Raw genomic sequence first — 56,128 nt, 5'->3', positions numbered from 1 at the left:
GGCCGGCGATGCCACCGATGCCGCGCAAGCCGCAACGGACGCCGACAGGCATGCGGCCTCAGCGGGGGTCGACTCTCGCGACGCGAGGATCGCAGCCGATCAGGCACGCCGTCACGCCGCCGAGGCCACGCGGGCCGCCACTCAAGCAGCCGCCCTGGCCGCCAAGGCTCGCAGCGCCGCGGTCACTGCGGCAAAGGCCGCGCGATCGGCAGCCGAGCACGCAAGGAAGGCAGCCACGGAGGCCAGGCGCGCTGCCGACTTCGCCGGGCAGGCAAGCCAGGCGGCAGCCGAAGCCCGCAAGTATGCCGCTGAAGCCAAGACCGCGGCCGATGCCGCCGAGACGGCCGTCACCCAGGCGAAGGAGGCCCACCAACTCGTCCTGGACGCCGAGGCAGAGGACCTTGCCGGCCGCACCACGGCCGGCATCGAAAGGGCCAAGGACGCAAAGCTCGCGACCGACCAGCTTCAGGAACAGGCCACACAGGCGATCACCGCCTACCGTGCCCTCGACGAGGAAGCGGCCCGCCTGAGCCAGGAAGCTGCCAATCCTGCGGCCCATGCCGGAGTTCTGGCAGCCAAGGGCCGCTCGGTGGCACTCGCCGCAGCCAAGAATCGCGGCCCGTGGGCAAAGGAGGCCGCTCTGGAGGCTCTCGCGGCAGACGACGCGGGAGTTCGACAGTACCTACTCACCGACTGGAAGCAGGCTACCGACGACGACGACCGCGCCCAGGTCGAACGGATCGCCGACTCCGCGGAGCAACCCACCCCCGTGCGGGCCGCCGCTACCACCGCACTGGGCCAGTCGGCACCGCAGATGCGGGAGTTCCTCTACACCGGCCGATACGCGGCAGCGCGCACTGACAACCGCGTCAAGGTCCTCGCCCTCATCTCCGCGGGCGGGGACTCCGTCAAGGCAGCCGGTCGCAAGGCTCTCGAAACCGACACCCCGGACTCGCTGAACGCCTTCCTCAAGCGAGGGCAACACGAAGCAAGGACGACCGACGAGCGTGCCTGGACACTGAGCCTGCTGAATGACCCGAATGCCGGGTCCGAGGTCAAGGCAGCGGCCCGGGTAGCCCTGTCCGGGCCCCCGGCACTCGTACGTGAATTCGTGCAATACGGGTACCACAGCGCCCAGGTCAAGGACGAGCAGACCGCCGCCCACCGGCATCAGATCGCAGGCCTGATCGCCGAGGCCTCTTCCGTGGCGGCCCTCGCGCGGCAGAACGCCTGGAAGGCCGCCGCGTACTCGGCCACGGCTAACGCTGAGGAAGGAGCCGCCCGCGAATCCGCCGCCAGCGCCCAGAAGTCCGCGGACACCGCGGCCGGCTTCGCCCAGGACGCCAAGAACTCTGCGACAGCCGCTCAGAGTTCCGCGGACAAGGCCACCGCGGCGGCTTCCACCGCGCGCTCGGCGGCAGCCGCCGCGGAGCGTGACGCGGCCGCTGCCGAGGACTCCGCACGCCGGGCCGAGCTCTCCTACGCGTTTGCCCGGGGTTCCGCGGCCATGGCCAACCAGGCAGCAGACGACGCCCACCAGGCGGCAGTCGCTGCGGGTAAGGACGCCGAGGCCGCCGAACAGGCGAAGTGGCACGCCTTCGGCAGCTTCGTCGAGAAGTACCGGCAGGAGGGCGTGCAGCGTCAGGCTGAGGAGGAGGAGAAGCGCCGCGAGGAGAAGGCGAACAAGAGCAAGCTCATCTGCCCGATGGCGGGGGACCGATACGGCACAGCGTGCTTCGTGGATGACGGTGAAAGCCTCACCCACGCGACTGAGCCGCTCTACCCCTTCTTCAGCGCGGCCGTCGGAATCGACGACCTCAAGGAATGCGCGGAGAAGAAGACTGCCGGGTCCTGCGCTTGGGCCGCTGCCGCCATCGTGCCGATCCCTGCCGCCAAGCTCGGCAAGGCCGCGGGGCTGGCCGCCGCCAACAGCGATAACATCGGCAAACTCTTCAACGGAGTAGAGGGTCTTGCCCTCACCGCGAAGGCAGCGCGGCCGAAGATCCTCTGGAAGTCAGACGACTGGGATGGATTCGCGCACGTGAAGGACGGCCACCGTACCGGTGGCGCGGCCCAGAAGGCAGACCCCCGGAAGGGTGTGTTCGAGGGCAAGGTCGTGAAGGGTGACGAGGGCCTCATGAAGGCACTTCAGCGAACCGTGGACGAAGGAAAGGGACCCTCTCCAAACATAGACAAGCACGGCAACGTAAGGCCGGGCGATGTCTACGAGCTTGAGTTTCACAAAAAGATTGGCAAAATGGGAGTGGACCAAAACTACCGGGACGCCACCGCGATCAAGGTAATCGTGGACAAGGCAACCGGACTCCTGGTCAGCGCCCACCCGATCTAACCGTCAACCCGCGGTGGGGGAGGTTCGAGGCCGGGCCTCCCCCACCGCGCCCCACAAGGGAAAACTGTTTTGCTGACACTAACCTTCACCCCGGACGGAAACCCCGAAACTCCGGCTCACCCATCCCGGAATTCCGACCTTCAGAGCCTGAGTGAGATCTCCCTCCGATATCACCATTTCACATACCCGATCACACTACGGGCAGGTGACACGGTATTTCTTGACGAAACACCCACACCAATTCTTGATTTCGTGTCGGTGCTGGAAAATGCCATCCGCCGGCTACGGAATGGCTCCGACGGCGGCATTTCCTTCACCGAACATCCGGGGGAAATCGATCTCGTGATCCACGGCGACGTTCTCCACATCAACGACAGCGGAGGGAGAAAAGCCGTATGCCCCACAGAGGAATTCATCACCCAGGGCATGCAATTCGCGAGTACCGCCCTGCGGTATGTCACTGAAAACAACCCCTCCCTCGAGCGCAACGAGTACGTGCAGAACCTCTCGAAGTTGATTGGCGAACACTACTGAGGTTGAACTCGTGGTGTCGTAGGGGCTGGCGGCTCGCCATCAGAGTCCCGGTCCGTTCCCGCAGAGGGATATCCATCGCTGCGCTAACCTGCTACAACCCCGGTCACCGGCCCCCGCCTGGTCGACCGGCTGCGCCGGGACGACGGCCGACGCGACGGACGCAAGAGCTTGCCCGGGCGCGACCACCGGGACTTGCTGATCTCCGCACATCAGCAGTTCGGCGGCCCGATACTTTCATCGGCATCCGCGATGTGGAGGGCAACCAGGAGACGGATCCCGGCCCCTTCTCCTGGGTAAACCTCAGCGGCCCCACCACGCAGGACTATCCTGAGAACGCCTGCTCTGTCTCCGTCAACCGGCCTGGTGACGATTTCCTCATCATTCACGTGGCGACCGAGGGAGGGAAACTCTGGGAGACGCCGTGTGAATCCATAGAGCTCTCCCCCGCCGGGCGCCGGCCCCATCGTCTGGACCCAGGTGCTCCCTATGGGCCAACCGGTCACCCTCGCTGAGCGGTCCTCGGCCAAAAAGCTCTCGGCCATCAAGCCGCCCCTCGTCGGCAAAGGCCTGAGGAAGAGCAAGAAGCCCTTCTCGCTTTCCCGCTCGGCACTGGCGTTAACGGTGCGAATTGGCCCCACGATTCCGGTCTGCGTTGGCCCCACTTCGTGGCCAACACGACGATTGTTCCGGCCCGAGGTGGCCCCAGGTTCCGGCCTCAGCCGGCCCAGCCCTGGGGATCGGTCGGGGCAGCCTGATGTCGCGGGGTGGTCATGAGAGAGAATGCTGCGCATGACGACTTGAAGAGCACCGGCCGGGCGGCAGCACTGGGTCAAGGTCGCGTCCTGGGACACCGTCAAGGACGCCGATCGCCGAGTATGCGCCGCCTGCGAAACCGAGGTCTGCTCCTACCAGTTCCGTTTCCATCCGCCTGAGTCCTCGATGTTCGAGCGGTGCGTCGGCTTGGCCTGGTGCTCCGGGTGCCGGATCTATTCCGGTGCGATGGTTCACGTTCCCCGAACACGTGTCCTCGTCGACGCACTGGCGTCCCTCCCTGCGGACGAGCGCGATCGGCTACTTCGTAGCGAGGCGAAACTGATCAGGTATCTCGAGAGCCGTGGCGGCGGTCGGCAGTGATCGGTTTCCGCTGGGTGACCGGAGATCTGTGAGGGCTACTTCTTCGTCTGCTGCTACTTCGCTTTGGTCTGGGCAAGCCGGTAGGACTCGGTGCCGGTTTCGATGATGGCGCCGTTGAAGGTGAGACGATCGACCATGGCCGCGCAAAGACGCGGGTCGGTGAACGTCTTTGTCCACCCTCCGAACGATTCGTTCGAAGCGATGGCGACGCTGTTCTTTTCCTCCCTCTCGGTCAAAACCTGGAACAGCATCTCGGCCCCTCGCCGGTCCAGTTCCAGGTATCCCAGCTCATCGATGCAGAGAGGTCCACGCGGCCGTAGCGGGCGATCGTCTTGGACAACTGCTTCTCGTCGGCGGCCTCGACAAGCTCGTTGACGAGCTTCGCGGCCAGGGCATAGCGGACGCGATGGCCTTCCATCGCAGCGGCGGTGCCCAGCCCGATCAGCAGGTGGGATTTGCCAGTGCCGGAGTCCCCGATCAGGCAGAGGGGCTCGCCCTTCTTGACCCATTCGCAGGTGGCGAGGTTGTTGATCACGGCCGGGACGACGTTGGGGTTGGCAGCGAAGTCGAAGTCAGAGAGCCACTTCTGGCGGGGAAAGCCGGCGGCTCGGATCCGTCGTTCCGAACGTCGCCGGTCGCGGTCCTCGCACTCGGACATCAGCAGCTCCGCGAGAAATCCGCGATAGGAGAGCTGTTCGCGTTCGGCCCGGGCGACGAGGTCGGGGAACTGGGCCCGCATCGTCGGGAGCCGCAGGACCCGGCAGGCGGTGTCGATCGCCGCGTCGGCGGCGGGCTCGGTCAGGTAGTGATTCGGACCGGTCATGTCGCGTCCTTCCTGGACTGATTCAGTAACTGGTCCCAGCGTTCGAGAGCGGGCAGAGGACGCTGGTCGGTGGGGAGGCGGACGGCTCGGTGGGCGCTCAGACTGACCACCTCGCTGGGCTCCGGTCCCGGAAGAACCGATGCGGGCCCGGTGACGGCCACGGTGGGAGACCGGCCGTCGGTCTGGGCTGCCTTTAGGGCTTCCAGGGCCACGACGTCGGCGGTGTGGGCGCCGACCGCTAGGGCCGATCGGATGCCGGCAACCATCCCGGTGTTCGAGGTGCCGGTGCAGGAGAAGGACGTGGACCAGTTGTTTGGTGCCCTCGGTGTCGCCGTCGGCACTCTTCGCCGCAGCCCAGAACGCTTCGTGGACGGCGGTGAACCTGCCCTCGCGGCGGGCCTGGTCGAGGGCTTCGGAGCCGGCCATCGCCCCGGGCTTGGCCAGCAGCACTTCCAGGAAGTGGTCGAGGACGACTCGCTCGGCGCCTTTGGCGGTGAGCCGGGGGTGTCGGGCGATCTCAGTGCGTCCGTGGAAAACGACCAGGTCACTTGAGCGGAGCACGACCCGGACGGTGCGACCGATGAAGCGGGCCGGAACGGAATACCAGCAGACCCTCACCGCGATCATCCCGTAGCGGTCGACCCTCGGAGTGAACACGGCGCCGGTCTCGAACCCGTCCGTCGGCTGAGGTATCAGCAGCGCGGACTCGTGGGCGAAGTCCTGCCCGATGGTCCGGATCCGCATCCCGATCCGCCGTCCTTCCTCCGCCCGCTCGAACTCCAAGAAGGACGCGTTCAGCTCGTCGAGTGAGTCCACCCGCGGATCGGGAGTCAGGTAGTTGCGGCGGAAGTAGCCGACCTGGCCCTCGACCCCGCCCTTCTCATGGGCCCCGCGAAGTCCCGGCTCGCAGTAGAAAGGGGTGAAGCCGAAATGCCGCCGAAAATCCTCCCACCTGGGATGTTCCTCCCTCGACCGGCTCTTGTGGATCACCGGGAGACAGCCGGGGAGAGGTTGTCGTAGCGGATCTGACCACCCGGAATGCCGCCCAGAGTCCGGAAGGCGTGAACGTGGCCGTCCAGAAACGCTTCCTGCCCGCAGGATGTCGTGATGCGGTGGACCGCTTTTCCCGAGTAGGCGAGACGCAGCGCGAACACGAAGCACTTCGTGCGTTCACCGGCCAGATCCACCCATGCCTCGCCGAAGTCGACCTCTCCCCGGCCGGTTGTGGCGGATCACGAACCCCGCCGTCGGTGCCGCTCCGGCCGCCTCGGCGATTTCCCGGCGCCGGCGGGAGACGTAGTCCCACACGGTTGAGTAGGCGATGTCGGCCCCGCACTCCTGACGCAGTCGCGTCAGGATCCGCTGAACGGTGTGCCGCTGTTTCGGCGGCGCCTCTAGATCGCCGAGCAGCCACTCGTCGATCGTCTTCTTCAACGGCTCCAGGCGAGGTGACGACCGCACCGGGGTCTTCCGCGGCTTGGGCACCGGTGATGCCAGAGCGTCGCGTACCAGCCGACGGTGAACGCCGTACTTGCGGGCCAACGCCCGCATCGACAGCCCTTCCTGCCACGAGTCACGGCGGATCCTCAAGAACAGCTCTTCCCTCGACAACTCCATCCGGCATCGCCCCCACACGGTCCACCACGACCGTCCCACCACCCGCCGCCTGGTAGGGCCAAATGAGACCGGAACAACCCCCGAACGCTCCCGTACGCCCCCACCCCTGGGGCCAACTCAGGCCGAAAAGTGGAGCCGAATCAGATCGTCAAAGCCACCGAGCTGGCAGACGGTCTACCGGCGCTTCGCCCAATGGAGCCGAGCCCGCGTCTGGGCCCGGCTCTACCGTGTCGTTCTCGACGAACTCGGGGCCCGGGGCGAGCTGGACTGGTCGCGGTGCGCTATCGACTCCGTCAGCATCCGGGACGCAAAGGGGGGCCTCTGACAGGACCGAATCCGACCGACCGTGGCAAGTTGGGCTCGAAGATCCACCTGATCACGGACCGGAACGGACTTCCTCTGTCACTGGGAATCTCCGGTGCCAACATGCATGACAGTCAGGGCCTCGAACCGCTCGTGCTGGGTATCCCGCCGATCCGTTCCCGGCGCGGACCGCGACGACGGCGCCCCGCGAAACTGCACGCGGACAAGGGCTACGACTACGACCACCTGCGCAGATGGCTCCGCAAACGTGGCATCCGGCACCGCATCGCTCGCAGAGGAACCGAGTCCTCGCAGCGACTCGGCCGGCACCGATGGGTGGTCGAGAGGACCGTGTCCTGGCTGGCTGGCTGCCGTCGGCTCCACCGCCGCTACGAACGCAAGCCCGAACACTTCCTGGCCTTCGTCGGCATAGCTGCGGTTCTCATCTGCCACCGGCGTCTGGCCAAGGCCTAACTCTGACGACGGCAACCATGCAGCTGGATACGCTGGCCTGTCATGACCAGCTGAAAGGTGCCGCGATGAGCCAGTACTTCGACCTCGGCGACGAGACACTGTGGAACCCATCCAATGGAGCTTCCCGCATGTTCCAGCGTCAGATAGCGGTCTTCGAAGCGGAGCTGGAACTCCCATCGGGCATTGGGCCGATGGAGAACGACGAGTGCCAGATCACCCCCGACACCTTCGAAACCTTCGTCAACGCCCTCCTAACGCAGCACCGAAAATCGAACCACACCATCTGGCTCGCACTCTCCGAAGGCTTCACTGCCACAGTGCTCGTTCTTGCCGAACGCGCCGCGGTCAAGGTGGACTGGGCACGTCTTGGAGCCGCCCCGGAAGGCCCGCTCCAAGACGTGCAGGTCTCCACCGTCGCTGGGATGTCCACCCATGAGGAGGGCGCAGCCTGGGCTGCGGGCCTGCACGAGAAGACACGGGAGCTGGGACGGCACATGCCCCGCTGACCAGACCAGCCGCGTCCGACGAACCGATCGCAATTCCTGCCCACTGCTACTCGCCATAAGAAACGACGTCTAAGAGGGCGTTTAGCCCAGATCCGCGTGGTTATCTGCCGGTCTGGGCTTCGCTTGCTCTGGGGCTGTTGAGGCTGGAGTGAGTGATGGTGCGTGAGTCGTGATTCCGCCGCCGTGTTGGCCTAGCTGCTCCTGTTTCATCCCAAGACGCCGCGTTGTGCGCCGTGTGCTTCGGGCGCCGGTATCTGCGCCCGGCCCCGCCAGGCCGTAGGTGGGTAGCTCGGGATCATGCCTGAACGCCGTCGATACCCGAGCGATCTGTCGGATGCCCGGTGGGAGTTGGTCGAGCCGGTCCTGACCGCGTGGCGGTCCGAGCGCCGCGGCCGCGGCCTGGACATCGGCCGGCCTCCGGACCACGACCTGCGCAGCCTGGTGGACGCGGTCCTCTATGTGAACCGGACCGGGATCCCCTGGCGCTACCTGCCACACGACTACCCGCACTGGAACACGGTCTACGCCTACTTTGCCCGCTGGCAGGAAGAAGGAGTCTTCGACCAGCTCAACAGTCTCCTGCGCCGGCAAGTCCGCAGGCAGGAGGGGCGGGAGGAGGAGCCGACCGCCTGCGTCATCGACTCGCAGAGCATCAAGACCTCCACCAACGTGCCGGCCCGCGAACAGGGCATCGACGCGGGCAAGAAGATCGTGGGCCGCAAGCGGAGCATCGTCATCGACACCGTCGGGCTCCTCCTCCAGGTCCTGGTCACGGCTGCGAGCGTGCAGGACTCCATCGCCGGCCAGACCCTCATCGAGCGAGTCGCCGCCGACCATCCCACCGTCCGTAAGACCTGGGTCGACGGCGGCTACCGCCAGCACCTCGTCGAACACGCCGCCACCCTCGGCATCGACATGCACATCGTCCGCCGCGACCCCACCACCAGGGGATTCACCGTCCTGCCGCGAAGGTGGACCGTCGAGAGAACCCTTGGCTGGCTGATGAACCACCGCCGCCTGGCCCGCGACTACGAAGCCCACCCACACCGCTCCGAAGCCATGATCCACCTCGCGATGATCAACATCATGACCCGCAGACTCACCGCCGAATCCGCCCCCAGCTGGCGCGGCGCATGAACCATCCCCAACCCCGCAATTCGGGATGAAACAACGGGACGAAACGCCCTCTGAGGTCACTGCCCGACCGAGCACTCCAGGATCCGGCCATCGACGGTCCCCGCGAGCAAATAGCCACGGGGTGTTACAGCGAGGGACAGCGCGGCCGTGGGCGCGCCGTTGACTTCAAGGTTCGTGCACCAGCGCAGCGAGCCGTCCTCGGCGTCCAGCGCTGCCAAGGCTCCGGAGGTGTAGGCCACGTAAACGGTGTCCTCGTCCGCATCCAGAGCGGTGGCTGGGTGATCGGTGCGGTATTCCCACTGCACAGCACCGCTCAAGGACCGCCGGACTACGTAGGCGCCGCCAGGCTGAAGCCCGCGACCGTCGTGGACGGTGCCCGCGTGCACCAGGGACTGCCCGATCTCGACCGCCGGCCCGCCGAAGTGATGCTCCTCCGGCACCCAGGAGTGCGGAAAGAGCTGGCGCAGTAGCCCGTCAGCATCCAGAGCAGTGACCCACTTGTCCCGGTGTGGCTTGTCGGCGTCCATGCCGACCAGGGCGTAGGGGCGGCTCGCGCCACGGACGGGAAACGGGTGGTTGAACACGTCGAAAGAGCCTACGTCCGGCCCCGTATGAGGGCCGTCGAGATCGAACAGCATCAGCCGTGCAGGCTCTTTCCGACGGCCACCCAGCGGCCTCAAGACCATCCGGTTGCCACCTTCAACGAGGACCGCGAATACATCCTGGCTCAAGGTTTCCAGCACCTGCCCCGTGTCCAGCGCGATCCGGGCGATGCGAGGCGCGGATGTCTCCCAACGCCTTCCTTTACGGCGACCTCGGCGTTCGGCGTTGGTCCAAACCGACATGCAGTCGGAAGACAGAAGCAGCTGCCGACCGCCTTCCTCATCCTCAACCGACCAATGTCGCTCGCCCGATGGCAGCCACGATTCCGCCAGAGTTCCATCCAGAGCGCCCAGCACGCGGCCATCCGCCAGTCCTTCGACGGCCCACACTCGCCGACGTAGGGACCAGTGTTGGCCGGCCGCCGTCGCAAGATCCGCCAGGAGTCGCCGTGCTTCCTCGCTGCGATGGATGCGGACGGTCGGCTCTGCAGGTACTGCCAGGTCCTCGGATCTGATCGCTTCCTGCCCGACTGCGAGCCAGTCGGTGCGACTGACGACGGCTGTATGCCCCTGCTCTCGCGCGTGCGGGTTGTCCCAGTCATCGCATGGTGCCAGGACCAGTCGCAGTGCCGTCTGGCTGAGCCATTCCGCGCTGAGTACTTCTCGCGGGTACTGCAGCGCGGACACCACCTTGCCGGTGTCCAAGTGGATCAGCAGCAGTTCGCCTTCGAAGGAGTAGCCACCGTCGTAGCGTCCCGTCCCGACTGCCAGCAAGGGAAGCACGGGGTGAAAGGCGAAAGATTGCACGGGATACCGGGAGCGCACCAGGTGCCGGCACCGCAGGCCATCCCACTCGTAGACCCCGATCCGATGCCCAGTCCACTTCTTGTCGGCGGTCGCATTTCCGCTCCACTGAAGGTGCCCAAGGTCCCCGCCCACGGCAATCAGCTGCGAGCGATCGTCAACAGCGGCCAGATCCGGTGCTCCGACCTCGGCGAACGGCCCGTCGCCGAAAACGCGTCGGACGAAAGGCATAGACGCCATACAGGGTCCCTCCCGGGGCGGTAGGCAAACAAGCGCGTCCCGTTACGGGACAGCGGCAGCCCATGATCCCTTCAGGCCGCAGCCGCTACCAAATGTTTTGCATGGTCCCGCCCGCAGACAACCCAATCCCCCCTGGGACCGCGTAGACCCCAAGCGGCACAGGTCGTCACTGGGGGTACGTGAACCCGAGGCCGGGCATCCCAAGGGTCGGCCCTAGTTCAGAGAAGTGACGAGGCCGAACGAGATCGCACCAGACCAGATCGGGCGCATCGCGTCTCCCTTCGAGCCACGGTCCCCCTGGCCACCCTGCTCGCACCTTTGGGTGAAGGTGAAGTAACACGACTCCCGTATGGACAGTCTCTCGGCACTCCGGCCCCCCTGCCACCGGCCGACTTCAGCTGGTCCCTCCGGGCACCAGTGGGACTGGCGCCCGGAGGGCCTGCGCGCTAGTTGCTCTCTGCGACGAGGCTGGTACCCAGCTCCAAAGCAACAGTGAGCGCCGCGGTCTTGTCGGTCGCCCGATCGGAGTCGCTGCCGGCGATGACGATGTAGCCGTCAGCCAGAACCAGGTAGACCCGGATTTCGCCCTTCGCCACGACGGCGTACCGGAAGCCGGTGGCCGAGTCTTCGGCACCATGTAGGAACACGTATCGGACGCCACCCAGCCAGACCGGACTACGGGACGAGTCGGGGCTGACCGCCTCGACGAGCGTTGCGGCCTCGTTGACGGTCACCGAGGCCCCTTCCTCGTCCTCCACCTGGTAGTCCTCAGAGCGCTGGAAGTCCTCACGCTGGAAGTTCTCGAACCCCGAGAGGCCATCAACGCTCACCGCACCTGCGTACAGCGCCCCTGATTGCGCGTCGGCCAAGCCGAGAGCCGACGCCGCTTCCGGCGTCAGCCTCTTCTCCAGGAATTCCTGCCAGCCAACCTCGGTGTCATTGGTAGTCATAGCTTCGCCCGCCTTTACTTCTCACGTACCGGGATGATCAGGGCCTTCTGCCCTCCCACCCCTCCATCCGTCGGCAGCCGCCCAAGCGGCCCAGCCAGATCAGCCAGCGCAGCGACTGCCACCTGCCTAACCTCCTGAGGAGTGTCCGGGAAGCGGGCGGCACGGGGGCAGAAACTCCAGCCCTGTCGCAGAAGATCATCAGATAGGCTGGAGAGCTATCCGTCGCGTTCTCAAGAGGTGTTCCGGCACTTCGTCGATCGGTCCGTTGGCTTTCACGAGAAGAAACGGTCGAGGGCGTGAGCGATGCCGAGGTCCACCTGCGCCACGGCTCCAGCGCCTCAGGCGGCGTCGCGGTGATGCGAACCCTTCGCCCGATCTGCTGCCAGACGTGCCGGCGAGAGCGAGGGCGACGCGGGCGGGATGGGCCTCCCCCTCGCGGCGGCGCCTGCTTGGAACCAGGCCTCAAGATCCACCTTGGCGTCAAGCACGGCGTCCCTAGTTCAGAGAAGTGACCAGGCCAAAGCTGATCGCTCCAGACCAGATGGGCCGCATCGACGGACCTCCACTCAACGCCCGAGACCCCCTGTCCAGCCTCCCACCACACCACGCTCGCCGCCCCGGCCGCTGACCCACCCGAGAAGGCACTCGCACTCGAATTCGAACACGTATTTTAGTTAGAGGGTGACACCGCACCGCTTCCCCGCCGACCTCCTCGCCCTCCAGCAGACGCGGGAGGAGACTTACGCCCAGCTCGCGCACACCCCCGCCGGGGCTGGCACGGCCGCGCTGCGGCGCGCCCTGGTCCTCCTGGACCTCCGCCTTGCCACCCACCCGTACTGGGCCTCGCCAGCCCAATGGCGGACCGGCGCCGCCGAGCTGCGCCGCACCGCCCGCACCCACCTCCCCGCCGCCACGGACCGGAGCGCAGCATGAGCGAGCAGACCCCACCACCACCCGCCCGTGCCCGGTCCTGGTCACGTGGCACCCAGCCAAACCTGCCCCTGCGCCCGGTGCCACCAGTCCACATGCCGCTACGGGTTGGGTGGGAACCCACTCTGCAAGGGCTGCCAAAGCGAGCGTGACGAGCGACTCGCCCGCACCCGACCGTGAGCGATCCCGCCCGCCGCCAACCCCCCGGCCGGCTCCCGCCCGTCCGCGTTCTCCTTCCCGACGGTGAGGTCGGCGGGCGCTTGGTCCGCCGGTGGCAGACCGACGCTGGACGGTGGGTGTACGTGGTCGCCCTGCGCGCGTGGGCCAGCCGCACCGCCAGCACCGGCCAGGACCTGACCGAGGACCTCATCGAGGTCGACGCGCCCAGCGACCGCGTGCGCCCTGCACCCGGGACGTCGTACAACGACGTCCCCAAGCTGCACCGCCGACCGCCCTCGGCCCCTCCGGCTGCACCCGCGCCACCGGGGCCCGCCCCGGTCTGCGGGGGCTCCGGCCGATGGCTCAGGGAACGGGTACATAACCCCTCCAGACCGGGGGACGGGCCTCCCGTTGGGCCTCCACCATCCCGGCTGCGAGGCCATCACCGGCGGCAGCGGGGCGGCGGGTGCACTTCCCGCTCGGACGATGGCTTCCCGGGCCGCCCCAGGTTCTGCATCTCCGGCCCTGGAGGGCCAGGCGGAAGCAGACACCACCCTCCCCCTTCACGCAAAGTAGCGGGTCGAACACGAAGGGTGCGGAATGATCAAGGTATGAGTGACAACGTCTACTTCGACATCACCATCGACGGTAAGCCCGCCGGACGGTTCGTCTTCAAGCTGTACGACGACGTCGTACCCAAGACCGCCCAGAACTTCCGCGAGCTGGCCACCGGCCAGCACGGGTTCGGCTACGCGGGCTCCGGCTTCCACCGCGTCATCCCCCATTTCATGCTCCAGGGCGGTGACTTCACCAATCACAACGGCACCGGCGGCAAGAGCATCTACGGAGACCGGTTCGACGACGAGAACTTCACACATAAGCACACCAAGCCCGGGCTCCTGTCCATGGCGAACGCGGGCAAGAAACACCAACGGCTCGCAGTTCTTCATCACCACCACCGTCACCGCCTGGCTGGACGACGCCCACGTCGTCTTCGGTGAGGTCTACGAGGGCATGACGCTCGTAAAGACGATCGAGGCGCTGGGCTCGCAGAGCGGCACGCTCAAGAAGTCAGTGAAAATCGCCGCGTCGGGCACAGTTTGATCAGGCCGGGTGTCCGGGGAACACCTCCTTCGGCACCCACCCCTGGGCAGACGCCGTCGCCTTCGGCTAAGAAATCGTGACCAAGCCCCGCCGAGGCGCCACACTCTCCGGGTGCTCCGCAGCTGGCCGCGGAACGCCCGGGGAGTGGAGTGCGGTAGGCACCGGACGACCTGCTTCCCCAAGCCGAACGCCAATCCCTGGCCTATCGGCCTGGGCGGCACCCACCGCAGCTGCGCAAGCAGAGCGAAAGCCACCAGCCCGAATTCCGCGATGGCCGGGGCCGCCCCGCTGCCACACGACAGCCCGGACCGTCAGCTGGAGTAGACGGGCCTACGGACAGCGGAATGACCTCCCCCGCCCCCACCGTCAGACCGCAGGTCGCCACCTGGTCGCCCTCGCAGACGGGCCCCTGTGCTTCCTGCCACGTTCCGTGTGCAAGGTACGGAGCGCCCAATGCGAACCCCTTGGGCGAGGCGTGCAGGGCCGCGCGGCGGGCGCTGTACGGGAGCTGACCGTGTCCGTCCTGCCGCCCGACCTGCCCCGGCTGCGGACACTGGGCACCTACCTGCGCGGTGAACTCGTCCGGGCCGAACAAGCTCTTGCCTTCGCCGAGGAACGCGAGGCCCTCGAAGCATCCAGGCGGCCTCCGAAGGAGGCTCCCGCGTGGCTGGTCGAGCGGCATTGGAACCGGTCGGCTCCCGGCCCGCGTACACACCGGGGGCTGCTGGGACACCGGCCACCGCTGCGCCCCCGCCGCCGCAGAGCAGATACGGCGGCTGCTGGCCGAGGGCGTGCCACGTGCATCCACTGCCGACCGGACACCGCCTTGGGCATGCTGGAGTGAGCGCTCCGCGTGTGGTCGTCTATCCGCCGGACGTCGAGGGCGGGCGCCGGGTGCGCTGCGACGGCGAGATCCTCGGCCGCGCCCTCGGCCCCGCCGACCTACTCGAGTTCCTGCGGCGAGCCGGCCTGGACCCAACGCTGTCCGGCTGGACGACCCGCTGCTCATCGAGTGGTGCGGCGGCGGGCCGACCGTCTGGAGCCCGGACACCGGCCAGGAGTGAAGCGCAACAGTACGGGCCGCCACCCGGAAGGGTGGCGGCCCGCACAGCCTGGCCGATGCGTGCCCGGCTAAGAGTCCTTCCGGGCGTCTCCGACGTGGGCCGCCTCCACATACCGCTCCGCCTGACCGAACTCGATCTCCTTTCCGTCCATCTGCTCCTTGAGCCCGTAGCCGGCTTCCTCATCGAAGCTTCCGCGGTAGATCTCCGCCGGAGCGGTCACCTCGTCCACGCCGTCACCGGCGAACGCAGTGGTGGCGGGGGCCGAACGCACCACCACCTCAACAAGCGGGGGCGGCTACCGGTGGATCACCGCGCACGGCTCCCCCCGCACGATGTTGAAGCCGACGCACAGCTTCGTGCCATGTGCGATCTCCCGGTTTCGTGTCAGTGCGCCCCACCCCGGAACCGACGCTGAACAGCGCCAACACGCAGCCCCTCACTGTCTCTCACTCCACTGTCACGAAACCGAGCGATCGCACGTGGGCGGCGCCGGCCCGCGCAGACGACGTCCGGCACCGACCGCGACCAGCGAGGCCGCCGGCATGGCCACGGGCACGCCGACCTTGTCGTGAGCGAGCAGCCAGGCGACCACCTCCGCCGGTCGAACTGCGGATGCACCTCCGTGCAGCCGGTCGGGGCGGAAAGCCGAAGGCGCCAGTTCACCACCGCGGACCGGCCCACACGGGCCATCCCGCCTCCCCCAGCAACACCCGGTCCCGGCCCGGGACAACCGGGGCCAGGGCGGCGAGCGGCTGCCCGCGGGGGCGTACACCCGCCCGGGGCTGGGTGACGTCTGCGGGCAAGGCAACGCCGAGCGCGCCCCCGGTATGAAGCCGGGGGTCCGCTCGGCTTGTGGCGGCCACCTGTCAGGGAAGACGCCTGTACGTCCGCTTCGCATCGGTGCCGACGCCCTTGAGTACCAACTCCAAGCCCTCGGCACCGAACAGGTAGAGGACGGTGGTGTCGAAGCCGTCGACGTTCAGCCTCTGGGTCACCCAGCTCTGGTCGCGGCGGCAGATCCCCTTGTACGGACGGCCGTCACCGTAAGTACCGGTGTACTCCTGGCCCAGAGTGAACTGCTCGACATGCGTCCTGGCAGGGATGGTGACCGTCAGCGTGTAGTGGTCGCCCTCCTGCACGATCTTCACCATCTGCTGGGCCGATGCCATGACCTTCCGGTTGACCGCATCGACACCGATCGACTCCAGGTACCCCTCATACCCTTCACCCCCGGTCAACTCGTACGTACCGGTCACATCCAAGAACGCGCCACTGCCCGACAACGACAACCCCCTCCACCACGATCACAACGAGCACAGCGGCCCGGCCGGGCCGCCCCCTCTCCCATGATCCGAACACCAGCCCCGCCAGAACAGACACAAACGCGCCCAAGCCACACCCGGCCCGCTGGCCACGGCGCGGCCCCCAGTCGCGGGCGGCTGCGGGTCGGTCAGCGGGCTTCGCGGCAAGCCCCGGGCCAAGGCCGAGGCGCAGTCGCGAACTGTCCGAGCTCTGTCGAGCAGCCCCTGCCGGCAGTGCTCTTCCCCGGCACGGACGCCCCGGCCGGGGCGGGTGTTCGAACGAGGGGGTCGAGGCGGTACTTCTGATGGTGGCCGTTGCCCATTCCCGCGGGCGCACCCGGCGCCCCGTTGCGCGCACCGTCGTACTCACAGCGAACTTCCGATGCGGAGAAGCGCATGTGCAAGGCCTGTAGCGGGACGACTGTTCTGCGCGTGGTCGTCAATCCGCCGGACGTCCAGGACGGGCGCCAGGTGCACTGCGACCGCGAGATCCTCGGTCGCGCCCCCGGCCCCGTCCTTCTGGAGTTTCTGCGGTGGGGCGGCCGTCTGGAGCCCGGATCCGGGCAGGAGTGAACGCAGTTTCGCCGGGCGGACCTTCACCGGCCGGACCCGCCATCGGGTGCGCGGCCGCAGCTCTGGACTCCGACGGCCTGGGTTCGGGATGCGTGCGCTGAAGGGGAAGGCTCACTCATCGCCTGAGCACGTCGCGGCTACGTCGCGGGCTGCTGCTGGGTGGCGCAGTGGATGGTGCCTCCGCCGCTGGCGATGCCGTCGCTGGTGAGCTGGATGACCACGCGGTCGGGGTGGAGGCGCTGGACGGTTTCGTGTGCCTGCCGGTCCCGTTCGACGTCCCCGCACTGGGCCATGATCACGCAGCCGTTGGCCTCGTAGTAGCCGACGTAGCCAGCGGCCGAGGTGTGGATGAACTCCTCCAGGCCGCGCTCGGCGATCGAGGGGGTGTTGCGCGCGGTGAAGGCTGCGAAGACCTTCTTCTGGTCGGGGACCGGGAGTTCGTGGGTCTTCAGGGTCGCTGTCGCCGAGCCCAGGTAGCGGGCCTTCTCTTCGCCGGAAAGGGCGTTGATCTGGTCGATGGCGGCGGCCAGTGCCTTCTGGTTGCGCTGGTCTGCGGGTTCGAAGTTGGTGTCGACCCGAAGAGCAGGTCGGACGGCGAGGTGAAGCGTGCGGTGAAGTCGATGTGCCAGTCGGTGAGCTCCTCGCCCTTGACGCCCGGCAGCCACAGCATCTTCTCGACCCCGAGGACCCTGCGGAGTTCCGCCTCGATCTCGGTCTTGCTTTTGCCGGGGTTGCGGTTGTCGTTGATGATGCTGCTCTCGCAGGCGATGCCCAGGCCGTGTCCGTTCACTTCCAGGCCGCCGCCCTCCATCGTCAGCCACGTCGACACCGTCGGCGTGCGGACGTAACGGGTGACCGCCTTGGCGACGTGGCGGTCCCCGTCGATGGGCTGGTCGATCACGCCGTTCTTCGTCTTCTCCGGGTCCTTCGTCCAGCCGGGCAGCCCCGTGGTGATCGGGGACTGGCCCCAGCAGTTGAAGTTGAGGTCGACGCCGTGGAGGCGGCCGTCCGGGTCGAGGGCGAAGACGGGTGCGGTGTCGCGGGTCCACAGGTCGTTGATGTGCTGGATGACGAACGTGATCGGGTGCGTGCGGATCGGCGGCAGGGCCTCAGGTGACTTCCCCGCACCCAGGTAGATCCGCCCGGAACCGTCCACCGTGTCGTGGAACCGGTCCTTGGCCGACGTCTGGGCAACGATGGCCTCCAGGTACGCGGTGGCCTGGGCCTTGTCGGCGTCCGAATCGACGAGCATGAACACCGGCTCGAAGCGGGAGAGATTGGCAGCCACCCGCATCAGGTCCTGCCGCGCGATGGTGCGACTGTTGGACAGGTCGCGACCGAACGCGTCGGCGGTGTCGTCCCCCCACGCCGAGACTGTCGCCCCGTACGCCATCCACGTCGCGGCGTGCGGCGCCGACTCCGCCGGCATCCGCAACCCCACCGGGACAGAACCCGGCCCGGACGGGGAGCCACCGGCCTTAGGCGCTCCCTTGCGCCCCGCCGAATCCGTACACCCCGTAAGGCCGACGGCCACCAGCCCCCCCGGCGGCCAGCCCCGTCAGGAATCTTCGACGCTCAAGCAAGGCGACTCCCTCAACTCTGCGCTGTAACTGAATTTTCAGTCAGTGTGATGGCCGGGACTGTACGCGAACCTCCCGGGCCCGACAAGAGCCGACGGAACCCGTCCATCCGCCCGAATGAACACCTCTGCCAAACGCTTCGCGCACATCCCGGCGAAGGAAGAATTAACCTCCCGACGACCACCCCGGGCCAGATCGACCCATCGGCGGGCCCGGAAGCAGATGTTCCAGTCAGTGGTAACCTACCGCCGCCACCATGCCGTGGCCACATGGAGTCCCGGCCCGCGACCACAGCCCCGGCCCCGCATCCTCGGCCTGGACTGGTCCGGAGCCGGCCCCACCGCCACTCCGTGAGCGAGACCCGCAGACGCCCCGCTGTCTGCCTCTCGTCGTACACCTCACGCTGCCGCCTCGACATCGAAACGCACTCCAATCGCACACCACGGCGGCCCCGGGTGACGATCGGCTGATGTGGGCATGATGCGACCACACGGGACAGCACCGACGAACGGGGCAAGACGTGAACGGCAGGCTCAGCCGCTACCTCAGACGACGAACGGACCCGTTCAGGTACTCCCTTGACGTGCCCACCACGTTCGTACTGGTGGGCACCGCGGCACTGCTGCTCTGCGGTGCAGCAGGAGTCGTGTACTTCTGGCAGCAGGAGATGACACTCACGGGGTACGCCGTGCTGCAAGCGGCTTGCCTGCTCTGCCAGGCCGTGACCCTGCTACCAGCAATATGGGACGGGGTCCCTGACCTCCACCACAACGCAACGCTGGCCGTGGCGTGCGGCACCGGCATCCTCGGTATGGGCCCCGGCCTCTCGGTGCTGGCGCTGACAGGCAATGGGGACGGCCCCCCGATCGCAGCCGTGCTTATGGCTGGAGTCGCCATCCTGTTGGCATGCACAGCAGGGCTGATCACCGGAACATTCCTCGCCAGCTACGGCGGAATGGGCACGTCAGGTCCCGGACCCGCCGACAACGACGGGGACACGAACGTCGGAGACTTCGATAGCGCCAGCGACTAAGTCGCTTCCCTTACCCTCCAGCCGTCCCAAGTTGCCGCCCGGCAGCCTGCTCGCCCCGACGGCACCACCGGGCCTGCGCTGGTGCCCTACCTGTTGCGCGCCAGCCCGCGCTGGAGGCGTCGGATTCGGCGGTCACCCCGCCGCCGCAGCCGGACCCTGACCGAACCGAGGTACGTCCTCGGCCGTGACGTCCAGGCGCAGCGCTTGAACCGGAGCGGGTACCGGAAGACTCCGCCCCGGTCGATGGACCGGTCGGCGCTGATCTCAGCCACCATCTCCGGGCGGACCAGGACCGCGTCCAGGACATCGCGGGACCCCCATGCGGCAGCAAATCGCACCCCGGTCCACGGGTGCCCGGGATCGGCGGCGGTCAGATGCTCGGCGACCTGGCGGGCCTGCTCCGGGCGCAGCGTGACTGTGCGGCCTACCGCCCGCAGGCGGCTGGTGTCGTCGTGACGGCCGAGGACGAGGAGCTGCGGGCGGGTCAGGGTGCCGGTGATGGCTCCCACGATCGCTTCGGTAGTGTCCCGGCGGCGGATCTTGCTCCAGCCGCGATAGTTCGGGAGATATTTGCTGGTCAGAGGCTTGATGACCAAGCCTTCGACACCGGATACGTCGGTCCACGACTCCAGCCACGCGAGGCCCTCGAAGCATCCAGGCGGCCTCCGAAGGAGGCTCCCGCGTGGCTGGTCGAGCGCGGGATCGGGGCCGGTCGGCTCCCGGCCCGCGTACACACCGGGGACTGCTGGGACACCGGCCATCGCTGCGCCCCGGTGGCTTTGTACGCGAGAACGGGGTTCTGGCACAGATCTTGGGGAGCCGTCGCGGAGCGTTACCCGATGTTCGATTGCGAGGAGTCGGGTTCACGTGAGACCGCGTACGCCTTGTTGCCCAACTCGCAGAGTTGACGCTCCCTCAGGTACCTGTCGGCCGCTGCTGTGGTCGGTTGTGGGCGGTGATGGTGCTGGTCATGCAGACCGATGCACCGTTCTGGGACTCGCTGGTGTTCGAGGGGATCGACGATGTGGATGTCGAGGCGGTTACGGCCGCGTTCGGCACGGTCGAGGTGGTGGCAAGAGGCCGCGCGGCTGGCGCTGATTGTCCGGACTGCGGCCGCTTCTCGGATCGAGTCCACGACCGATACCAGCGCAAGCTGAAGGACCTTCCACTCGCTGAGCAGGGCTTTGTGATCCGGCTGACGGTCCGGCGCTTCATCTGCCGAGCGGCGGACTGCCCGCGCCGGACGTTCGCCGAGCCGTTCTCGCGGCTCGCCGCCCCGCACGCACGGTTCACCACGCGGCTCAACCACGCCTTGGAGCGAGTGGGGCTCGCGCTGGCCGGGCGGGCAGGCGCTCGGCTGACTGCCCAGCTGGGCTTCGGCGCGGGTCGGATGACCTTGATACGCAGGGTCATGGCATTGCCCGATCCAAGGTTCAGCACGCCGCGGGTGCTGGGCGTGGACGACTTCGCGATCCGCCGCGGCCAGACCTACTCCACCGTCTTGACCAGCGTCGAAGACCATCGCGTGGTCGATGTGCTCCCCACGCGTGAAGCCGGGCCGCTGGCCACCTGGCTGATCCGCCACCCCGGCGTGGAGATCATCTGCCGGGACCGGGCGGGTGCCTACGCCGAGGGTGCCCGGCGTGGCGCCCCCGACGCCCTGCAGGTCGCTGACCGGTTCCGTCTGTGGCAGGGCCTCGGCCGAGCCGTGGAGACCTGCGTCGCCGCCCATCGCGACTGCCTGCGCAATCCTTCATCCAGCAGCATGCTGCCGGAGGCCACCGGAGGGGCTTCAGGTCGGCCGCAGGACGACTCGGAGCCCGCTGGCCGACGAGCCGAGCGGAAGAAGGCGGCACGCGCACTGGTCCACGAGCTCCTCGCCCAAGGCCACTCACGCCGGGCGATCGCCCGACACCTGGGCTGCGGCCTCAACACCGTCCTCCGGTACGCGAACGCCGCACGCTGGCAGGACACCATCCGCGAGAACCGGCCCCGTCCCAGCAGGCTGGACCCCTACAAGCCTTACGTGGAGCGGCGATTCGCCGAGGGATGCACCAGCGTCACCCGACTGCACGGCGAACTCATTGCCGCCAACGCGCCCGTCACAGCGGAGCGTCGCTCGTCCGGACTCGCCCGCGAGTTGGCCCGCACCTGGGCGGACGGTGTTCCTGAACCGGGCTCCGCATGAAACGCGGGGGGACCTATACCTCGCGTACGGCATTCAGGCAGCGGGTGCCTTGGGTGCGTAGTGCGTCGGCAAGTTCAGGTGGGGCGTTGGTGAGAGTAAAGTCGGCGTCGACCGAGGTGATCATCCACGCGAGGTCGCGGGGGGTACCGGCGCCCAGGTGCAGCAGACAGCTGTGGTCGTCGACGGGTTCGATGACGCCCATCCCGGGCCAGACGCGATCGGCGACCGCTGCGGCGGGCTCGTGCAGGGTGATGGTGGCCTGGAAGGGCCACGTCTGCGACGACAGCTGGTGGGCCAGATAGGTGGCCACGTCGCCGTCGGGAAGTTCGCGGGGGCTGAACTGTGGGCCGGTCGGAGTGCGTGGGGTGAGCCGGTCGACGCGGAAGGTGCGCCAGTCGGTGCGGTCGGTGTCCCAGGCGACCAGGTACCAGTGGCGCCCGAAGCTGACCAGGCTGTGCGGCTCGACCGAGCGGATGCTGTAGCCGCGGCGGGGGCTGGTGTAGTCGAAGCGCAGCCGCTCACGTCGGCGGCATGCCTCGGCAATGGCCATGAGGGTGTCCGCGGAGACCTTGGGGGCCGGGACGGCGCCGGCCCGGACGGTAGCGGTGTGCAGGGTGTGCACCCGGTGCCGCAGCCGGGATGGCAACACCTGCTCCAGCTTGGTGAGCGCGCGCAGGGAGGACTCCTCGATCCCGGTGACCGAGCCGCCGGCCGCGGTGCGCAGCCCGATCGCGACGGCGATGGCCTCATCGTCGTCGAGCAGCAGCGGGGGCAGCTCGGGGCCGGCGCCGAGCCCGTAGCCGGCGGCGCCCTGGGTGGCGTGTACCGGGTAGCCGAGCTCGCGCAGCCGCTCCACATCGCGGCGCAGGGTGCGCCGGCTGACTGCGAGGCGTTCGGCGAGCTCGGCACCGGACCAGTCGCGGTGGGTCTGCAGCAGGGAGAGCAGCTTCAGCAGCCGCCCGGAGGTCTCTAGCATGCTTCCAGACTGCCCGAAGGTTAGGACCGAAAGTGACCTAAGCGGGCCCTAGTCTCACAGCCATGGCAAACACGACACCCGGCATCCGATCTTTCCGCATCGACATCCCGCAGGCCCAGCTCGACGATCTCCACTCCCGTTTGGCCGCCACCCGCTGGCCGGACGAGCTGCCCGGTGTCGGCTGGGGCCGCGGCGTTCCGTTGGCTTACCTCAAGGATCTCGCCGAACACTGGCGCACGGCCTACGACTGGCGGGTGCACGAGGCGGCGCTCAACAAGCACCCCCAGTACATGACCACCATCGATGGGCAGAACATTCACTTCCTGCACGTGCGCTCCCCCGAGCCCGATGCCACGCCGCTGATGCTGCTGCATGGCTGGCCGGGCTCAGTGGTGGATTTCCTCGATGTCATCGGGCCCTTGTCGGATCCCCGCGCGCACGGCGGCGATCCGGCAGATGCCTTCCACCTGGTTGTCCCCTCGCTGCCGGGGTTCGCGTTCTCCACCCCACTGGCCGGGCCGGGCATGGGCGCGGCCACGATGGCCGGGGCTCTCACTCAGCTGATGTCCCGCCTCGGCTACGCGCACTACGGTGTCCAGGGCTACGACACCGGCTCGTGGGTGGCCCCGGAGATGGGCAAGCAGGCCCCGGACCACGTCATCGGCATCCACGTCAACGCGATGATCACGTTTCCGGTCGGCGCGGAAGGCGAGATGGACGGCCTCACCGAAGTCGAACAACGGCGCTGGCAGGCCATGCAGAACGTCAACGACGGCTACCTGCAGTGCAACTCCAAACGGCCGCAGACGGTGGCCTACGCCCTCACCGACTCCCCTGTCGGCCAGCTGGCCTGGATCGTGGAAAAATTCAAGGAGCTCACCGACCCGGAAGATGGGCTGCCCGAGGACAGCATCGACCGGGACCGCATCCTGACCGAGGTCTCGCTGTACTGGCTGACCGGCACCGCTGCTTCAGCCGCGCAGGTCTACTACGAGGAAATCTCCGCGAACGCCTGGAGCGAGACCGCAGCCGACGACTGGAGCACCGACTCCAGCGTCGACACCACGCAAGACACCAGCTGGGGCAGCGGCCAGGACAACTGGGCAGCCGACCGGCGCGGGACGGTGCCCACCGCCGTTCTGGTGTCCACCCACGACGTGACCATCCGCCGCTGGGCCGAACGCGACCACAACATCGTGCGGTGGACCGAACTCGACCGCAGTGGCCACTTCCTCGCGATGGAAGCCCCGGACCTGCTCGTCAGCGATGTCCGCGAGTTCTTTGGCAAAGCACGCTGAAAGGTAGATCCAAACCTTCAACTGGCGGGCGAATCAGCCTCATCACTGAGCATGCAACCAAGTGGGGACAGGAGCAGGGGCGGGTACTTCCTCATCAACAGCGACGATGTTGGATAGCCACATGGTGAGACGCAAGAAGGAGAAGAAGAAGCGGCCCGACTGGGGCATTCCGAAGGGGATCGTGCTGTTGGCGACGCCGGAGGGCTGGCACCACAGCGTCCTCACCATGGAAGGAGGCATGCTCTGCGGGCGTCTGGACGTGCCGACCAACACCGACCCACAAGACGCGCGGGCCGCCGCAGCCCGGATGGTGACGGAACTCGCCCGCGACTTCCACGACACCAACGTCGAGGTGAGCTGGGACCCGCCCCAGGAGCCCTGGTCATGGACCGCTCAAGTCACCCTTGCCGCCGGGGACGAACCTGCTTCACCAGACACCGAAGGTTAAACGTCAAGCTCACTGCCTGTTTCTGATCCTTGCTCTGAGGCCTTTTGCTGCTCTTGGGAACAAGGCGCTCCAAGCCGTGTGCAAACCCGTTGATGCCGGTCAGACCTGGTCCCGCAGCCTCGAAGCCGTTGCAGCCTATGACTTCGAGGCCGAGATCCCGGAGCCTGGGCGGATGCTCGTGCTTGGTCTTGGCTCGTCCTCGACCGCTAACGCAGAACAGCCGTTCTGGCAAGTCTTGGACGGGCCGGGATCAGAGGATGCTGGTATACGTCTGCCACCCCGTGCCTATTTTGACGGGTGCTTTGAAGGTGCCCGAGTCGGTGCCCTCGATGCGCCACAGGTTGCCGGTGGTGTCACGGGCGATGAGGTCGGGGCGGCGATCGGCGGTGAGGTCACCAGCGCCGACCAGGGCGTTGTACGCGCTGCCCCAGTTGTCGGCGATCTTGACGGGTGCGGCGAATGCGCCGGACCCCGAGCCGTTCATGCGCCAGAGGCGGTTGGCCGTGTCGTGCAGAACGACGTCGGCGATTCCGTCGTTGTCGAGGTCGCCGGCACCCACGATCCGCTTGTAGCCGGTGAAGTCACCGGGAACCTGCTTGCGCGGGGCGAAGAGTCCTCTGCTGGTCTGGGCGTGCAGGTACAGCTTGCCCGAGCTGGTGTCGCGCGTGAGCAGGTCGGCACGGCCGTCACCCGTGACGTCACCGGGCGAGACGAGCGTGTCGTAGATGCCCCAGCCCGAACTGATGAGCGTGCTGGGATCCTCCGGAGCGACGGCCCCATACCGCCCGCAGGAGGGGGTGTAGCGGCGCAGCTTCCCGTCGGCGGAGCGGACGAGCATGTCGTTGCATTCGTCGCCGTTCATGTCATTGATCGGGATGAACGTCGTCCCCTTCGGCCAGCCCTTTGCCCCTGTGCCCCTCTCGAACGTCCCGGTGTGATGGTTGCCGTACCGAGTCGCAAGGGTCTGAGTGCCGTCGGCTTCGGACCTCAAGGCGAAGAGGTCACCGGTGCCGTCGGGGTATCCCGTGGAGCCGTAGTCGCGCGGCGCCGCGACACCCAGGTAGAACCACGAGTCCAGCGTGCGGATGGTGGTCGTGCCGGATTCTCCGTGCGCGACGGCGGTCAGGGTCCACCTGTGGGGGCCGTTGACGAGATAGCGGCCGGAGGACGTCTTGCCGTCCCAGGTCACCTTGATCCGCCCGGGCGTGGCGCCCCCGGAGATTGTGTGGAGGGTCTTGCCGAACATGTCGGTGAACGTCAGGGACCACGCCGTGACCGGACGGCTCAAGAGCATGTCCCAGTTCCCGGGAGGCTCGCTGTTGAAACCGGTGGAGGCTCCCCCCGCCACCCACTTGGCCGGCGGATAGGCCACGTCGGAGTACCGGACATGGATCTTCTCGCTCGCGTCGATCCAGGCCACGAGGCCAGTGGTCTCGTCCAGGTCCCAGCGGACGCGCCGGTCGAGCGCCGGTCCGCCAGCCGGTACACCGGTGGCCAGTACACGGCTGGTGCCAGTGACGGCATCCGTCAGCACGAGGGTCTTCGCCGTGTGGTCATGGTGGACGGTGAACCCGTCACCCAGAAGAACATCACCCTTCGGTGCGGGCTTGGAGACTTCGGAGTCCCTGTTGAACACACCGGCGGGACCGTTGCCGCCACAGCTCCAGTACACCCATCGGTCGCGGGCCTGCAGTCTGGTGGGAACGCACGGGGCGTCGATGTCGTACTGCTTGTTCACCTCCTGATTGTGTATCCAGAACTCCAGCCGGCCGGGCGTCGCGGTGGCACTCCACACTCCGCCGTTGATGACGGCGGCTGCCCGCACGGAACGCTTGGCCAGCGTCCCCTCACCGAACTTCGCTATGTACTGGACGGGCTTGGAACCACCGGAGTTGAAGACGACGGTCCCCTCGGCGACGTCGACCACCGACCCACCCTTGGTGGAGTCGAACGTCAGCACCTGCTTGCTGGCGAGCGCGCGGAGACGGTCGACACCGGTCTCGGGCACGCGCTCGTGCACCACATCGCCACCGAAGGCGGCATTGCCCCACAGCGGAGTGCAGTCCACGGCAGTCGTGACGCAGGGAGCGTCTGTGCCGGCGCCCCCGACCCGGGCGGAAGCGCTCAGGCTGCCTTCGGCGGACCGAATCTGCCAGATGCTGGTGCGGTCGACCGGGCTGCTCGTGCTGCAGTCCTCGGCAACACGCAGCACACCTCTGTGCAGCGCGATGCCGGTCTTGCGGTATCCGGGCCCAGTTCCGCCCGTGCCCTTCGGCACGTCCAGGATGAGTTCGGTGACGGGCGCTGCGGATGCCGGGACAGCGGCTCCGGCTGACGCGGGTGCAATGGCGGTGCTTGCCAGCAGCCCGAGGGCCAGGGCGGCGGGTAGCACCAGACGGGCAGAGAAGTGAACGTGCAATCGGATCTCCGGTGACAGGCCGCGGAGACGCCAGAGCCCCCCGCATCCATACGGATGCGACTGCTCGGTGGCCCCCCACAGGCGAAACTTCGGGGAGGATATCCCGGCCGTCCGCAGGCACATCCAGCGGCACCACTCGAAAACCGCCTCCCACGACCTGGCGGTAGTCAGAGGCCCGCGCCAGATTTGTTGCTGATGGACTGGTTTGCAGTTGTATCAAACGGTTTGCTGAGAACTCGCGCTCGCGACCGTCAACGCAGCCCCTCGGCTGAGTTCACCAAGATGCACTTGGGGTCACTCGGGCCCGTGCCCAGGTTCCGTTCGCGCAACCGTCACCGTGACTGCTCTTCGAACGGAGCCCTCGGCCTGAAGATCAGCTACATCAACGCCGTCGCCGACATGTGCGACGCGGCGGGCGGCGACATCTCCCAGATCGTGGAGATCCTCGGCATCGACCCCCGGATCGGCAGCGGCGGCATGCGGCCCGGTATTGGCTACGGCGGCGGCTGCCTGCCCAAGGACGTCCGCGCCTTCACCGCCTCCGCCCGCCAGCTCGGCGCCGACCGGGCCGCCGCCCTGCTGCGCGCCGCCGAGGACATCAACGAGTCCCGCACCGACGTCGCCATGGACCTCATCCGCGACGCCCTCGGCGACCGTTCCGTCAGGAACGCACAGATCACCGTGTGGGGCGCCGCGTTCAAGCCCGGCACCAACGACGTCCGGGAGAGCCCCGCGCTCGCGCTGGCCCATGCCCTCCAGCAGGCCGGTGCCACGGTCACCGTTCACGACCCGCAGGCCGTGGCCACCGCCATGACCCGCAACCCGGAGCTGGACTACACCGACGACCTGCCCGCATCCGTCGACGGAGCCGAGCTCGTCGTCCTGGCCACCGAATGGCCCGAGTACGGCCAGGCAGACCCCCGGGACCTGGCAGGTCGCGCGGCCCGTCCCCTGCTCGTCGACTGCCGCACCACCCTGGACCCGGAGCCCTGGCGCGCGGCCGGCTGGACCGTCCGCCAGCTCGGACGCCCCGGCAAGTAGCACCGCGCCGCGCGAAAGCCTCGCACCACGTCCCCGTCCCCTGGATCGCTGGAGGTACCGCACGATGTCCAGCAACGACGTTGTTCTCCGCCGCGCCGGCGACGCCGACGCCCGCGCCGCGGCCGACGTGTGGCTGCGTTCCTTCGCCGCCGCGTTGCCGACCGTGCCGTGCGCGCACGACGACGCCGACGTACAGGACTGGTTCGCACGCGTGCTCGTGCCGCGGTACGAGACCTGGGTCGCGGTCACCGGCGGCCACGTGGTGGGGGTCATGGTGCTCAACGGGGAGGAGCTGAAGCAGCTCTACCTCGACCCCGCGTGGCGCGGGCGGGGACTCGGCGACCAGTTCATGAACCTGGCCAAGGAGCAACAGCCGGACGGGCTGACCTTGTGGACGTTCCAGGTGAACACCGCGGCGCACCGGTTTTACGAGCGGCACGGCTTCGTCGCGGTCGAGCGGACGGACGGGTTGCGCAACGATGAGCGCGAGGGGATGTGCGGTACCTCTGGCAGCCGCCACCGGCACGCTGATGTTGAAGGCGGTCGCCCGAAGTCCTGGGTGACCGCCTTCATCGTTGTGGAGCGGTCTACGGTGGCGCGATGACATTTCTGATCGTCGGTGGCAGCGGCTTCCGCGGGACCGAGCTGGTCCGGCAGGCGAGCGCAGCGGGGCATACGACCGTCGCGACGTACGCGACCAAGCCCGGCTCCTCTTCCCTCACCGTGTGGCGCCACCTCGATCTGCGGGACGCAGGAAATCTGGACGCCGTCATGTCTGAGGTGCGCCCGCAGCTGGTCATCAACGTGTCGAGCGGATCGGCCCACTGGCCGACCACGGCGGAAGGCCCTATCCGGCTCGCGATGGCCGCGGCGAAGTACGGCAGCCGCATAGTCCACGTATCCAGCGACGCGATCTTCTCCGGTGCGGACGTCCACTACGACGAGTCCAGCCTCCCCGATCCCGTTACCCCCTATGGCGCGGCCAAGGCCGCCGCCGAAACCGGCGTCCTCGCCGTGCACCCGAAGGCAACGGTCGCCCGGACATCCCTGATCATCGGCCACGGGCGTTCCGTGCACGAGAGGCTCGTGCACGACCTCACCGCTGGCCTCCGCGACGGCATCCTGTTCACCGACGACATCCGCTGCCCCGTCCACGTCACCGACCTGGCCGCCGCCCTCTTGGAGCTGGCCGCGGCCGACGCGGCCGGCATCCACCACCTCGCCGGACCCGACGCCGTGAGCCGCCACGAACTCGGCATCCTCATCGCCGAGCGGGACGGGCTCGACCTCTCCCAGCTCCCCACCGGCCTGCGGGCCGAAAGCGGGCTCCCCGGCGCCCTCGACGTACGCCTCGACAGCCGGGCCACCCAGCGAGTTCTACGCACCACGCTGCGCGGGGCCCGGCAGTTCTTGGAGCGCCGACCTGCTGCGACGAACTCCTGCCCAAGGAAAGAACTTCGCAGGTCAGGTGCCGCCCCGGGGCTTAGATCCTCTGAACTGGAGCAGCAGGGCACCCAAGCAGGCATCTGAGCTCCCGCTGTCTAAATCAGACGATGGTGTTGTAGCGGTGACCTGGGTAGATGATTTGGCTGCCCTCGCGCGTTGCGAAGGGGGCTTGCGCGTTACCGGTGCCGCGGTATCGCCAAGGTGTGCCGGTCTGGTCGATGGCGAGCAGGTCCGGCTTGCCGTCGATGTTGCTGTCGCCCAGGCCGATCAGCTGGGTGTAGGTGTTCCAGCCGCTGCCGATCCGGGTGCGGGTGGTGAAGGTGCCCTTGCCGGTGCCCTGGTAGAGCCACAGCACACCGGCGCTGTCGCGTGCCACGAGGTCACCCGCGGAGCCGCCGGCGATGTTGCCGACCGCGGTGATCTGGTTGTAGATGTTCCAGCCGCCGCCGACCCCGGTCCGGGCGGCGTACGGGACCTTCCAGTCGCCGGTGCCTTTGTAGAGCCACAAAGAGCCGTCGCGGTCGCGTGCTACGAGGTCTGCCCTGCCGTCGCCGGAGAAGTCTCCGGTTCCGGTCAGCTGGGTGTAGGTGTTCCAGCCGCCGCCGATCCGGGTGCGGGTGCCGAAGGTGCCCTTGCCGGTGCCCTGGTAGAGCCACAGCACACCGGCGCTGTCGCGTGCCACCAGGTCACCCGCGGAGCCGCCGGCGATGTTGCCGACCGCGGTGATCTGGTCGTAGGTGTTCCAGCCGCCGCCGAGCTTCGCCCGGGCGTTGCCGTACAACGTCGGAGTCCACGGGTACTGGGCGGTGTCGATCCGCCACAGCACACCGGCGCTGTCGCGGCCCAGCAGGTCCGGAGATCCGTTGTTGGTGTAGTCGTGGGGTGCAGACTGGCGCGTGACCTTGAAGGTGCCGCTCACATTGAGTGTCGGCCCGAGCCCGTTGTACGGCTTGGCGGTGATCTGCCAGGTGTAGTTGCCGTTGGGGGCCGAGCCGGTGCTGGTCCACCCCGTCCAGTCGATGCGGATCCGCCCGTTGTAGTCCATCCGGACAGGCTCGGTGGTGTTGTCGGAGGGGTTCAGGTGCGACGTGTTGGAGGCGCCTGTCGTGGTGTTGCGGAGGGTGAGGGTTACGTCCGCGTTGGGGCGCGACAGCTGCCACCTCGCCTTCCACGGCGCTTTGTCAAGCGTGGCCACCGCGGGTACGTCGGACCTCACGAGTGTGATCCCCAGCGGCTGGCCGGTGCCGGCGACCAGCTTCGCCACCGGCGCGCCATCAGCACCCGGGGACACCCGGTAGACGCCTTCGCCCTGGGCGAGGGTGCCGCCCATCACCAGCAGTGCGCCGTCGGGGGTGGGCGCGAGCGAGGTGGCGTGGTCCAGGATCTTGCGGCTGGCGCCCCCGCCGACCGGTACCGCCCGGAAGGCGAAATCCTCGTCGGTGGAGCCCTCCGAGAGCGATGTCCGGGACCCGAACAGAGCCCAGTTCCCGGCAAGCCCCACCATGGGTTCGGTTACGCGCTGGTGCGTGTCGATCTGCGTCACCTTGCCGGTGGCACGGTTCTTCACGCGCAACTGCGAGGTGGCCGGCAACATCGGGCCTTGCAGGGTGGCGAGATACTTCGGGGACAGAGCGGCGTCCGCCCACGTCGAGGGGGCGAGCTTCGAAGGTGTTGCTACGCCGGAGGCGAGGTCGACCACCGCGTAGTACCAGTCGGTCTCTGCGCCCGTGAGACGGTTGTAGTCCAGCACCAACTGACCAGGGGCGGTGGACGCGATGCCCACTGTTCGCGTGTCACTGGGAAGTCCGGTGACCGTCCGCTCGGTCTGCACACCGTTCACGATGCTGAGCAGGTGCAGTTCGCTGGAGTCGGTGTTCTGCCCACCTGTCCAGGGGCTGGTCACCACTGTCGAACCGACGGCGCCCATGAAATGGCGGTACTTGCCCAGCGCCACGGTGGAAACCGCACCGGTGGCCATGTCGTGCAGTTCCACCCGGTGGTCGGCGTCACCGATCTCGCCGTGTTCCAGTGCCACGACATCGGACACCGACCCGTGGACCTCGACCATCCGCACCTGCGAAAGGCCACGGCCCAGGTTGGTGACCGAACCGTCGGCGTACCGGGTCCACAGCAGGTCGTAGGCGGGAGTCGAGGAGAGGAAGCCCGTCGCGCCGGCCATGACTACTTCCGAACCCCGAGGCAGCGCAGCAGCGGCGGTTGTCTGGGCCCCGGCGTCCGCGCGAGCCGTCCCGGCCCCGGGATCCGCGACCGCAGGCAGCGCGAAGGGACCGGCAAGGGTGGCCATGGCGAGAGCCACCGTCCCGGCGAGAACCTTGCGGGATGAGTTGCTGTGCGGCACGTGACCTCCTGGACGGGCTGCTGCGCGAGGTGCGAGCAGACGCAGTGACCGAGGAGGGCTGTGCAGGGAATACCGACGCCGGGGTGTGAATTCTCCGGAGGCCCCCCGCGTTCGAATTCTCGCGGATCTTAGCAGCGCCAATCGTCGCTGTGACTAATGCGGTGACGATCACTGGGTGGGTGGGTGGGGGGGGTGGGTGGGGCAGCACGGACGGCGCTGTGCACCAGCACCGCCAACCCAACCATCGCCGTACCCTGAGTACCCTCACCGTTCCCGCAGAGGCCTTACCGTCCAGCCGGAACCAAACTTCCCGCTCTGAGGGCATAGCCCCGATCGTAGGCACCAGCCCACCACCCCGTCCGTGAATCGCCTCCAACCAGAGCCACTAGCTGCTCGCCAGTGGGTGTAACCGCCAGTTCGGTGCGCCCGCAAGCGCCGTCGACGTGGTCGAGCAATGCCTTGGCCTCGGCCCTGCGGTGGTGCCCCCGGGCCGACGGCAGCCCCACAGGGCCCGTACACGCCCCGCACCCGGGTCGGCGGCGGCTGGAACATGTACACCCAGCTCATCGGCTCCGCCGACATCACAGGCGACGGCCGCCCTGACCTCCTCGCCCGCGACACCACGGGCGTCCTGTGGCTGTACAAGGGCAACAACAACGCGACCAACCCGTTCGACGCCCGCACCCGCGTCAGCTCGGGCTGGAAGACCTACAACCAGCTCAGCATCGTCGGCGACCTCACGGGCGACAACCGCGCCGACCTCGTCGCCCGCGACACCACGGGCGTCCTGTGGCTGCACAAGGGCACCGGCAACCCGACCGACCCGTTCGACGCCCGCACCCGCGTCAGCTCCGGCTGGAACACCTACAACCGGCTCCTCTGAGCACAGCCCCATCCCGTGTGGCCGGTACAGGCGCCAACTGGTACCGGCCACAGCGGGCCACACTTCCCGCGCGAAGTGTGCGAGCACCCGCTCGCGCGGAACTGCCGCCCACTCCCGGCCCAACCCACCCAAGGCCGCATGTGCACGGTCCGGCCTATGCGTGGCCCGTCGCCTTCGCTGTTCGCAGGATGGGCCTTGCCCCCTGATTTTGAACACGTCTATGCGGCTCGGGCCAGGGTAGTTGCTGCTGGTTGGAGGGCGTTCTCGTAGGCGATCGGGGATCGCTGGCCGAGGCGGGAGTGCCTGCGTCGGGTGTTGTACCGGGTCAGCCAGCGGAAGGCGTCGAGCCTGGCCTCACGCTCGCTCGACCAGGCCTTCCGGCCTTTGAGCGCCTCCCTCTTGAAAGCGGCGTTGAAGCTTTCCGAAGCGGTTGTCCGCGCTAGACCCGATCGCGCCCATGCTCTGACGGACCCCTGCTGACCTGCGGATTTCAGCGAAAGCCCTGCTCGTATATTGCGATCCGTGGTCGGTGTGGATCATCGATCCGGTCAGGTTCCCGCGGGTCGGCTCAGCGGCCGCGAGGGCGTCGATGACCAGCTCGGTGCGCATGTGATCGGCGATCGCCCACCCGGCCGAACGGCGTGAGGCAAGGTCGATGACGGTCGCAAGGTAGAGGGGCTTCGCGCCGTTGACCGGTAGGTACGTGATGTCGCCGACGTACTTCATGTTCACCTCGGATGCGGTGAAGTCACGTCCGAGCAGTTCCGGTGCCTTCGACGCGGCCTGGTCCGCGACGGCGGTGCGGTGCCGGCGGCGCAGACGGACTCCCTCGAGCCCGATGGTCCGCATGATCCTGGCGACGCGCTTGTGGTTGACCACCGGACCCTCCTCGTCGCGGAGTTCGGCGGTGATCCTGGGGGCTCCGTAAGTGCCGTCGGAGTCCTGATGAATCTTGCGTATCCGGGCCGCGATCCCGGCTTCGACGACCTGCCGGGCCGCTCTTGCTGCCGCGGTGCGGCGCCAGTAGTAGAAGCTCGAGCGCGAGAGCCCGAGGATGTTGCAGAGCCGCTTCACGCCGTGACGGCGCTGGTGATCTTCAACGAACTGGCAGCGGTTCACCAGCGCGTCTCCGTCGCGAAATACCGGGCCGCCTTGCGGAGGATGTCGCGCTCTTCCTCCAGCTCGCGGATCCTCTTGCGGGCGGCGGCCAGCTCCGTCTGAACGGCGTCGCCGCTGGCCTGCGAGGCGGTCGGCTGTGTCAAGTGGGAGCCGGGGCGGCGGCCGTCGGCGGCCCGGATCCAGTTCCGCAGTGTCTCGGTGTTCACCCCGAGATCGCCGGCGACCGACTTGATCGTCGCTCCCGGCCCCGACCGGTACAACGCGACCGCGTCCGCTTTGAACTCGGCGGGGTACTGCTTCATCCCCACGGGGACTCCGTTCTCCTGGACCATCAAGATCCAAGTGTCTCCGGTGTCCAAAACCCGGGGTCAAGGCCCACCTTCTTGTCCTGCGGACAGGTGCGTGATCAGCTTCGGAGATGGGGGCCGAGGATTCCGAGCACATGAAACTCATCCACCGCTGGCTCGCCGGCGAGGTGGTCAACAACACCGTCGGCATCAAGGTGACCGGCGGCCCGTTCAACGGACGGACCAAAATCGTCCAGCTCGATCAGGACGGGCTTCCACCCGCACGCCTTCGTACTCGCGGCGGCCGGGGTCAGACACCTGGACCTGCTGCCTGGCACATCTACGAAGCCGTCCCGGCCCCCGATACTGCCGCCGGCTGGACCTACGGATACGCCGGAGCCGACACGACTGACGCTTCCACCGAGGGCCCCTCAGGCGCCCACACGGCTTGACCAAGAGATAGGGGCACCCCTCTGCCCGACCCTCGCCTCTCGCCGAGCTCCGGAAAGGCAAGCACGGCCTCCACCTCGCTCTGGCTCATCCCGAACCGGACCGGCCCCACACCCACCAGCGGATCCAACACCCACCACGGCCGCTCCTGAAGCTCCCTACGCCCCCACTCCACCCGACACCCTCCACACGCCCTGGCCACGGGCACCTTCCACCCGCCGATCATGGAATGACCCTACGAGCCTCCTCTGACACCCAGACCGCCGACGAACATGTAAGGACCGCGACCGTCAGCCGGGCATCGACCCCAGCCCCGGGCATAACCGGGTGTCACCCGGCTTCCGGTAGACGGGTGCTGCTCCTGGACCGGAACCCCCTGCCCGGCAACCGGATCGCTCGCCAGGACAGCCGGCGTGAGCACGGCGACGTCCGCGACACTGCGCGTACCGGCTGCCTCCGCCACGATCCGCGCCGCGAACTCGCCCTCCCCCGAAACCTGCAGACCCACATCCAGGAACACAGGAAACGACGCGAGACAGAGGCAGGAGACGGAGCTCGTACTCGAGGTCACGGCAGGCGGCGTCGGTGAGGTCAGCCAGCCGCTCTGCGGCCCACCGGACATCGGTGTCCTGCTCCTGGGCGGCAACGAGTTCGCGAGTCGCGGCCGCCAGGAGGACGCGCAGCGGGTCGATGTCCACCACGCGCAGGTCGTCAGAAAACTCCAGGACGGTGGCGGGCGCGAGCAGGTCGTCCACCACCTTCAGGTGCCGGCCGGTCATCGAGACCCCTTCGCCCGGTTCGGGCTGTGCTCCATACGCACGTCCTCTCCCGTGACGACGCCCCTTCACGGCCTACTGCCGTATCCGGGCGTATCGCGTCAGTCCACAAAAGGTCTATCCGACGCGTCCCTTCCCCCGGCTACCGTTTCGGCATTGCGACAACAGCCCGGCGCATACCGGCCGGTGAATCCCGTGACCGGCCGCACACACTCGTCCTCCGTACCTGACCTGGAGTCCCCGTGATGGAACCCACCTGGCGCTTGATGCTCGGCCCTGTCCTGGTCGGCGACCTGCATCAGTACGAAGTCGACATGCCCTGGTGGATCTGCCGCTTCGTCCCCGGGCCCGGCTGGCCAGGAGTCCGCGAGCTATACGAAGCCTTCGAGCAGTGGCTGGACCGGCGCGAACCAGACCCCAACGGCATCAAGGGTGTTGAAGTCATAGGTCCGATTGCCGCCCTCGGCATGGAACTGGAGGCCCCGGACGGAACCCGCATGCCAGTCCCCCGGCGCGCCCTCGTGTGGATCCGAGACGACATCGCGCGCGTGCGCTGCTGAAGAGCCACCGCAGACCCAACCCAACGCGACGACCCATACGGGGCCGGCGTCGGCTGTACCGGCCGGCTCGGCCACAGCCGCGGTTGTGGTGGCCGGGACCGCGCCTGGATCACCGCCCTACACATCTCCGGCCTGATCGTCACTCACGCGCACCGACTCACCGAACCGCGCCTACACAACTCCTTCACCCGCGAAAACGGACCGGCATCCAGGTGCCCGTCGTCGCACTAGGAAGGGGTGCCCACCGATCGCCACCCTCCGTGCTGGCTTCACGGGTTGTCGGCGCACTCCTGTGAGTGCTCCACCAAGTACAGAGATACGTGCACCAGTAGCGGAGGCTGTGAGCTTATCGACGTCATCCCGCGGGCATGGCGGTGGCAGGGCGATGAACCTCCAGGATGACTGCGGTGCCGGCCACGGCTCGGTCCTCGTGCATGTTGATCTGCTGGCCGGGCTGGAGGTGCGTCCAGTGGGAGGGGGCGAGGGGCACGAGTCGAACCGTGGCTCGCCCGCTGGGCTCCAGATAGGGAATGTCCTCAACCCAGAGACGGGCAATACTGACCGCACGTCCACCGGTGGGCGAAAGGTGGCCGATGTCCCACATGGGCCGCAGAACACCGGCGCCGGAGATTGGCGTCGTGCGTCGCGACTCGGCGGCAGGACGGAGCGTCAGATCCGCCCGGATCACGCCGTTGCGGATCTCGGAGCACCGCCAATGGCACCAAGCTGCGCTCCGCTCAAGCCGGTGCTGCTCAGCCGCGTCGGCGAGCTTCTCCCAAAACGCCAGCGGGAGCGAGCGACCGTCCCCGAGCTCCTCCAGCAGGCCCAGGGCGATCTCCCACTCGTCGTGGACGAGGTAGCCCCAGATGTCTCGCATCGTGATGTCGTTCTCGGTGGCGGTCTCTTCCGGAGCCAGAAGGGAAGCTGATTCGAGCAGCTCAGGGACGTCCATGCGCTCATTGTCGACCACATGAACTATTGGGCTGCGCTTGCCTGGTCTCGCTCGATGGCAGCGAGCCGGTTTTTGAGCCGGTAGCTGGGCCCGTTGATGGAGATGACGTCGCAATGGTGGAGGAGGCGGTCGAGGATGGCGGTGGCCAGGACCTCGTCGCCGAACACCTGTTCCCATTCGCTGAAGGTCTTGTTCGAGGTCAGGATGATCGAGCCCTTTTCGTAGCGCTTTGGGATCACCTGGAAGACCAGGTTGGCCTCCGCGCGTTCGAGGGGCTGGTAGCCGACCTCGTCGATCTATGCGGATATCGACATAGATCGACGAACTCGGCTACATGGAACTCGACCGGCGTGGCGCCGAACTCCTCTTCCAGGTCCTGACCGAACGCGAGGAGAAGAACAGCGTCGCGATCGCCTCGAACGAGTCGTTCGGCAAGGCGCACATGTTCCGGCGAACCTGTGCCAGGCAGTGCCGAAACTTCACGGGTTCCGGCAGGAACTCGGATGCTGCATGATCGAACGATACTGATCGAGCTGGAGAAGGTCGCAAAGTTTCCCTGGAGTCCATGGCTGGCTCAAATCCGGACCCCGTTCGGACGGACCGCGGTCCGCTGGTGCGGTGACCAGACCGCGGCGCCAGGCGAGTACCACGTCGAGTGGACGGTGGACGAGGACATTGCCTGGGGACGGAACGCAAAGCCGGCCGTCGGCGTCGGACCGGGCGTCCGGCCCGGCGGGCACTGCGTTGTCCTGCGCGGACGGCTGGACCTCACCGTCGACGGCGCCGCCGTGCTGGACTTCGATGGCACGCAGATCCTGCTGGACGTTGCCGATCCGCTGCCCGAAGGTGTTGCCGGCACATGGGTCGAGCTCTTCATCGAGCGCGAGAAGATCGCTCTCTACCCGTACGAACTCTGACCAGACGTCACTCCATGGCCGTGTCCCACTCCGCCAGGCGGGTCTCATCAATGCGGTCGGACAGATAGATCATGGTGGCCTCCGGGTCCATGCCGAACGCGGCGGCGACGAGCTTGGGGTCCATGGTGTTGACCAGGTCGAGCAGTCGAGTGCAGCGGATCATGCGGGGTGGGAAGCCGCAGGCGTCGAGGACGTGACTGACGTAGGCGGTGGATGCCGGGATCCGTCCGGACTTCGTCTGGCGGGTGACCATCACGTGCGGATTGTCCGTCTTCTGCTCAGCCGCGGACTGCCCCGCTCGGTCAACAACATCGCCTGGCAGTCCCTCATCGCCGCCTTCACCGAGGAGAAGGGAATCGTCGACGAGTCCTCCACCCGCACCGCCATCACCGAGACCCACGCGACAGAGTGAGCACGAAGCCGACACCGTGTTCACGACGACCCCGGCGGCCTGACGGCGAATTCCAGCGATCGTCGCAACACGTGATCGTTGTGTCAGACGGTAAGCAGCTTATGCAGGCACTCGGCTGGGTTTCCCAGCCGAGCGTTTTGCGTGGTCTGGAGTTGAGCTCGCCGGCCACGGTGTCGAGGGCATCGCGGTCATGGAGGGCCAGGTCGGTGCCCTTGGGGAAGTACTGGCGGAGCAGGCCGTTGGTGTTCTCGTTGGAACCGCGCTGCCAGGGGCTCGCCGGGTTGCAGAAGTAGACCGTCATGTCTGAGGCCGTCGTGAACTCGTGATGGCGTGCCATCTCGGCGCCTTGATCCCAGGTCAGAGACCGCTTGAGCTCGCCTGGCAGGTTCTTCACGGTCTCGACCAGGGCGTCACGGACGCTGACGGCGCCGTGGTCGTCGGGCAGGTGCACCAGCATGAGGTAGCGGGTGCTGCGCTCGACCAGCGTGCCGATGGCTGAGCGGCCTTCGCGGCCGATAATGAGGTCGCCTTCCCAGTGGCCGGGGATCGCACGGTCTGCTACTTCTGCGGGCCGATCGCTGATCATGACCATGGGGTGGGTGTAGCGAAGCTGGCGGGAGGTAGCCAGCCGGTGGGGCTTGCGTGCGACCCGGCCGGTCCGCAGAGACCGCGCCAGCTCACGGCGTAGTTCTCCGCGGCCCTGGACGTAGAGGGCCTGGTAGATCGTCTCGTGCACCACGTGCATCTCCGGGCGGTCGGCGAAGTCCCGGCGGAGTTGCTGGGCTATCTGCTCCGGGCTCCAGCGCCTGCCCAGACGGTCTTGGATGTACTCCCGAAGTTCGGGGCTATCCCCAATCTTGCTCGGTTTGGGGCGATGCCGGCGGGCCTCGGCGCGAGCCTGGGCAGCGTAGGGCCGGTAGAACCACTTCTTGCCGGTGCTGGTCGTGCGGTTGCGGGAGATCTCACGGCTGATCGTGGATGGACTACGGCCCAGCTCGGCCGCGATGGCACGGATCGTCGCCTGCTCGCGTAGGCGGTCGGCGATGTGGATGCGTTCGGCCTCGCGCAAGCACCGTGACGGTGACGAGTCGGCCGCCTGCTCTGATCGGGCAGGCGGTCGAAACCGCGTCGGATCCGACCGGCCATTGCGCCACTCCCGGCCGGTCCGTTCGTTGATGCCGACGATCTTGCATGCTTCTCGGTTGCTCGGCCCCTGGCCCACGAGCAGCAAGTATTGCTCCCGCTCCTTGCGAAGTTTCTTGTGCCCACCGACACCTCGTGACCGTCGGATCTTGGATTCCATCGCATCCCCTGAACTGGGGTGTTGCGACGATCACTGGAACTCAAGGACGGCCGCCGGGGTCGTTTCATCCCATCCCATCGACAACCAGCACGTCGCCCTCATGCTCATCTTCAGCGTCGCTCAACAGTCGTAGAACGCCGCCAGCACCGACACCGCGTGATTGATGGTTGCCGGGGCATAGCCCGACTTCAGGTACGGCTTGCCAGTGCGTGCGTTCAGCGACCCCGGAGCGGGCGCGTCAGGGCGGCGTCGGTCCCGCGCCGGGTTGTGGCACGTCCGCAGCCACAGAACGAAGTCGCGCACGTCCACGCGCTTCGCGCGGCTCCACTCGACGCCCACCGCGGCAAGGAACCGGAACCAGCGCAGCAGGTCAAAGGCGTAGGAACGGCAGGAAGCCGGAGTGTTGCCGCAAGCAAGCGACTCCCGCAGGAACTCGCTTGCCGGCATGATCGGCCGCCCGGCGCCATCAAGCACCACCCAGGGCAGTGTGGCGGCAGTGGTTGCCTCCACACTGCCGACCCGGGCCACCACCAGTCCAGATACTTCGCGTTCGGCCATCACCAGCGTCTCCGTCTCAACGGGAGCATCCCGAACGGAGACTCTCGACCTCACCACGCCGACACGTAGGACTCGCCGATAGTGCGGTCAACGGGTCGGTGGACCGCCTTGCCCGAGTACGACAGGCGGAACGAGAAGAGGTAGCAGCGGGTAGGCACCCCAGCGAGCACGATGTGCACGTCCCCGAAGTGGCAGACCGACGCCGGCCAGTAGGTCTACACGGTCCCCTGCGCGCATGGCCCAGCCGCACCGCCAGTACCGGGCAGGGCATCACCACGGACCTGGTCGAGATCGACGTCCCCGCCGACCGCGTGCAACCGATGCCCGGGGCCTCGTACAGGCGCGGAGCGCCGGGATCCCGGCCGTCAGCCAGCCGACCGCGTAGCGGCCACGGCCCGACTCACATCGAACATGCGTGTGGCATACGATCGGATGATCTTGCAGACAGAGGAATCGATCACCGGTCGGTTCCAACGAGGGGGATTCATGAACACCGTCCGCGCAGGACTTGTCTTGGCCGCTGCCGCACTCGCTCCGGCCCTGCTTGTCGCCACCCCGGTCTTCGCCGCCACTCCGCCCGGCACGCCGGTCGCGTCCAACGCCGTTGCCTCCGACACCGACAACGCAGCCGCGATCGCGCGTATTCTGGCCGACCCGGCGTCCGGCAAGGCCGTCAAGCGCGAAGCCAACAAGGCCCTCAGCGGCACCCCCGCCGACCGCACCGCGTTCCTCGCCACCGGCTACGCCAAGGCCCAGGACGAGGACAACTCGGTCGCCATCGCACGCATTCTCGCCAACCCGGCGTCCGGCAAGGCCGTCAAGCGCGAAGCCAACAAGGCCCTCAGCGGCACCCCCGCCGACCGCACCGCGTTCCTCAAGAAGGGACTGCGTCTCGCCCAGGCCGAGGACGACCGCGTCGCCGTCGCCCGGATCCTGGCCCGCCCCGGCATCAGCGCCGCCCTGCGCGCCGCAGCCAACAAGGCAATCGACGGCACCCCTGAGGAACTCCGCTACTTCATCACCGTCGGCCAGTACCAAGTCTGACCTGCCCTGCCAAGGCCGGGGTGGCAATGCCGAGTTGCCGCCCTGGCACGGCCACACCCCTGCCAGGCACAGCGCGCCAGGTAGAGCCTGGAGGGATGGACCCGGGAAGAGCACCTCGATGACCAGCCGTGATGAACCGGTGCTCGCCCCAATCGACGACCTCTTCGACCAGTGCGAACCAGGATCCTCCCCGAGGACAACCCCGACGGGCCGGTCAGCGTGGTCGGCGACTTCAATCACTGGCCCCCTCCGCCCCGCCTACCCCCTTCAGCCCCGCGGCGACGGGAGGCGTGCCGCGACCGCGAGCCTGCCCCGCCACAGTGCCCATTCCTGCCGCTACCTCGCCGCCGGCGACTACTGGTTCAACGACGAGACCGCCGACAGCGTGTTGACACTCAGCCGGCGGGCGGGACGCGTCCGAAGCCAGTACGAGCGGGCCGCGATGGTCAGGGCGATGCCGTAAACGGCGAAGGCGACTATCCCGATCCAGCCGACCAGCAGCGCGTCGCCCGAGGAGTGGAAGTCGCCGGGCCGCATCGTCACTACGCCGACCGTGGCCAGGGCCAAGTATCCGACCCCCACAACGCCGTACGGGGCGAGCGTGGCAGCGCCGAGCAGAGCCGGGGCGAGCGGGAGCCAGCGCGGCACCCGCCGGCCGCGCAGGAGCAGCGTCCAGCGTGGGAAGAGCTGCCCCCACGGGCGGACCAGGCCCCAGAGCAGGAAGACACCGAGCACGGCCAGCAGCGCGGTGGGGTCCAGACCCCAGGACTCCAGGGTGAGGAAGATCCCCGAGGCGCCGTTCCGCTCCGAGACCGCAAGTATCTCCTCACCAGTGATCCCCGCGAACGTCCCGCCGGACGCCCAGACCAGCTTCATCCCCGCGTACGGGACAAAGGCCAGCGTCCCTGCCCAAGCGGCGAGTTGGACGGGCCGCGATGCAGCGGACGGCGCTCGTACGGCAGCACCGGCGGGAAGGCGGTCGGACCGGGCCAGGGCCGCGAGCAGGACCGCCCCGACCGCCGCCAAAGCCTTGTTCGCGGCGGCCGCCCGACTGTCCACTCCCTGACCGACCATCAGCGTGATCACATCCATCAGCAGGCTGAACGCGGTGATCCCGGCCAGCCCGCAGGCCACCCAGAGCAACACCCGTAACTCCGGCCGCAGCCCGTACCGCACCACTGCCCCGCTGACCAGCGTCACCAGCACGCCCACCGCCACGACCACCCACCCCAGCCCGGAGGCCCATGAGCCACCGCCGTGAGGGAGCAAGGAGGTCCCGCTCAACGCGCACGCCAGGCCGAAGCCGGCATACAGCACCGCCCACAGCATCGTTGCCCAGGCCACCCAGCGCGGCCATCTCTGCAACGAGGCGCTCCAGGGCGCCTTCATCGTCCCTGCAACACCAGTCATGCTCTGAACGTCGCATCGACCAGGGCGGGTGGCGTCAGCCGCCGGAACCATCTGCCTCCCCCAGCCGGGTGAGCGACCCCTAATACCAAGGTACTAGTGACGGAGCGTGACTTCTCAACTGGCCGTCCGTGGGGAATCTGGACGGTTCTGATCCACTTCTTGTGGGGTGGTTGCGGAGGGTGACGTTCTTCAGTCCGCGAGGAGTACCTGCAGGCGGAGGAGATCGAATCCGGCACGGCCGTACCCGTCCCTCTTGATTCGCTTCACCCGATTTACGTTGCCCTCGACCTTGCCGGAGTTCCATTCCAGGGTGAGGCCGGCGGTGACGGCGTCGAAGTCCTGGCGGAGGCCGCGGGCCAGGCTCTGCAGCGGCTTCATCCCGGTGGCTTCGGCGATGGCGAGCCATTTCTCCAGGTCGCTGCCACGGCGCTCGGTCATCATCGTGGCGAAGGAGCGGACGCATGCAGCGACGGTGTCCAGTTCGGGACTGCGCGACAGGAGCTTCTTGAGCTTGAGCGTGCTGCTCTCGTCCAGGTTGTCCGGGTGGGATGTAATCAGCCAGGTGGCCGTGCGGATCGTCAGCGTCTTGGGCTTGTCGGGTGCGGGTTTGCCGCTGGCGCGGATCCCCTGGAAATGCCGGCGCACGGTCCGTTTGCTGCCGGTGAAGCCGAGCTCGGTGATTTCGGCATGGAGCCGTGCCGAGTCCGTGCAGCCCTCGTTCCAACGCCGGAGGAGGTAGGGCGAGTAGGCGTGGATTCGCCCTGGCGGCGCGATCCGGTGGCCAGCGACGCGTCCTCGGGCGTGGCCGCGTGCGCGTACCGGCGCACGGTTTTGCGGTCCAGTCCGAGGGCCTCGGAGATCGCCCGGACCGGGACGCCCTTGTCGTAGAGGTCGTGCACGGCAGCGTGACGCTCGTGGCGCCGGATCACGCGCATCCCCTCCGGCCGCACCGGCACCTCCTCCTTGGTCGCGGACTTCGGCCCGTCGGTGGCGCCAGCGGGCGCGTCCTCGGTAGCCTCGGCGAGGCAACTACGGTGCGTTGCAACGCACTTCTCGACGGCTTCGCACAGGTTCTTCCACAAATGGAACCGGTCTGCAACCTGGATCGCTTCGGGGCAGGCGGTGCGTACGGCCTCGGCGTAGGCGCTGGCCCGGTCCCGGCAGACGATCTCCGCTCCGGGGTGTGCACGGAGCCACGCGGAGAGGGTGTCCGCGGTGCGGTCGGGCAGGATGTCGACGCGTTCGCCGGTCTCCATGTTCAAGATGATCGTCCCGTAGACGTGGCCCTTTTTCAGGGCGAAATCACCGATGCCCAGCACACGAGGTGCGGCTTCGACGTCCCTGTCCGGAAGCCTGCGTACGAGCCTGAGCAGGGAGTTCGCACTCGTCGGGATGGACAGATGCCCAGCTAGCCGGGCACCGGGACGTCCGGCGAGCGCCAGAGCGATCTTCTCCAGCGAGCGACGCAGGAGCGGCGTGCGCCGCGCGAACCGCTCCGTGAGCCCGTCCACTTGCTCGACGAACGTACGGCGACCGCACCCTGCTGCCGGGCAGAGGAAACGTCGCACCAGCAGGTCGATCACAACCCGCTGCCCGGCCGCCGCGAGGTCGGCAAGGCGCCGCCGGTAGCCACCATGGACACGGCCGGACACGGTGCCGCAGTCGGGACACGCCGCCTCGCTCGTCACCGTCCGCGCCGTGAGGGCTATCCCGCCGCCCTCCGCTCTGACCTCGTCCACCACCACGGAGGAGAGGTGGGAAAACGCCATGGAGAACGTCGAGAACACGCTGCATCACACGAACAGCCATCCTTCCAGCCCGCTGTGACGCCGCGTCGCTGCCCCACAAGAAGTGGATCAGAACCATCTGGACTGGCCGCACACGCGCGACGCCCTGGCCTACTACCTGCCGAAGCGGTAAACGACTCCAGTCAGCGGAAAGGGCTCCACCGGCCGAAGCGGGCCATCAGCTTACGGGCCGCGTCCTCGTCGAGCCCCAGATGGGCGGCGCCTGTGCGGTGTCGAGGTCGTTGGCGGTGCCGCGGGCCGCCCAGTACCCGACCCGCTCGGCAACCACCCCCAGTCGGCGGGCGGCCCGCACCGCCGCGACCGGGGAAGTCTTCGCCAGCCGCTCGATCTCTCCCTCCAACCGCGTCAGCAGCATGGTGACCGTCTCCGGCAGAGGGACAGCCCTCGCCTCCACCTGGCCCGTGTGCCCGTCCCAGTCCTTGAGGCAGGCCTCCGCCTGGTCCTCCCCGCCGTCGTCCAGGTCCTGCTCGCCCATCGCCTCCCAGTCCAGACGGTGCTCCGCGCCGGCCCAGCCACAGGAACACACCGCGCGCAGCGCGGCCGCACGCGGCGCGTACGGCCAGCGGCCGTCGTAGACGGACCACTGCGCCACCGCCTCCCCTCCCCCACCGGAGGTGCTGAGGCCACCCGGGCCACCGTACCGATCTCGCTGACCCGTGCTCCCACCGCAGGGCCCAGGAGCCGCTCCGGCGGATCCCCGTGACAGACTCCTCCCTCGAACACGGGGGCGAGTAACCCCCTGACCTGGGGTGGGACTATGAGTAGGACGAAGTGGACTGCCGTGATGGCGGCGGTCATCGCGCTCGGCGCGGCGGGCTGCGGTGGCACGGGGGCGGGAGCCGGGGCCGTCGCGGTGTCACCCCGGCCGGAGGGCACCGGCCCCCTCACTCGGGAGGTCGTGCGCACGGACCTCGACACCTCGGCGGCGGCCGCGAAGGCGCCGGCGACCGACGCGGAATGGGCCGCCATGCCCGAGGATGCTGAGCCCGGCACGCTGTCCTCGTGCGTCGTCGCCTTCAAGGGATTCGAGACCGATACCGCACCGCTGGACCATGAACGCTTCGAAGCGACACTGCGCGAACTGGGCAAGCGCGGATGGAAGCAGGTCGGGAAGCCGGAGCAGGAGAAGGACAAGAAGGGCGAGGTGTGGACCTCCAAGGTGCTCCTTGACCAGCGAGGCTGGAGGATCGTCGCCGAGTACAGGGAGGGACCGACCGGGAAGAGCACGATCTCCTTGCCTGCCTTCGAGAACACGTGTGTTGATGCCCAGGGCGGGCACTGAGCGCACTGGGCATCAACCGGCCAAGTGTGGAGATGGTTGTCAAGAATGGGCAGGCCACCACCTGTGGGACCCTGCGCCTCATCGACGGACTAGATCGAGGCAGCGCCGCCCTGCTGACGCTGCCCTGCCGCTTGTAGGCGATCCCCACTGATCGCGCCGGACCCATCCAGCCGAGCCTCACAACCTGGTCTAAGTCGACGCGGCGGGCGCCCAAACGCGTCGCGGCCTGGTCCGGGCCGAGGGGCACGTGCCATTCCAGAGGGGTGGGAAGGGCCCGGTGGCGCGCGAGGGCAGCCACCGGGTCCGGGTGGACCCCGGGGAACTCGGCCTCCCCGCCTCGGTAGACCGCGGGTACCGGTGGTACGACTACACCGGATCCCCAAGGGTCTGACCCGGCTACCGGCACGACTGGCCCGATCCCTCCTGCACGATCACCGGACCGTTCTCAAGCCGCTCCGACGGCGGCGGTCACACTCACCCACGGATGCCTCCGGCGGACTCATGAAACCGCATTCCCACATGCCCTACCTGACACAACAGGTCGTCCTGCTCATTGGTGGTGGTGCCGGCTCCGGCAAGACCACCCTCGCCCACACCTTGGCCAAGGCCGTACCCCAAGCGGGCCTCGTCCACCTGGACCTCTGCTACTACAGCGGTCCAGACGATGCCCCGAGCGTTCCCCGTTTCGACGGGCCAGGCCGGCTCGTCGACTTCAGCGACCCGCACGCCCTCGACCCCGCCCTCATCCGTGCCGCGCTGGCCCAGCACGCCGACGCCGCTCTCGTGATCGTGGAGGGCACCTTCGCCCTCGCCCTCCCTGAGCTCACCGCTATCGCCGCCGTGACCGCGTTCGTTGACACCCCGGCGGACATCCGGGTGGTCCGCAAGACGCTCCGCAAAATCCAGGAGGGCAAGGACCCCGCTCCAGGACTACTCGGGTACGGCACCAGCCGCCTGTCCTACACCCGCCATGTCGCCCCCACCCGCGAGCACGCGGACATCGTCCTCGACGGAACGCGCCCGCCGGCCGAACTCGTCACCGAGCTCCGGGCTCACCTGACTGATCCGCGCGAAGGCGGACTTGGCCACGGGTCAGGCGCTGCGGGGTGACGTCTGGCGGGCGCGGGCAGCGGTCCTTTTCGACGCCGTCTTCTTGGCCGGGGCGTCGGTCTTGATCTCGTGGACGGTCGCGTCCTCCTGGCCGTGCTCGCCGCGGGCCGCCTTCACGTCCTGCACCGACTTCTCCAGGGCGGCCATGAGGTCGACGACCTGTCCGCTGGGTGCTTCGGCCGGCTCAGGGGTCTCGGCCCGGACGCCTTCCGCCTTGGCCTCGATGACGGCTTCGAGGGCCTCGCGGTACTCGTCGTGGAGATCCTCCAGGGGGCGGCCCGAGAGCGCCTCGGCCAGGGCAACCGCAGCCTGCACCTCCTCCTCCGGCAGGTTCACGTCGGCCGGCGGGGTGCTGACACCGTCGGTGGATCGCAGCTCATCCGGCCACAGCATGATGCAGGCAAAGGGCCTCGCCGACGACCCGGAGCAGGGCCAGGCGTTCCCGGCCGCGGAGCGCGACCTTCGCGACGGCCACCTTGCTGGAGCGTTCCAGGGCCATGCGCAGCAGGACGTACGGCTTCGCCGAGGCCGGACCGCTGGCCATCAGGTAGTAGGGCCTGCCGACCGCAATGGGGTCGATCGAGGAGGCCGGGACGAAGCAGACGATGTCGATCGTCTTGGCCGTGGGGAGCGGCATCCCGTCGAGGTCTTGGTCGGTGACCTCCACGAGGGTGCCGGTCGCGGTCTCGTAGGCGCGCCCGATGTCCGCCTGGCTCAACTCCTGGCCCGTCGAGCTCACACCGCTTGGAGTACCGAACTCGGCCGCCGTCCGTCGTATGGATCTGGAGGAAGGAGATCGAGTGATCCTCGGTTGCCGGCACAAGGGCCACCGGAATCGTGACCAAGCCAAAACTGACAGCTCCGCTCCATGTCGGTTTCAAGAGACCTCCGTCACCGCGTGGCCCCCTCTCCCCAGCGTCCCACCGGCGAGGACCTCCTGTGACTTAGCGTCGTAGTTGGCCCCGTCGGCCAACTACGACGCTAAATTCCTGGCCCGTGGGCCAGGCGGTCCGGCTCCACCGCCACTCCCGAGCGCATCACCGCTGGGGAGTAGCTGGACAGCAGCTCATGCCAGGGTGACGTCCATACCACCCTCGGCGAGGGCCTCAAGGACCGCGGTGAACAAATCGTAGGGCTGGCCTTCCGGTGTCAGGGTCTGGGAAAGGTGCTCGCGTGCGATCACGGCGTCTCGCCAGAGCAGGGTGGCGGGGGCGGTGTAGCCGAAGGTGCCACGCAGGCAGTCGTCCAGGGCGGCGAGACAGCCGCCGAAGTAGCCACCCGGCCCGTTGACCGCCTCGCCGAGCGCTAGGTAGAGGGCTGGTTCGTCGGTGATGTGCCGGCCATCGAGTTCGTAGGCGTGACCGGCTGGCCGGTCGTGGTGGGATCGTCGGCAGGCACTCTCTCGGACGAGGTCATGCCAGGCCCCGCGGCGGCGGGTATCGAGGCCGGCCCAAGCATTCACGGCGTCCGGCGGCCCAGCGAGCCACCGGTCCCAGATGGGCCGGGCGTATTCGGGAACGGGCGTGAAGCGGCCCCCGTCGAGCTCCAGGTCGATCAGGCCCGCCCCGCGGGAGGAGGGGCGCCAGTCGCTGACCGTGGCCCAGATCAGCCGATCAGTAAGCAGGTCACCGTGGCTGTCCCGTATCTCCAAAGCGGCTTCCTCCAGATCCAGCGCCCGCCGGGTGCCCTTCATCAGCCCCACCCTCAGCTGATCGCTCTGGGCGAGCCCCCGCAGGACAAGGGAGGGCTGCAGCTGCTCGGGCGACAGAACGCGGGCGAATTCCCGGCAGGAACCCAGCCAGCGGTGCCCGTCGTGCAGGCGAACGCGGCCCCTGTGCCCCTCGGGCGGACCTACGTAGTCGTCCAGGCCGGTGAGCAGCAGACTGTCCGTCCCGGGGACCTGCCCCGAAGTCTCCGCGTCCTCCAACAGCCAGGCGTCGAGTGCCTCGTCATCCGGCACCAGCCACACCCGGCTGCCGACCCAAGCGGGTACGCCGGATTCCTCCGGAACCCAGCCGAACAGTTCGTACGTCCCGCGCTGGGATTCTCCGAACAGTCCCTCCGCCTCGGCGCAGACGCCCCAGACGTGGCCGTCCTCCGTCCGGGTCAGCGTGTACCGCGCGAACCCGAGCTCGTTCTCGTCTCCATGCACAGCGGGAATCATGCCCCGCCCGCGTTCCGACGGCGAAGCCGGGATGTCCTGCCGGCCGCAGACTCGCGGCCGTCCCTGGCCAGCGACGCGAATGCTCGGTGTCAGTCGGTACGACTCGATGTCATCCGGAGGCAGTCGGCTCAACGCCATGGGGCAATACAAGATCGTCAAGGGGTGCAGAGGTGCGACCAGGGGTGGGGTCCAGGATCTCGTGGCTCGCCCAGACCCGGGAGGGCCCGCACAGGGATTCCCCCCGAAGTCATCGCAGGTAGAGGCGGGCGTCGTCACTCCGCATGCCAACTAGAACGCTAAGTCTCACAACGTCACTGTGACTGGGCGCCGCAGGTGGCCCGAATGGACAACTTCGATGCTCAGCCTCAGGCGCGGAACGTCATGGGTCTAGGGTGCGGTGGCGGGGAAGGTCACAGCAGCGCAGCGATGCCCTCCTGGTCCTCGGGCAGCCCGGCCGTGCGGAACCACAACCTGTTCCCGCCGATGCCGCTCGTCACCTTGTCGGTGTCTACGAAGGCCCGCAACAGGTTGCGTTGGGCGGGGGTGAGCGGGTGGGTCGGGTCATAGCCACCCGCAAAGGCTTTGAGCAGGATCGGTCCACGTTCGTGGTCAGTCACCGATGTGCCGCCGGCGGCCACGATGGTGATCATCACTGGTTCCACTTCCTCGATGTTTTCGGCCAGGGCGAGCGCGGAGCACAGGACTGTGAAGCGGAACCAACCGTCCAACCCGGGCAGTGGCTCGGGGAACCAGCTGTCCGTCGTTCGCGGGTCCCGCAAGGCGTCGAGGAGAACGGCAAGAGCGCGTGGCCGATCGAAGGGGGTGGGACCGAGAGCGGCGCAGACCCGCACAGCTGGGTCGGCGTCGGAGAGCAGGTCGGAGGTGTCCGCCCCCCACTCGCCGAGCGCCCGTGCCACACTCGCTCGCTCCCGTCGCCCTGCCACGGGGCCCAGGTGTGCCCGCAGCAGCGTGGCGGCCCGCGGCACCCGGTCGGTCAGCCCCGGGGCACGGAGGAGTGGCACTGCGGCGCCGAGTGCGGCCTCACGGACATGGGGATCGGGAGAGGAGAGGAACGGCTCGACAGCGTCGTACAGGGTGGGGCGTATCTCCCGGCACGCGTGCAGTGCGGCGAGCTCGTCCGGGTCCTGCTCACGGCGGGTGTCGTCGTGCCAGGGTTTCCACTCCCAGTGGCTTCGGTCGCGCGCCGGATCCTCCCCATAGGCGGCAGACTCGGCAACCTGCCCCAGCCAGACGAGCAGGGCAGCCCTCAAACTGCGTGGTGGTCCGTCGTCCCACGGGAAGTGCCCCTCGTGCTCGGCGAGGCCCACGGGGTGGTCGAGGATCGCGGCGACGAACAGCGCCGCGGGCGCGGTGACGGTGTATAGAGAGCCCTGGTGCAGCACGCCCATGTCCAATGCGGCAAACGCTTCGGACCGAACCTCGGGATCTTCATCCATGAGCGAGCACAGGGAAACCGGTATGTCTTCGCCGGAGCCGTAGGCATGCTGGAGAGACCCCCAGTCCGTCCCCAACAGCAGCTCACGGGCCGCTGCCGGCAACCCACCCAGGATCCGTGCCATGCGGGCAATCTCGCTATCCGTCATGGACGCACCCTGCCAGCACCCACCGACAACGCCCCCTTCTCGGAAGGGGGGACGAACACGCGGACGCCACGGTCCTGGCCATGCGGAACGCTCAGCACGACAACTCCAGTGCTCACTGGACAGAACCAGTGCGCAGTCACAGTGTGACTTAGCGCCGTACTTGGCCCGTCCGGCCAACTACACCGCTCAGCTCGTGCCGCAGCGACTGAGGCCCAGTAAGAGATCCTGGGCTGTCGCTGTGCCCGTATCCCGAGTTGAGGGAGACGCAACGCAGGGCCGATACCGTCACTCGCGGTGCCTGATCGGAGTTCCAAGGAGTTCGGCTAGGTCCGCCTCGACGGCCGCAAGCAGCGTCGGTCCCCAGACGGTCAGTGTTTGTTCCCACGGGTGGCCGAAGGTGCCCAAGCGCAGGTCTTCGGTGATGTGGAGGTAGTAGTCACCGTTGGGGAGGTGCCCTTGCCGGGTCGGGGCGGCCGGCCGGGGACGTCGGTGCGGCGGGGGTCGTAGCGGTAGCCGTCGTGATTCCAGTCGAGCCAGTGGACGAACTCCCCGGGCTCGGTGGCGGTGAGCAGTCCGCGGTGGACGATCGCGTCGAGCCGTTCGGGGAGGTCGGGGACGAGCCGGTGGTGGGAGTGCAGGTTCCAGACCGCGGAGGGAACGGGGTCGGTGATCGCGGGCCGGTAGGTGGTGCTCGGCTTGAAGTCGAAGTCTGCGTAGAAGCGGTCCCACATAGGGCCGTCGTCGTGGAGCCAGTCGAGAAATTGTGCGGGGCGGGTGGTCTCGGGGCTGCCCGGCGGGCTCCAGTGGTAGGAGCGGACGGTGGCGGCCTCGGTGAAGCCGGCCTCCAGGAGGCTCTCGCGCAGGGAGCCCCCGGCCTCGGCGAGCAAGGGGGTGCCCGAGCCAGGCGCTCTGGCGCCGGTCGGTGCAGGCTCTGACGAAGTCCGGATCGTCGCTGGTGAGGCCACCGATGAGGGTGAAGGGGATTTCATGGCCGTACGCCCAAGCGACGTCGGTGACAATCCCGTTCTTCAGCAGGACCTCGATGAGGACGTCGCCCTCGTCCGAGGAGCCGTCCGCGATCATTTCTGCGTACGGTGCTGCGTGGGGGCCGGGGGAACCGACGGCGATCTCCCAGGCCCGCTGGGCCTGGTCCCGCACCCGGTACAGGTCATGCACCCCCTCCCTGGGCTCCGCCACGTCAACGGGCTGCTCGCGGGGCAGCGGGGCGGCGATCAGCACGGAGCGCTCCCAGCCCGGGGTGAACCCCGCCGCTGTCAGTTCCCTGTCCCAGGTCGGGCAAATCGTGCCCGTACACCTTCCACTCCACCGGCTCACCGCGCTCCGCGAAGGCGGTCTGCTGGCGTCGCACCACTGCGGCGGTGTCCGTGCCGGGGCCGAGGGGAGCGTGCTCAGCGGTGCCGTGCGTGCCGTAGTGCCGGCGGACGACAGGCCCGTCCGCCTCGACGACCACCCCGACCGGATGCCACGCGGGAACCCGCCCCCGCAGCCCCTCGTACATCGCCCACCATTCACCCAGGTCCATGATCAGGAGCCTAGACGGGCCCCGCACGGGCCAAGTAGACCGCTCAAGGGCCAACTTCAGCGCTTAGTCACATGTGACTGAGCGTCGTAGTTGGCCAGCCTGGCCAACTACGACGCTCAGCCGCGAGTCAGTGGAACCAGGCGACGAGGCGTACGTTCTCGGCACCGTGGATTTCGCTGAGGATGCGCATGACCTTCCAAACTGGGCCCCAGTGGGTGTCGATCCCCGCGGCTGAGGCGCGGGTTCGCGTGCCCGAGGCGTCGGTCTCCTGCCAGTCCGTGGTCTCCAACTCGGACCAGGTCAGCCAGGTCGTCCCGTGCACATAGCGGGGGCCGCCGCAGTCGGCGAACTCCCGCCGCAGCCCCTCCGAGGCGTCATCCGGAAAGCCGCGATCCTCCGCCAGGGGCCGGAAACCGAAGTGGTTGCGGATTCCGAAAAGACAGGCCAAGCCGTCGTAGGCGTTGGCCATGTTCAGGAGGAGGAGATCGATGCCGGCCTCCCATGCGGAGTCCTCGTCGTCAGGGCCCCACAGGCGGGCTCCCGGCCGGCACTCGATCATTCCGCTGACATCTGTCGACATGGGGAGATCCTGCCTGCGCAGGCCAGGGGGCAGCACCTCCATTTCCAGGGCTCCCGTGGCACCGGTCGAGTCCCGACTCGACCCGCTTTGCACGGCTCCGGCCAACTAGAACGCTCAGTGGCCAACTACGACGCTCAGTCACATTCACTCCTGTGACTGAGCGCTCTACTTGGCCCCTACGGCCAACCCGAACGCTCAACGGTGGGACCGACGAGTTTGACACTCGGGAGTCAGGTGCCGCCCAGGCCCCACGCATCGAGTCCGCCGTAGATATAGGCCCTGAGGCAGTGGGGGGCGCCAAAGCCCGAGGCTTCGCCGCGGTAGACGGCGATCAGAGAGTCTTTGCCCCGCCACCAGGTGTCAGCGAGTCCCTGGACTTCAGGTACCTGCTCGAATCCGTCGAGGTCCAGTTCTTCGACGGCGGAGCCTTTAATCTTCGTGATGGTCTTGGCCCAGTAGCCCGCGTGGTCGGCCAGCGCCAGGGCTTCGACCCACCCCTCTGTGCTGGCGTGCAGCGGTGTCCAGCGGTCGGCGTCGATCCCGAACTCGCCTTCCGGCCCGATCATGAACCCGTGGGCCATCGAGACACGGCAGCAGCCGGCCGAGAATCGCCATCCGTCCACGGCCGAGCCTTCGGGCACATCGGCCTCCAGAACGCGCGGGCCGCCCTCGTATTCGGGGGCCGGGGGCAGAGCGATGCCGCCCCAGCGGCCCTGGAAGGCCACGGCCCGGTCGATCTCCGCAGCGGGGATCCCGCGTTCAAGCCATCCTTCCCGCCAGAGGGCGAGGTCCCGGCGGGGAACACGCAGGCCGTGCACCTCAACGAAGTACCGAGCTCGTCGGGTCAAGCCTTCAGGCGCCTGAGGGGTCAGCGGCACTCGGATGTCTGCCATCACGGTTACTGCCTCTCGCAGGGGGAGGTCGGTACGGCCGGGTGCGGCGGTGCGGACGGCTGCGAAGAGCTGGACCAACGGACCGGGTCGCCGCCGGGGCCGCCGGTGAGCCAGGAACCGTCACCCAGGGGCACCAGCTCGTATGGGTTGCTCGCCTGGACGGTGATTTCGCCGCTGAGCGTGCCCGTGCGTACGTCGACCAGGTGGTAGCGGAACCACTCCTCCTCGTCCTGGCTCTCACCGCCCAAGGTGACGATGGCCGTGGTCAGGTAACCGCCGCTCCATTCCACGAAGGACTCCTCCGGGTCGTACCCGAAGGCTTCGACGGGGAGAGTGAAGAGCACGTCCCCGCTGGGGTGGACGTGGAAGGCGACGTCCGCCTGCCCGTGGTCTACGGTCATGAGCTGCTTCCCGGACGGAGCCAGGTCGATCAGACAGCGGTCCGACCACGGGTACGTCACGCCGGCTCGTGGTCCGCCCCGTACTCCGGAGGATGACGGAGCCGTCCTGGCCCTCACCGATGTCGAGGTAGATGCTGCCGTCCACGGGATGCACGTGGTGGAAGGCGCCGTGCCCAACCGTCTCCCGCTCCCGGCGGGCGAGAACCACACCGCTATCAGCGTCGTGCACCACCCACTGGTCCCCGCCCCCGCGCCCCGCCATGGCGTCCGGCCGGTAGACCCACACCGTCCGCCCGTCCAGAGACAGCGCACAGCCAGGCCGGTGACCATGGCGCACGTCAAAGTCCGAGGCCCACACGAGGTCGCCGGCACCCGTGAGGCAGACGACTCCGTTCAGCGTCGTGTACACGACCCGCCCCAGATCCTGCCGGACCACCGACGCTACGACCTCGTCGCCACCCCGCGGCTGGAACCTCGCTGCGGGCTCCAGCGTCCCGTAGACGCCGGCGCCCACGACGTAGGCATGGATCCACCCGTCGCGGTGACGCGTGATGACCTTCGGTAGCGGCTCAGGAATCATCCGCTGAGGCTAATGCCCAGGTCAGGCCGCTCAAGATCCGGGTCGGTCTGCGCCCCAGCAGGGTAGGCACAGGCCAACTACGACGCTAAATCACCAACTAGAACGCTAAGTCTCACATCCTGTTGCTTAGCGCCGTATTTGGCCCCGCCGGACGACTAGAACGCTAGATCTCGGACGCCACTGACCTGCGCAAACGCCAAAGAGGGCCGACATGGCGTGATGCCCACAACCCATGCTCCGGCGACTCAACAGGTGCCGCCCGTCTGACCTGCCCGTTCCTGAGCCGGGACAAGACCGTTGGATCGGGTCACGCTTCATGCAACCTGCGGTGGATTGCCATTCATGTTGGAACCAGTTCCGAGCGATCCCGGGATCGAGGTGTCCGTGACCGCTCTCCTGCAGACCTCCCATGGTGGCACCGCAGGTCCGCAACTGACCTTCAGATCCTCCGGGGACAGCTACCGGTCCACGTCTACGGGAACTCCACGCATCTGCAGCCGGGCCTTCAGGAACTCCATCTCCGACAACGTCCCCACCAGACCGTCGTGGCTCAGTTCCCCGACCAGTTCACGAGCCCGCGACAACGAGGCCGCTGAGACCTCCCGAAAGACCTTCAAAGCTGGCACAAGACTGGGGACCGAACCGACCAACCGCAGCCTGACAGACCCGTGCGCTGCGAGCAGAGCCCCCCGAACATCATCAGGCGCTGGTCCCGGACCAGCGTGTTCGCACAGGTAGGTGCCACAGGACCCGCATGAGAACTCCGAGTCCCACCACAACTCATCGTGCAGGATGAACTGGTTCACCTGCCGCACCGCCATGCTGCCGCACCCGCAACGCGATGCGATCTTCGCGGTCTGACCAGTCACCCGGGCTCCCCAACGTTCCAACCCTGCGGCAGGTCCTCGCCGCAGAACACGCATACGAAGTCCTCCTCCCGCACGATGTTGAGCTCCCGGCAAGAGCGGCATCGACGAAAAACCACCTCGTGCGTGAATCCGGACGGTCGATGGATCCCGATCCGATCCAGAGCCTCGGCCACGGCTGGCCATGAGCTGATGTCCGGGCAGTAGCCGGTCGACTGGTTGCTGACCTCCTCGACCAGCCACCGCCCGGACTCCTCACGGAAGCTCATCTCGCCGGCGCTCAGTACCTCTCCGCCGCCGGCACACACCACGTGCTCGCTGCGGCGCGGAGCCAGTCTCAGCACCCCGCCGCCATCGACGACGAACGTAAACGGCTCGGCCAACTCATCCAGGGACAGCGCAGAGACCCACTCGCCGAAGTCCGCCGACGAGCGGATGCTCCGACCATCACCACCCACCCGGACGAGCACCTTCAGCTGAGCCGGCCCCACATACCGATACCTCTGCCCCCGCGTCTCCACGCACACCAACCTAGTGGCTCGCACAGCAGGGACCTGGGGAATTACGGGCTCTGGTAAAGATCGCGATCGTTGCCCCGCCTGGCCAAGTAGCACGCGCAACCGTCTGTCAGTGGAACCAGACGACGAGACGTACGTTCTCCGCGCCGTGCACTTCGCTGAGGATGTGCATGACGCTCCAGACCCGGCCCCAGTCGGTGTCGATCCCTGCGGCAGAGGCGCGGGTTCGTGTGCCTGAGGCGTTGGTTTCCTGCCAGTCCGTGGTGTCCAGTTCGGCCCAGGTCAGCCAAGTGGTCCCGTGCACATCGTGGGGGACGCCGTAGCCGGCGAACTCAGCTCGCAGCCGAGACGAGGCGTCGTCCGGGAAGCCACGATCTTCCGCCAGGGGACGGAAACCGTACGAATTTCGGATTCCGAAGAGACAGGCCAAGCCGTCGTAGGCGTTGCCCCTGTTGAGGAGGAAGAGATCAATGCCTACCTCCCATACGGAGTCCTCGTCGTCGGGGCCCCATAGGCGGGCCCCCGGCCGGCACTCGATCATTCCGCTGACGTCGGTTGACTTGGAGAGATCCTGCCTGCGCAGGCCAGGAGCCAGCATCTTCATTTCGCGCGTGCGCACCTGTCCAGACTCCGCTTGTGCAACGCCGACGGTTTCAGTTCATCAGCAGAGGATTGCCCTGGAGGTTCCCTTCCCCGCACGGCCAGGGACCCTCGC

General features: G+C 67.9%; 51 protein-coding genes and 11 pseudogenes (2 of these 62 cut by a window edge). 27 read left to right on the top strand and 35 right to left on the bottom strand.

Translation table 11 applies throughout. The features are described from left to right. From ACFWBW_RS16835 to ACFWBW_RS16825, 3 genes and pseudogenes are all read left to right on the top strand, one after another. Positions 1–2,350 carry the 3' portion of an ALF repeat-containing protein gene (locus ACFWBW_RS16835; protein ID WP_385373071.1) on the top strand. Its footprint begins 1,244 nt before the window's first position, so the window shows 2,350 of its 3,594 coding nt (coding positions 1,245–3,594); the start codon falls outside the window, past its left edge; its stop codon occupies positions 2,348–2,350. Between the two features lie 252 nt (positions 2,351–2,602). After that, the gene (locus ACFWBW_RS16830; RefSeq protein ID WP_385373069.1) at positions 2,603–2,884 is read left to right on the top strand and encodes a hypothetical protein; all 282 of its coding nucleotides are present in this window, start codon (positions 2,603–2,605) and stop codon (positions 2,882–2,884) included. Beyond that, a pseudogene (locus ACFWBW_RS16825) lies at positions 2,881–3,118 on the top strand (IS630 family transposase); the annotation flags it as partial. The gene ACFWBW_RS16830 and the pseudogene ACFWBW_RS16825, both read left to right, overlap by 4 nt. Positions 3,119–4,071: 953 nt before the next feature. Here the strand turns inward: ACFWBW_RS16825 and istB are convergent. Both istB and istA read right to left on the bottom strand, forming a co-directional pair. After that, positions 4,072–4,841, bottom strand: a pseudogene (gene istB, locus ACFWBW_RS16820) (IS21-like element helper ATPase IstB). Beyond that, positions 4,838–6,458: pseudogene (gene istA, locus ACFWBW_RS16815) on the bottom strand (IS21 family transposase). The pseudogenes istB and istA overlap by 4 nt, the downstream one beginning before the upstream one ends. 160 nt (positions 6,459–6,618) lie before the next feature. On the opposite strand from istA, the pseudogene ACFWBW_RS16810 reads away from it, so the two are divergent. From ACFWBW_RS16810 to ACFWBW_RS16800, 3 genes and pseudogenes are all read left to right on the top strand, one after another. Beyond that, a pseudogene (locus ACFWBW_RS16810) lies at positions 6,619–7,235 on the top strand (IS5 family transposase); the annotation flags it as partial. A gap of 65 nt (positions 7,236–7,300) precedes the next feature. Beyond that, entirely contained in the window at positions 7,301–7,741 is a 441-nt protein-coding gene (locus ACFWBW_RS16805; protein ID WP_385373104.1) for a DUF6086 family protein, read from the top strand. 297 nt (positions 7,742–8,038) lie between these two features. Continuing rightward, positions 8,039–8,878: an IS5 family transposase gene (locus tag ACFWBW_RS16800; RefSeq protein WP_385373067.1), complete on the top strand. Its 840-nt coding sequence runs from the start codon at positions 8,039–8,041 to the stop codon at positions 8,876–8,878. Between the two features lie 56 nt (positions 8,879–8,934). Here the strand turns inward: ACFWBW_RS16800 and ACFWBW_RS16795 are convergent, their stop codons facing one another. Further along, positions 8,935–10,524 carry a hypothetical protein gene (locus ACFWBW_RS16795; protein WP_385373065.1) on the bottom strand — a complete coding sequence of 530 codons (1,590 nt, stop codon included), beginning with the start codon at positions 10,522–10,524 and terminating at the stop codon, positions 8,935–8,937. 446 nt (positions 10,525–10,970) lie between these two features. Further along, a complete protein-coding gene (locus ACFWBW_RS16790; protein ID WP_385373063.1) occupies positions 10,971–11,474 on the bottom strand; it encodes a hypothetical protein in 504 nt (167 codons plus the stop codon). A gap of 681 nt (positions 11,475–12,155) precedes the next feature. Between ACFWBW_RS16790 and ACFWBW_RS16785 the strand changes: the two genes are divergently transcribed. From ACFWBW_RS16785 to ACFWBW_RS16775, 3 genes and pseudogenes are all read left to right on the top strand, one after another. Beyond that, positions 12,156–12,407, top strand: coding sequence for a hypothetical protein (locus ACFWBW_RS16785; protein WP_385373061.1), 252 nt, complete (start codon positions 12,156–12,158; stop codon positions 12,405–12,407). A gap of 767 nt (positions 12,408–13,174) precedes the next feature. Beyond that, a pseudogene (locus ACFWBW_RS16780) lies at positions 13,175–13,667 on the top strand (peptidylprolyl isomerase). A 572-nt stretch (positions 13,668–14,239) separates the two neighbouring features. Continuing rightward, entirely contained in the window at positions 14,240–14,731 is a 492-nt protein-coding gene (locus ACFWBW_RS16775; protein ID WP_385373059.1) for a DUF6233 domain-containing protein, read from the top strand. Between the two features lie 67 nt (positions 14,732–14,798). On the opposite strand, the gene ACFWBW_RS16770 is transcribed toward ACFWBW_RS16775, so the two are convergent. Both ACFWBW_RS16770 and ACFWBW_RS16765 read right to left on the bottom strand, forming a co-directional pair. Beyond that, complete coding sequence (locus ACFWBW_RS16770) at positions 14,799–15,002, bottom strand: hypothetical protein (RefSeq protein WP_385373057.1); 204 nt, start codon at positions 15,000–15,002, stop codon at positions 14,799–14,801. A 595-nt stretch (positions 15,003–15,597) separates the two neighbouring features. After that, a complete protein-coding gene (locus ACFWBW_RS16765) occupies positions 15,598–15,987 on the bottom strand; it encodes a lipocalin/fatty-acid binding family protein (RefSeq protein WP_385373055.1) in 390 nt (129 codons plus the stop codon). A gap of 441 nt (positions 15,988–16,428) precedes the next feature. Between ACFWBW_RS16765 and ACFWBW_RS16760 the strand changes: the two genes are divergently transcribed. Further along, positions 16,429–16,605 (top strand): hypothetical protein, encoded by a 177-nt coding sequence (locus tag ACFWBW_RS16760; RefSeq protein WP_385373053.1) that lies wholly within the window; start codon positions 16,429–16,431, stop codon positions 16,603–16,605. Positions 16,606–16,742: 137 nt separating this feature from the next. On the opposite strand, the gene ACFWBW_RS16755 is transcribed toward ACFWBW_RS16760, so the two are convergent. Beyond that, a complete protein-coding gene (locus ACFWBW_RS16755; RefSeq protein WP_385373102.1) occupies positions 16,743–17,057 on the bottom strand; it encodes an agmatine deiminase family protein in 315 nt (104 codons plus the stop codon). Next, positions 17,054–18,034 (bottom strand): agmatine/peptidylarginine deiminase, encoded by a 981-nt coding sequence (locus ACFWBW_RS16750; protein WP_385373051.1) that lies wholly within the window; start codon positions 18,032–18,034, stop codon positions 17,054–17,056. Before ACFWBW_RS16750 ends, ACFWBW_RS16755 begins: the two co-directional genes overlap by 4 nt. Positions 18,035–18,768: 734 nt before the next feature. On the opposite strand from ACFWBW_RS16750, the gene ACFWBW_RS16745 reads away from it, so the two are divergent. Then, on the top strand, positions 18,769–19,218 hold the full coding sequence (locus ACFWBW_RS16745) for a hypothetical protein (RefSeq protein ID WP_385373049.1): 450 nt from the start codon (positions 18,769–18,771) through the stop codon (positions 19,216–19,218). Between the two features lie 86 nt (positions 19,219–19,304). Here ACFWBW_RS16745 and ACFWBW_RS16740 read toward each other — a convergent pair whose 3' ends face one another. Next, entirely contained in the window at positions 19,305–19,814 is a 510-nt protein-coding gene (locus tag ACFWBW_RS16740) for a hypothetical protein (RefSeq protein ID WP_385373106.1), read from the bottom strand. Between ACFWBW_RS16740 and ACFWBW_RS16735 the strand changes: the two genes are divergently transcribed. Next, a complete protein-coding gene (locus ACFWBW_RS16735; RefSeq protein ID WP_385373100.1) occupies positions 19,773–20,126 on the top strand; it encodes a DUF6233 domain-containing protein in 354 nt (117 codons plus the stop codon). The two genes, ACFWBW_RS16740 and ACFWBW_RS16735, sit on opposite strands and share 42 nt — an antisense overlap. A gap of 62 nt (positions 20,127–20,188) precedes the next feature. Next, positions 20,189–21,406 (top strand): ISL3 family transposase, encoded by a 1,218-nt coding sequence (locus ACFWBW_RS16730; RefSeq protein ID WP_385373047.1) that lies wholly within the window; start codon positions 20,189–20,191, stop codon positions 21,404–21,406. A 13-nt stretch (positions 21,407–21,419) separates the two neighbouring features. Here the strand turns inward: ACFWBW_RS16730 and ACFWBW_RS16725 are convergent, their stop codons facing one another. After that, complete coding sequence (locus ACFWBW_RS16725) at positions 21,420–22,382, bottom strand: helix-turn-helix transcriptional regulator (protein ID WP_385373045.1); 963 nt, start codon at positions 22,380–22,382, stop codon at positions 21,420–21,422. 62 nt (positions 22,383–22,444) lie between these two features. Between ACFWBW_RS16725 and ACFWBW_RS16720 the strand changes: the two genes are divergently transcribed. After that, positions 22,445–23,680, top strand: a complete 1,236-nt coding sequence (locus ACFWBW_RS16720; protein ID WP_385373043.1) for an epoxide hydrolase family protein — start codon at positions 22,445–22,447, stop codon at positions 23,678–23,680. Positions 23,681–23,801: 121 nt separating this feature from the next. After that, on the top strand, positions 23,802–24,128 hold the full coding sequence (locus tag ACFWBW_RS16715; RefSeq protein ID WP_385373041.1) for a hypothetical protein: 327 nt from the start codon (positions 23,802–23,804) through the stop codon (positions 24,126–24,128). A gap of 250 nt (positions 24,129–24,378) precedes the next feature. Here the strand turns inward: ACFWBW_RS16715 and ACFWBW_RS16710 are convergent, their stop codons facing one another. Beyond that, positions 24,379–26,520, bottom strand: a complete 2,142-nt coding sequence (locus ACFWBW_RS16710; RefSeq protein WP_385373039.1) for an FG-GAP-like repeat-containing protein — start codon at positions 26,518–26,520, stop codon at positions 24,379–24,381. Between the two features lie 333 nt (positions 26,521–26,853). Here ACFWBW_RS16710 and ACFWBW_RS16705 point away from each other — a divergent pair, with 333 nt between their 5' ends. From ACFWBW_RS16705 to ACFWBW_RS16695, 3 genes and pseudogenes are all read left to right on the top strand, one after another. Beyond that, on the top strand, positions 26,854–27,588 hold the full coding sequence (locus tag ACFWBW_RS16705; RefSeq protein ID WP_385373037.1) for a UDP binding domain-containing protein: 735 nt from the start codon (positions 26,854–26,856) through the stop codon (positions 27,586–27,588). Between the two features lie 64 nt (positions 27,589–27,652). After that, positions 27,653–28,119: pseudogene (locus tag ACFWBW_RS16700) on the top strand (GNAT family N-acetyltransferase). Positions 28,120–28,188: 69 nt separating this feature from the next. Beyond that, the gene (locus tag ACFWBW_RS16695; RefSeq protein ID WP_385373035.1) at positions 28,189–29,118 is read left to right on the top strand and encodes an SDR family oxidoreductase; all 930 of its coding nucleotides are present in this window, start codon (positions 28,189–28,191) and stop codon (positions 29,116–29,118) included. A 16-nt stretch (positions 29,119–29,134) separates the two neighbouring features. On the opposite strand, the gene ACFWBW_RS16690 is transcribed toward ACFWBW_RS16695, so the two are convergent. After that, entirely contained in the window at positions 29,135–31,213 is a 2,079-nt protein-coding gene (locus tag ACFWBW_RS16690) for an FG-GAP repeat domain-containing protein (RefSeq protein ID WP_385373033.1), read from the bottom strand. Positions 31,214–31,943: 730 nt separating this feature from the next. Between ACFWBW_RS16690 and ACFWBW_RS16685 the strand changes: the two genes are divergently transcribed. Next, positions 31,944–32,276 carry an FG-GAP repeat domain-containing protein gene (locus ACFWBW_RS16685; RefSeq protein WP_385373031.1) on the top strand — a complete coding sequence of 111 codons (333 nt, stop codon included), beginning with the start codon at positions 31,944–31,946 and terminating at the stop codon, positions 32,274–32,276. A gap of 218 nt (positions 32,277–32,494) precedes the next feature. Here the strand turns inward: ACFWBW_RS16685 and ACFWBW_RS16680 are convergent. Then, positions 32,495–33,703, bottom strand: a pseudogene (locus ACFWBW_RS16680) (IS3 family transposase). A gap of 134 nt (positions 33,704–33,837) precedes the next feature. Here ACFWBW_RS16680 and ACFWBW_RS16675 point away from each other — a divergent pair. Both ACFWBW_RS16675 and ACFWBW_RS16670 read left to right on the top strand, forming a co-directional pair. Next, positions 33,838–34,134 (top strand): hypothetical protein, encoded by a 297-nt coding sequence (locus ACFWBW_RS16675; protein WP_385373029.1) that lies wholly within the window; start codon positions 33,838–33,840, stop codon positions 34,132–34,134. Between the two features lie 1,016 nt (positions 34,135–35,150). Beyond that, positions 35,151–35,468, top strand: coding sequence for a hypothetical protein (locus ACFWBW_RS16670; protein ID WP_385373027.1), 318 nt, complete (start codon positions 35,151–35,153; stop codon positions 35,466–35,468). A 355-nt stretch (positions 35,469–35,823) separates the two neighbouring features. Here the strand turns inward: ACFWBW_RS16670 and ACFWBW_RS16665 are convergent, their stop codons facing one another. Both ACFWBW_RS16665 and ACFWBW_RS16660 read right to left on the bottom strand, forming a co-directional pair. After that, a complete protein-coding gene (locus ACFWBW_RS16665; protein ID WP_385373025.1) occupies positions 35,824–36,420 on the bottom strand; it encodes a hypothetical protein in 597 nt (198 codons plus the stop codon). Between the two features lie 23 nt (positions 36,421–36,443). After that, a pseudogene (locus ACFWBW_RS16660) lies at positions 36,444–36,716 on the bottom strand (ATP-binding protein); the annotation flags it as partial. 20 nt (positions 36,717–36,736) lie between these two features. On the opposite strand from ACFWBW_RS16660, the pseudogene ACFWBW_RS16655 reads away from it, so the two are divergent. After that, positions 36,737–36,850: pseudogene (locus tag ACFWBW_RS16655) on the top strand (ATP-binding protein); the annotation flags it as partial. A 73-nt stretch (positions 36,851–36,923) separates the two neighbouring features. Next, positions 36,924–37,337 (top strand): hypothetical protein, encoded by a 414-nt coding sequence (locus ACFWBW_RS16650; protein WP_385373024.1) that lies wholly within the window; start codon positions 36,924–36,926, stop codon positions 37,335–37,337. A 7-nt stretch (positions 37,338–37,344) separates the two neighbouring features. On the opposite strand, the gene ACFWBW_RS16645 is transcribed toward ACFWBW_RS16650, so the two are convergent. Next, the gene (locus tag ACFWBW_RS16645) at positions 37,345–37,593 is read right to left on the bottom strand and encodes a hypothetical protein (RefSeq protein ID WP_385373022.1); all 249 of its coding nucleotides are present in this window, start codon (positions 37,591–37,593) and stop codon (positions 37,345–37,347) included. On the opposite strand from ACFWBW_RS16645, the gene ACFWBW_RS16640 reads away from it, so the two are divergent. Next, positions 37,594–37,749, top strand: coding sequence for a hypothetical protein (locus ACFWBW_RS16640; protein ID WP_385373020.1), 156 nt, complete (start codon positions 37,594–37,596; stop codon positions 37,747–37,749). Here the strand turns inward: ACFWBW_RS16640 and ACFWBW_RS16635 are convergent. Continuing rightward, on the bottom strand, positions 37,724–39,052 hold the full coding sequence (locus ACFWBW_RS16635; RefSeq protein WP_385373018.1) for an IS30 family transposase: 1,329 nt from the start codon (positions 39,050–39,052) through the stop codon (positions 37,724–37,726). The two genes, ACFWBW_RS16640 and ACFWBW_RS16635, sit on opposite strands and share 26 nt — an antisense overlap. A 120-nt stretch (positions 39,053–39,172) precedes the next feature. Further along, entirely contained in the window at positions 39,173–39,610 is a 438-nt protein-coding gene (locus ACFWBW_RS16630; RefSeq protein ID WP_385373016.1) for a hypothetical protein, read from the bottom strand. 486 nt (positions 39,611–40,096) lie between these two features. On the opposite strand from ACFWBW_RS16630, the gene ACFWBW_RS16625 reads away from it, so the two are divergent. Further along, positions 40,097–40,654: an ALF repeat-containing protein gene (locus ACFWBW_RS16625; RefSeq protein ID WP_385373014.1), complete on the top strand. Its 558-nt coding sequence runs from the start codon at positions 40,097–40,099 to the stop codon at positions 40,652–40,654. A 354-nt stretch (positions 40,655–41,008) separates the two neighbouring features. Here ACFWBW_RS16625 and ACFWBW_RS16620 read toward each other — a convergent pair whose 3' ends face one another. From ACFWBW_RS16620 to ACFWBW_RS16605, 4 genes are all read right to left on the bottom strand, one after another. Beyond that, entirely contained in the window at positions 41,009–42,064 is a 1,056-nt protein-coding gene (locus tag ACFWBW_RS16620) for a hypothetical protein (protein ID WP_385373012.1), read from the bottom strand. Between the two features lie 189 nt (positions 42,065–42,253). Continuing rightward, the gene (locus ACFWBW_RS16615) at positions 42,254–42,709 is read right to left on the bottom strand and encodes a transposase (RefSeq protein ID WP_385373010.1); all 456 of its coding nucleotides are present in this window, start codon (positions 42,707–42,709) and stop codon (positions 42,254–42,256) included. Then, entirely contained in the window at positions 42,643–43,851 is a 1,209-nt protein-coding gene (locus ACFWBW_RS16610) for an ISL3 family transposase (protein ID WP_385373008.1), read from the bottom strand. Before ACFWBW_RS16610 ends, ACFWBW_RS16615 begins: the two co-directional genes overlap by 67 nt. Before the next feature lie 178 nt (positions 43,852–44,029). Then, entirely contained in the window at positions 44,030–44,464 is a 435-nt protein-coding gene (locus tag ACFWBW_RS16605; RefSeq protein ID WP_385373006.1) for a hypothetical protein, read from the bottom strand. Positions 44,465–44,629: 165 nt separating this feature from the next. On the opposite strand from ACFWBW_RS16605, the gene ACFWBW_RS16600 reads away from it, so the two are divergent. Together ACFWBW_RS16600 and ACFWBW_RS16595 are read left to right on the top strand one after the other, a co-directional pair. After that, entirely contained in the window at positions 44,630–45,154 is a 525-nt protein-coding gene (locus ACFWBW_RS16600) for a hypothetical protein (RefSeq protein ID WP_385373004.1), read from the top strand. 519 nt (positions 45,155–45,673) lie between these two features. Further along, complete coding sequence (locus ACFWBW_RS16595) at positions 45,674–46,264, top strand: uridine kinase (protein WP_385373002.1); 591 nt, start codon at positions 45,674–45,676, stop codon at positions 46,262–46,264. On the opposite strand, the gene ACFWBW_RS16590 is transcribed toward ACFWBW_RS16595, so the two are convergent. From ACFWBW_RS16590 to ACFWBW_RS16530, 13 genes and pseudogenes are all read right to left on the bottom strand, one after another. Further along, positions 46,247–46,657 carry a hypothetical protein gene (locus ACFWBW_RS16590; protein ID WP_385373000.1) on the bottom strand — a complete coding sequence of 137 codons (411 nt, stop codon included), beginning with the start codon at positions 46,655–46,657 and terminating at the stop codon, positions 46,247–46,249. The two genes, ACFWBW_RS16595 and ACFWBW_RS16590, sit on opposite strands and share 18 nt — an antisense overlap. Further along, positions 46,641–47,003, bottom strand: a complete 363-nt coding sequence (locus ACFWBW_RS16585; protein WP_385372998.1) for a Ku protein — start codon at positions 47,001–47,003, stop codon at positions 46,641–46,643. Before ACFWBW_RS16585 ends, ACFWBW_RS16590 begins: the two co-directional genes overlap by 17 nt. Before the next feature lie 327 nt (positions 47,004–47,330). Then, complete coding sequence (locus tag ACFWBW_RS16580) at positions 47,331–48,428, bottom strand: barstar family protein (RefSeq protein WP_385372996.1); 1,098 nt, start codon at positions 48,426–48,428, stop codon at positions 47,331–47,333. A 410-nt stretch (positions 48,429–48,838) separates the two neighbouring features. Further along, positions 48,839–50,032 (bottom strand): HEAT repeat domain-containing protein, encoded by a 1,194-nt coding sequence (locus ACFWBW_RS16575; protein WP_385372994.1) that lies wholly within the window; start codon positions 50,030–50,032, stop codon positions 48,839–48,841. 285 nt (positions 50,033–50,317) lie between these two features. After that, complete coding sequence (locus tag ACFWBW_RS16570) at positions 50,318–50,560, bottom strand: DUF2716 domain-containing protein (RefSeq protein WP_385373098.1); 243 nt, start codon at positions 50,558–50,560, stop codon at positions 50,318–50,320. Beyond that, positions 50,542–50,763, bottom strand: a pseudogene (locus ACFWBW_RS16565) (DUF2716 domain-containing protein); the annotation flags it as partial. The gene ACFWBW_RS16570 and the pseudogene ACFWBW_RS16565, both read right to left, overlap by 19 nt. 467 nt (positions 50,764–51,230) lie before the next feature. Next, positions 51,231–51,575 (bottom strand): hypothetical protein, encoded by a 345-nt coding sequence (locus ACFWBW_RS16560; RefSeq protein WP_385372992.1) that lies wholly within the window; start codon positions 51,573–51,575, stop codon positions 51,231–51,233. 127 nt (positions 51,576–51,702) lie between these two features. Continuing rightward, positions 51,703–52,155 (bottom strand): hypothetical protein, encoded by a 453-nt coding sequence (locus ACFWBW_RS16555; protein WP_385372990.1) that lies wholly within the window; start codon positions 52,153–52,155, stop codon positions 51,703–51,705. Positions 52,156–52,385: 230 nt separating this feature from the next. Beyond that, positions 52,386–53,048 (bottom strand): hypothetical protein, encoded by a 663-nt coding sequence (locus tag ACFWBW_RS16550; protein WP_385373096.1) that lies wholly within the window; start codon positions 53,046–53,048, stop codon positions 52,386–52,388. Between the two features lie 5 nt (positions 53,049–53,053). Further along, a pseudogene (locus ACFWBW_RS16545) lies at positions 53,054–54,029 on the bottom strand (hypothetical protein). Between the two features lie 865 nt (positions 54,030–54,894). After that, the gene (locus ACFWBW_RS16540) at positions 54,895–55,416 is read right to left on the bottom strand and encodes a hypothetical protein (protein WP_385372988.1); all 522 of its coding nucleotides are present in this window, start codon (positions 55,414–55,416) and stop codon (positions 54,895–54,897) included. A 106-nt stretch (positions 55,417–55,522) separates the two neighbouring features. After that, entirely contained in the window at positions 55,523–56,032 is a 510-nt protein-coding gene (locus ACFWBW_RS16535) for a hypothetical protein (protein WP_385372986.1), read from the bottom strand. 34 nt (positions 56,033–56,066) lie between these two features. Next, positions 56,067–56,128: the 3' portion of a hypothetical protein gene (locus ACFWBW_RS16530; RefSeq protein WP_385372984.1), read on the bottom strand. Its footprint extends 244 nt past the window's final position; 62 of the gene's 306 nt are visible here — the last part of the coding sequence; its start codon lies off the right edge, out of view; the stop codon is at positions 56,067–56,069.

It is taken from the genome of Streptomyces sp. NPDC059957 (assembly GCF_042730015.1).
Classification (GTDB): Bacteria; Actinomycetota; Actinomycetes; order Streptomycetales; family Streptomycetaceae; genus Streptomyces.
This window is presented reverse-complemented; position numbering and strand designations above follow the sequence as displayed.

Excerpts from the sequence above, each read along its gene's own strand:
- ACFWBW_RS16805 (WP_385373104.1), top strand. The coding sequence starts at position 7,301 with ATGAGCCAGTACTTCGACCTCGGCGACGAGACACTGTGGAACCCATCC.
- ACFWBW_RS16800 (WP_385373067.1), top strand. The coding sequence starts at position 8,039 with ATGCCTGAACGCCGTCGATACCCGAGCGATCTGTCGGATGCCCGGTGG.
- ACFWBW_RS16795 (WP_385373065.1), bottom strand. The coding sequence starts at position 10,524 with ATGGCGTCTATGCCTTTCGTCCGACGCGTTTTCGGCGACGGGCCGTTC.
- ACFWBW_RS16790 (WP_385373063.1), bottom strand. The coding sequence starts at position 11,474 with ATGACTACCAATGACACCGAGGTTGGCTGGCAGGAATTCCTGGAGAAG.
- ACFWBW_RS16760 (WP_385373053.1), top strand. The coding sequence starts at position 16,429 with ATGTGCAAGGCCTGTAGCGGGACGACTGTTCTGCGCGTGGTCGTCAAT.
- ACFWBW_RS16750 (WP_385373051.1), bottom strand. The coding sequence starts at position 18,034 with ATGCCGGCGGAGTCGGCGCCGCACGCCGCGACGTGGATGGCGTACGGG.
- ACFWBW_RS16730 (WP_385373047.1), top strand. The coding sequence starts at position 20,189 with ATGCAGACCGATGCACCGTTCTGGGACTCGCTGGTGTTCGAGGGGATC.
- ACFWBW_RS16725 (WP_385373045.1), bottom strand. The coding sequence starts at position 22,382 with ATGCTAGAGACCTCCGGGCGGCTGCTGAAGCTGCTCTCCCTGCTGCAG.
- ACFWBW_RS16720 (WP_385373043.1), top strand. The coding sequence starts at position 22,445 with ATGGCAAACACGACACCCGGCATCCGATCTTTCCGCATCGACATCCCG.
- ACFWBW_RS16715 (WP_385373041.1), top strand. The coding sequence starts at position 23,802 with ATGGTGAGACGCAAGAAGGAGAAGAAGAAGCGGCCCGACTGGGGCATT.
- ACFWBW_RS16695 (WP_385373035.1), top strand. The coding sequence starts at position 28,189 with ATGACATTTCTGATCGTCGGTGGCAGCGGCTTCCGCGGGACCGAGCTG.
- ACFWBW_RS16690 (WP_385373033.1), bottom strand. The coding sequence starts at position 31,213 with ATGGCCGGCGCGACGGGCTTCCTCTCCTCGACTCCCGCCTACGACCTG.
- ACFWBW_RS16685 (WP_385373031.1), top strand. The coding sequence starts at position 31,944 with ATGTACACCCAGCTCATCGGCTCCGCCGACATCACAGGCGACGGCCGC.
- ACFWBW_RS16675 (WP_385373029.1), top strand. The coding sequence starts at position 33,838 with ATGAAACTCATCCACCGCTGGCTCGCCGGCGAGGTGGTCAACAACACC.
- ACFWBW_RS16665 (WP_385373025.1), bottom strand. The coding sequence starts at position 36,420 with ATGGACGTCCCTGAGCTGCTCGAATCAGCTTCCCTTCTGGCTCCGGAA.
- ACFWBW_RS16650 (WP_385373024.1), top strand. The coding sequence starts at position 36,924 with ATGCTGCATGATCGAACGATACTGATCGAGCTGGAGAAGGTCGCAAAG.
- ACFWBW_RS16635 (WP_385373018.1), bottom strand. The coding sequence starts at position 39,052 with ATGGAATCCAAGATCCGACGGTCACGAGGTGTCGGTGGGCACAAGAAA.
- ACFWBW_RS16630 (WP_385373016.1), bottom strand. The coding sequence starts at position 39,610 with ATGGCCGAACGCGAAGTATCTGGACTGGTGGTGGCCCGGGTCGGCAGT.
- ACFWBW_RS16625 (WP_385373014.1), top strand. The coding sequence starts at position 40,097 with ATGAACACCGTCCGCGCAGGACTTGTCTTGGCCGCTGCCGCACTCGCT.
- ACFWBW_RS16620 (WP_385373012.1), bottom strand. The coding sequence starts at position 42,064 with ATGACTGGTGTTGCAGGGACGATGAAGGCGCCCTGGAGCGCCTCGTTG.
- ACFWBW_RS16600 (WP_385373004.1), top strand. The coding sequence starts at position 44,630 with ATGAGTAGGACGAAGTGGACTGCCGTGATGGCGGCGGTCATCGCGCTC.
- ACFWBW_RS16595 (WP_385373002.1), top strand. The coding sequence starts at position 45,674 with ATGCCCTACCTGACACAACAGGTCGTCCTGCTCATTGGTGGTGGTGCC.
- ACFWBW_RS16590 (WP_385373000.1), bottom strand. The coding sequence starts at position 46,657 with ATGCTGTGGCCGGATGAGCTGCGATCCACCGACGGTGTCAGCACCCCG.
- ACFWBW_RS16580 (WP_385372996.1), bottom strand. The coding sequence starts at position 48,428 with ATGATTCCCGCTGTGCATGGAGACGAGAACGAGCTCGGGTTCGCGCGG.
- ACFWBW_RS16575 (WP_385372994.1), bottom strand. The coding sequence starts at position 50,032 with ATGACGGATAGCGAGATTGCCCGCATGGCACGGATCCTGGGTGGGTTG.
- ACFWBW_RS16560 (WP_385372992.1), bottom strand. The coding sequence starts at position 51,575 with ATGGACCTGGGTGAATGGTGGGCGATGTACGAGGGGCTGCGGGGGCGG.
- ACFWBW_RS16555 (WP_385372990.1), bottom strand. The coding sequence starts at position 52,155 with ATGTCGACAGATGTCAGCGGAATGATCGAGTGCCGGCCGGGAGCCCGC.
- ACFWBW_RS16550 (WP_385373096.1), bottom strand. The coding sequence starts at position 53,048 with ATGGCAGACATCCGAGTGCCGCTGACCCCTCAGGCGCCTGAAGGCTTG.